Raw genomic sequence first — 46,205 nt, 5'->3', positions numbered from 1 at the left:
TGAACTTCAACGCCGGCACCCTCGGCAACTCGATGGTCGAAGGCCGCATCTCCGCCGGCGTCGTTGTCGACGACGGATCCGACGTGGGCGGCGGCGCATCCATCATGGGCACCCTGTCCGGCGGCGGCAAGGAAACGATCTCCCTCGGAAAGCGCTGCCTCCTCGGCGCCAACTCGGGCCTCGGCATCTCCCTCGGCGACGACTGCGTCCTCGAAGCCGGCCTGTACGTCACCGCCGGCACCAAGGTCACCGGCCCCGACGGCACCGTCGTCAAGGCCAAGGACCTCAGCGGCAAGTCCAACCTTCTGTTCCGTCGCAACTCCGTATCGGGTGCCGTCGAGGTCGTGCCGTGGAAGGGCACCGGCGTCGAATTGAATGCGGCACTTCACGCCAACGACTGATGAGTAACACCGACGCCCCCGAGGTAACACCCACCGCTCTCGGTCACGGCCTCAAGGTCCGACATCTCACGATGATGGGCCTGGGCTCAGCCATCGGCGCCGGCCTGTTCCTCGGAACGGGCGTCGGTATAGCGACGGCCGGCCCCGCGGTTCTGATCTCCTACATCGTCGCGGGCGCCATAGTCGTCTTCGTCATGCGGATGCTCGGCGAGATGGGCGCTGCGATTCCGGCCAGCGGTTCCTTCTCGCATTACGCGCGTCTGGGGATCGGCGAGTGGGCCGGATTCGTGATGGGCTGGCTCTACTGGTTCATGCTCATCATGGTTCTGGGCGCCGAGATCACCGGAGCCTCCGACATCGTCGACAACTGGCTCCCCGGTGTACCGCAGTGGGTGGTGGCCCTCGTCTTCGTGGTGTTCTTCGCCGTCGTGAACCTGGCCAAGGTCAGCAACTTCGGCGAGTTCGAATTTTGGTTCGCCGCAATCAAAGTCACCGTCATCATCGGCTTCCTGATCGTCGGTGTGCTGCTCGTCTTCGGCCTTCTTCCCGGTACCGACCCGGTGGGAACCTCCAACCTGTTCGGTCAGGGCGGCTTCATGCCCACCGGATTCTCGGGCGTCGCTGCCGGACTTCTGGTGGTTGCCTTCGCCTTCGGCGGTATCGAGATCGTCACCATTGCCGCCGCCGAATCCGAGAATCCGGAACGCTCCATCGCCATCGCTGTCCGCAGCGTGGTGTGGCGTATCAGCGTCTTCTACATCGGTGCCATCTCGATCATGGTCTTGGTGCTGCCGTGGAACGATCCAGGACTCGAGAGCGGCCCATTTGTCGCCGTACTCAACAAGGCAAACATCCCCGGCGTCGCGGGATTCATGGAACTTGTTGTGGTCGTTGCCCTGCTTTCGGCATTCAACGCCAACATCTACGGAACCTCCCGTATGGCCTTCTCGTTGGCACGGCGTGGCGACGGTCCGGCATTCATGGCCAAACTCTCCAGCACCGGCGTCCCGACCAACGCGGTATTGCTCTCGGTCTTCTTCGGGTTCGTGAGCGTTCTCCTGAACTGGCTCCTGCCCGACGATCTCCTCGGCATCCTGCTCAACGCAGTCGGTGCGGCCCTTCTCGTTATCTGGATCTTCATCGTCATCTCTCACCTTCGGTTGCGCAGGCAACTCGAAGCCGAAGGCAAGCTCTCGATCCGTATGTGGCTGTTCCCGTATCTCAGCTACGCCACCCTGGCAATGCTCGGAGCGTTTGTCATCCTCATGCTGTTCGACGACAACGCCCGCGCCCAGCTGATCTCGACATCGGTCCTTTTCGCGGTAATCGCGGCACTCGGGTACTTAAATAGGCATATGAGGAATCGCGCCTGATTGTGAAGGATTTCGTTCGCTGAGCGAGCGAAATCCTTCACGATCAGATGGTCCCTAGGCGCCGCGGTGAGCCAACGCATTCACGAACACTTCGGAAATCTCCGACGGGTCACGCGCGATATACGTCGAGCCACCGGTAACTCTCGAAATATCCGCCAGCGCCGCAGCATCGGCATCGTCGGTGATACCGATGGTCACGATAATCACTGGGCGGGCCGGATCCTGCTCGCGTGCAAGAACATCGAGTAGCTGCTCCCGAGTAATGCTGTCCGCATCCTCATTGGCGCCGTCGGTCAGCACGATGACGCTGTTGACTGCTCGCGGATCGTACGATTCCTGCACCTTGCGAAATGCAGCCAGAGTGGTGTCGTAGAGACCCGTCGCACCTCGCTTGAGTTGGGTCAACCGATTGGCCTGCTGTGCCATCAGCGTTCGCTGAGACACTCCGTCGACAATGGTGTCGTAGCGCCTGATCGGAACTAACTCCTGGTAGTCCTGAGTTCCGTTCATACCCTGGGAAAAAGCCCACAATCCAGCGGCCACACTGTCCGGGAAGACCTGATTACCGGCCAACGCTGCGGCTGTCGTGAGCTGCATCCGATTTTTTCCGCCGGTTGCCGGGAAGTCCATCGAAGATGACACGTCGATCGCAACCAGGGTGCGAATCGGCTTGGCCATCAATGTCCAGGCGCCGAGCGTCCGATCTGCCGCGGATTGGTCCGGTGCCGGCAGCGCCGTGACGTTTCCGATTCCGCCAACCACCGGTGCCGCTCCGGAAGAGTCACGGAAACCGTTGCGGGTCAATACTTCCTGTGCTGCTTCACTCTTGAATATCGCTTCGAGGGCATTAGCTTTCTTGTCTGACAGATAGTGACGCTCGGGGTCCGACGCGCTCACGACCAGGGGGTAATCCATCATCAGAGTGCCGGTGGAGGGCACGGTCGCGCTGATCGACGGATTACCGAACTGCACGACCTGCTGCTCGGTCGAGACTCCGACTTTGCCCGTGCTGACCAACTCGGTCAGCATCTTGGCTCCGACCGGCTGATCCTCGGTTCGCACACTCTCGGCCTGAGCGTGCGGCACCAATGCCGCACGTACCGATTCCGCCCCACCACTATGTTCGGCGAGCGCGGCCAGGATCGGGGCCGACGCAGTCCCGGTGGACAGCGGATTACCCAGTGCGAGGTCCGGCACTTCCAGCACCGACAGCCAGTTCGCGAACCGCTCACCGCCGCCCGAAGCCAGCACCACCGGAGTGGTCGCGATCGACCCGCCGGCGGTGACAACCGGCCCCGCCGCTGTAAGCGCTGCCTTGCCGACCCACGCTCCGGAGTCGGGAATCCACAGATCGGGTGCATCGACGCCCTTCCCGAGACGCCCCACGACGTCGCCCGGGAGTGCTGCTTCGACGACGATCCGCGCGCAGTCCGTCTGCTCCGGCGTCACGTTGCCAAGCACCTCGGATACTGCGGGTGCGATCGACGGATCCGCTGCCAGAGTGAACTCGTCGACGCTCGGACAGGTCTCAGGCTGGACTGCCTTGAAAACGACAATTCCGGTGGCAGCTACTGCAACCAGGACCATCCCGCTCAACGCGTAAAACCCGAATGAACGCCCACTGTCAGCGCTCGAGTGCCGTCCGCCCGCCATGAAATCTGCCCTCCCGAAGCCAGTCGCAGGTGCAACTGGAGCAATCCGTACCGGCGGGAAGTGTAGCGAAGAACACGAAAAAACCAACCAAACGAGATTATTCGGGCATCAAAAGTCGCTTTTGCACCTTGCCCATTGCGTTCCGCGGGAGCGCCTCGACAAACCGAATTTCACGCGGACGCTTATGGGCGGACAGTTGCGCACCCACCAGTTCGATGAGCTCCGATTCCGTGACATCGGGTTCCGCCGAACGCCGAACGACAACCGCCACGATCCGCTGGCCGAGGTCCGAATCGGGGACACCGACTACCGCAACTTCAGCCACCGAAGGATGACCGAGAAGTGCGGTCTCGATCTCACCGGCGCCGACGCGAAAGCCTCCGGTCTTGATCAGATCGATGGATTCACGGCCGACTATTCGGTGGAATCCACCCTCGTCGATCACCGCAACATCGCCGGTCTTGAAGAACCCGTCGTCCGTCCAGGATTCTGCGGTCGCGTCGGGACGGTTCAGATAACCGTCGAACAACATCGGACCACGCACCTGGAGGCCGCCGATGCTCTCGCCGTCGTGAGGCACGTCGTTGCCCGCCTCGTCACGCAACCGAGTTTCCACGCCTCGCACGGGTACACCCACCCAACCGGGCCGACGCTCGCCGTCGACGCGTGTACTGAGCGTCAGCATCGTCTCGCTCATTCCGTAGCGCTCGATTGGCGTCAGGCCCGTGAGATCGCGCAGTTTCTCGAACACCGGAACCGGCAAAGGCGCGCTGCCGGAGACCAGCAGCCGTGCCGACGACAATGCGCGCGCCGACGCCTCGTCCTCGACGACCCGCGACCAGACCGTCGGCACCCCGAAGTAGAGGGAGCCACCGGCTTGCGCATAGGCCTGCGGGGTCGGCTTGACGGTGTGGACCAATCGGCTTCCCACCCGAAGTGGCCCCAGCACACCCAGAATCAGACCGTGTACGTGGAAGAGCGGAAGTCCGTGTACGACGGTGTCCTTCCCCGTCCACTGCCACGCCTCGGCCAGAGCGTCGATGCCGGCGGCGATAGCGCGGCGGCTGAGCAGTACGCCCTTCGGCGGCCCGGTCGTGCCGGAGGTGTAGAGAACAAATGCCGTGGATTCCGGGGCAGGCTCCTGGTAGCTGTGCCACGAACGGGCATGCAGCCGAACCGGAACGACGGGTAGACCAACGCACAACTCGCCGGTCTCCCCCAGCCAAGCCTGGGCTCCGGAGTCATTGAGTATGTGTTCGCGTTCGGCAATCCCGGCGTCCGGGGGAACCGGAACGACGGTGACGCCCGCAATGAGAGCGCCGACTACCGCGAGGATCGTTTTTGCCGTCGGTGTCGCCAGCACGGCAACCCGCTGAGCCTGCGCGACCCTCTCGGCAACGGAAGTGGCCGCACCGAGAATCTGGCTTCGGGACAGCGTCGTGTCCCCGATCCTGATCGCGTCCTCGACATCGTCGCCGCGGGCAATGGCAAGGGAATTCAGTGATCGGAGCAGCATACCGACAGCATCTCACAACGCACTGACGTCAATTGCGAGAGACAAGCGATCTCAGGAAGAACCGGAGATTCGCCGGGCGCTCCGCAAGCCTTCGCATGAAGTACGGGTACCACGTGCTGCCATAGGGAACGTACGTCCGGACGTGGTTCCCGGCAGCCACCAACCGCGCCTGTTCGTCCTCTCGAATGCCGTACAACATCTGATATTCGAACTGTTGACGAACCCCGCGTGCCGCCGCCTCGATCACGGCGGGATCATGCGACGCGACCATCGGGTATCCCGTTCCCTCGCACAGAATGTCGAGACACCGCAGATACGACGCCGTCACCTCGTCCCGACGCCGGTATGCCACTGACGGGGGTTCGTTGTAGGCGCCTTTGCATAATCGGATCCGCGCACCCGCGAAGTCGTGACAATCCGACTCGGTACGTTTCAGATAGGCCTGCAGTGCCGTTCCCAACCACGGGAAATCGTTGCGTAACAAGCGGACAGCGGCGAGCGTCGAATCGGTTGTAGTGTGATCTTCGGCGTCGACGGTGACCCAGACTCCGGCAGACTGCCCTGCCTCGCAGATGATTCGAGCATTCTTGACGGCGTCTTCGGCGCAGAACTCGGCACCCAGGGCGGAGAGTTTCATCGATACCTCCACGGGCTGCACCGAGGTCGTCGAGTCGGTGAGTTTTCCCAATTCCTCAATCAGCGCCAGATATTCGTCCACAGTTGCCTGCGCCGCCGCCGTATCGGTGACGTGCTCCCCCAGAAAGTCGACCGAGACGTACCGCCCCTCGTCGAGCAATCGACTCACCACGTCGATCGCGTCGCTGCGCTCGCCGCCGGCAACAAACCGGTTCACCAACTGCCGACTCACAGATGTCGACGTAATCGCGTGTTCGCACCGAGGGGATCGTGCGGCCGCCAAGATTATCGGTCGCAGCGGATTGTTCAGTACAACAGACGGTTTCACGGTTCCGGCTTCATATGCGGATAACGGTAGTCTTCGGGCGCAACAAATGTTTCCTTGACTGTCCGCGCCGATACCCACCGCATCAAGTTGAGTGGGGAGCCCGCTTTGTCGTTGGTGCCGGACGCACGGGCACCACCGAACGGTTGCTGGCCCACCACTGCTCCGCTGGGCTTGTCGTTGACGTAGAAATTTCCGGCCGTAAATCGCAAAGCATCTGTTGCCTGCGCTACGGCACCGCGGTCGGTGGCAATGATCGATCCGGTCAGTGCATACGGAGCGGCAGAATCTGCTTCCGACAGGATCTGTCCAAATGCGTCCGGTGCATTGTCGTCGTAGATATGAATCGAGAGGATCGGCCCGAAGTACTCTGTCGTCATCGCCTCGTCGCGTGGATCGTCCACCAGCAATACCGTTGGGCGAACAAAATAGCCGACGCTGTCGTCAGATTTTCCGCCGACAACAACGTCGATGCCGGGCGTTGCGTGAGCTCGCCGGATCGCCGCCACGCTCTTGTCGAATGCCCGACGATCAATGACCGCGCCCCCGAAGTTCTCGAGATCCGTCACGTCGCCGTAGGTAATTCCATCCACTTCGCCAAGGAATTCCTCACGCAACACCGCCCACAGACTTCGCGGAATGTAAGCGCGGGAAGCGGCCGAACACTTCTGGCCTTGATATTCGTACGCTCCGCGAATCAAAGCTGTTGTCAGAATCGCAGGATCGGCCGACGGATGAGCAACCACAAAGTCCTTCCCGCCGGTCTCCCCCACCAGACGCGGATAGCCCGCGTAATCCCCGATGTTCGCCCCTACCTGCGCCCACAAGGACTGGAAAGTTCGGGTGGAACCGGTGAAGTGAATGCCTGCCAGACGCCGATCCCGCAGTGCCACTGCAGAAATATCCGGCCCGTCGCCGGTCACCAGGTTGATCACCCCGGGCGGCAGGCCGGCTTCTTCGAGCAGTTTCAACGTCCAGTACGCCGCGACCGTCTGCGTGGGCGACGGCTTCCACAGAACCGTGTTTCCCATCAGAGCCGGAGCAGTCGGGAGGTTGCCGGCAATGGCGGTGAAGTTGAACGGCGTAATCGCGTACACAAAACCTTCCAGCGGCCGGTAGTCCATCCGGTTCCAGACTCCGGGTGACGACTGCGGTTGCTCGGCCAGGATCTGACGTGCAAAGTGCACGTTGAACCGCCAGAAGTCCACTAACTCACAGGGAGCGTCAATCTCGGCCTGCTGCACCGACTTCGACTGGCCCAGCATGGTTGCTGCCGCGATGCGTTCACGCCACGGCCCCGACAGAAGGTCCGCTGCCCGCAGAATCACCGCAGCTCTGTCGTCGAACGAAAGTTCACGCCAACCGGGGGCTGCAACCGTGGCCGCGTCGATAGCTACGGCGGCATCCTCCCCGGTGCCGTTTCGGAACATGCCCAGTACATGCGCGTGCCGGTGAGGTTCGACGACATCCACTGATACGCCCGCTCCACGCACTTCGGAGCCGCCGATCACGTGCGGGATCTCGATACATTCACTGGAAACGCTACTCAAGGCCGATCGAAGTCGAGCACGCTCAGGACTGCCCGGCACGTAGGAATGAACCGGTTCATTGACCGGAATCGGAACTGCGGTAACGCCGTCCATGTTGACTCCTTGACCCCGTGAGGACCTTCATTCAGGCTAACCCGGCGAGTGACAGAACGCAGCGCTCGATAGTGTGCGAATACACGCCCCGATCTACACGCCCCTGTCGAATCAAAGGAAGCCACATGACCACGCTGAACGAAATTACTCGTGAAAATCGGCTCACAGTCCATCGAGATCATCGACCTCACGGCCCCGTTGAGTTCCACGACCGTTCACATTGAGTGCTGTTTAGTGCACTCGCCATGAGCGACCGGATTACCCCGGCCACGTTCACCACCAGGTGGTGTTCCCGCGGCAATCCCGTCCGCCCGCGCGATGGCGGGTCTTACGTTTGGTTTCCGTCGGGCTTCTTTACCGTCTCGTCCGCAACTCTCGATACAATTCTCCCGGCCGAGCGCACCGTATCCGTCGATTCCGGAAACTTCATGGGATACCCGAGCGCTTATCTGACGGTGCCCGATCATTTCGGGTTCTGCTTCACTCAGGCTTTCCAATCCATCGGCCTCGGTCTGGCCTCCGCGATCGGGACTGCGTTGGCGCAACCGGATCGCCTACCCGTTGCAACCCTCGGCGACGGCGGTTTTCTGATGGGCATTTCGGAACTCGAAACCGTTGTCCGCCTGAAACTTCCTCTCGTGATCGTGATCTACAACGACAGCGCCTACGGTGCCGAGGTCCATCACTTCACAGATCCCGAGATGGACCGTTCGATAGTGACTTTCCCGGAAACCGACCTCGCGGCAATTGCCCGCGGTTGCTGCGCCGACGGTGTCACCGTCCGCACCCCGGAAGATCTTGATGCGGTAGGTAATTGGGTGGAGGGTTCACGTGATCGACCCCTCGTCATCGACGCAAAGGTCAGTAGCGACGGCGGATCCTGGTGGTTGGCGGAGGCATTCAAGGGCCATTGAAAAGCGGGGCTTGGTCAGCAGGCAGCGCCACGGTGAGACCGGTGGGACATTTACCGCATGGTGGGATGCACACGGTACTGCTGGTGGATCACCTCGGCGGTGACATTTCCGCCCTCGAGGCGGCTCAATTGCGCTGCGGCTGCGTCGTAAGTGCCCAGGTGAATGGTCTGATCCGCGTAGCCGATGCCGTCTGCGTCATAGTAGAAGCCGAGGCTCCCCCACGGTGCGTAATAGATGAGATCTCCGTTCTCGGGGTCCGATCCAGGCGAGCGGTCTGTCTCCAGTTCCCTGGGCAGACGGCTAACCTTCTCCCTACCTGCGAATTCTTCGACCGACAGGGTCAGCGGAAGCATCGCGAGGAAGTCACGGGTAGTGGGATTATCGGATTCGATCGTGACGTCGACTGCAGTATCACCCGAGGTGAAGCGCACGACGGTCCCTTCGACCTTGCCCACCTCGATTGCCGGGTCGGCAGAACTGCTCGCAGACGAAGGAAGCGATGTGGTGGCAGCCGGAATCGTCAAATTTGGGGTGGAGTGTTCGACGGATGTCGTGCATCCGGTGACGGCGAATACGATAGCCGCTGTTCCTGCGATGACGAGCTTTTGTCGCACGGGGTCTAGAGGATGGTCGCGGTGTCGATGACGAACCGGTACCGAACATCGGAGGCAAGGACGCGTTCGTAGGCGTCGTTGATCTGATCGGCGGCGATGAGTTCGGTTTCGGGAGCGAGGCCGTGCTCGGCGCAGAAGTCGAGCATTTCTTGGGTCTCACGGATGCCGCCGATCGCCGACCCGGCGAAGGAGCGGCGCCCCAGGATCAGCGAAAACACTTCCACCGGAAGCGGTTCAGGCGGTGCACCGACGTTCACCAGGGTGCCGTCGAGAGTGAGCAACCGGAGGTACGCGCTGATATCGATTTGTGCGCTGACGGTGTTCACGATCAGATCGAAGGTGTCTGCGAGATCGGTGAACGTTGCCGGGTCGCTGGTGGCGTAGTAGTGATCTGCCCCTAGACGCACACCGTCGTCCTTCTTGCTCAGGGTCTGGGACAGGACGGTGACATCGGCGCCCAGCGCGTGCGCGATCTGGACGGCCATGTGACCCAGGCCGCCCATCCCCACGATCGCAACCTTCTTGCCAGGCCCGGCGCCCCAATGTTTGAGTGGCGAGTAGGTGGTGATGCCGGCGCACAGCAGCGGGGCGGCCGCTGCGAAGTCGATGCTCACCGGAACGCGAAGGACGAAGTCTTCGTCCACGACGACGTGGGTGGAGTACCCGCCCTGGGTGATGGTGCCGTCGCGGTCCACGCTGCCGTACGTCTGGGTGTTGCCTTCGCGGCAGTACTGCTCTTCGCCGCCACGGCAGTTGACGCATTCGCGGCACGAGTTGACCATGCAGCCGACACCCACACGATCGCCGATGTGATGGCGGGTGACGGCGGAGCCGATTTCGGTGACGATTCCGACGATCTCGTGTCCGACGGTGAGCGGATACTGTTGTGGACCCCAGTCGCCGCGGACGGTGTGGATGTCCGAATGGCAGACGCCCGCGTACTTGATTTCGATGAGCACGTCACACGAGCCGACGTCGCGGCGTTCGATGTGTGTGCGGCTCAGTGGTTCGGTTGCGGATGGAGCGGCGTAGGCGGTGACAGTAAGCATGTATCTATCCTCTGGTGTGTTTGGTCGGATGGGGTGTTTCTCCACGGCCCTATCGCTGGGCAGGGAATGCTGTGCGGCGTGCAGTGAGGACGATCGCAAAGGCGATTGCGGCAAGCCCGATCATGAGGACAGGCAAGGCCATTGCGTCGAATGTGCTCACGAGTACCGCTCCCAGGACTCCGGCCGAGAAGATGGCGACATTGAACGCGACCCCGAGCAGGGAGTTGGCGATGTCCGCGTTCTCGCCGCTTGCTGCGCTGATGGCTGTTTGCAACTGTGGTGCCGCGCCGCCGAAGGCGATTCCCCAGAGAACAACGGCGCCGAGCACTGCGCCGGGCGATTGGCTTCCGGCAACAAAAACCACACCCGTGGTGAGGAAGAGGGAGAGGCTGCCCAGAAGCAGGGGACGCGGGACGCGGTCGATGAGGGCGCCTGTGATTGCGATGCCGATCAGTGCGGAAAGCCCGAATACCACGAGAGCCACGTCTACGGAGATCGGCACATTCGCAGTACGTAGATAGGAAGCGATGTAGGTGTAGACCGTGTTGTGCGCGAGCATCCACACAAAAATGACGACGAGGATGACAGTGACACCGGGAATGGCAAACACCCGCACGAGGGGGACGCGTGATTCCGCACGTTGCCCCGGGGCATCGGGAACGATCGTCAAGGCGAGGACGGCGGTGACAATCGTCAACACGGAGAGAACTCCGAAAGACCAACGCCAGTCGAATGTAGTACCCAGCCACGATCCGAAAGGCGTTCCGATGGCCAAGCCGAGGGGTGTGCCGATCGAAGCAATGGTGAGAGCTCGCCCGGCAAGTTCCGGGGCGGTGATGCGGCGTGCATATCCTGCGAGCATTCCCCACACCAGACCGGAGAAAGCGCCGGCTGCGAACCTCGCGATCAACGTCGCCGCGATATCCGGGGAGAAAACGGTGATGGTGTTGGCGATCAGGAATCCCAGAATGCCGACGAGGAACACCGGTTTGCGTCGTATACCGCGAGTGAATGCTATGGCCGGGATGGTGAGGACCACGGTACCCAAAGCGTAGGCACTGACCAGCTGTCCCGCAGTCCCTTCGGCGATGTCGAGGCCACCCGCGATTTGCGGCAACAGCCCGGCGGGCATGGTTTCGGTGGTGATGAGGATGAACCCCATGAGCGCCATGACGAGCAGTGCATGCAACGGTAGGCGGCCGTGTGGATACGACGCGTCCACGGGCCTGGCCGGCATCGACGTGGTTGGGTCGACCATACCGTCGCTGGAAGCGGATTGGGTTAGTACGCTTGCGGTTTCGATCGTCTTGGTCTGTGACTTCAAGGTGGTTTCGTTTCTTCTTCGTCGACGGGTCGCAGGCGGGAGCCTTGCCGGTTTCCCCTCTTCACCAGCACACCACTTATCGGGTGCGGGTGGGAGTCCCGGTTGGTGGAGGTACTGCAAGGGACTCCCTCGACACCGGGACCTCGACTAGCGTCGACGTATGGACAATCGAGCGGAAGTCCGGCAATTCCTGACCTCACGTCGCGCCCTGGTCACTCCGGAGCAGGTCGGACTCCCAGCGGGAACCAATCGGCGGGTCGAGGGGCTTCGCCGTAGTGAGGTCGCGACCCTGGCCGGGGTGAGCATCGAGTACTACACACGGATAGAACGCGGCGCAATCAGCGGTGCGTCACCCGAGGTCCTCGACAGTCTTGCCAAGGCACTGTGCCTTGATGATGCCGAGCGTGCGCATTTGTTCGATCTCGCCCATGCAGCAAGTCCCGTGGCCAGGCCCCCGCGGCGCCGCAATTCGAAGACGTGGCTGCCGCACCAGAGTCTGCAGTGGGCCCTCGACGCGATCACCGCCGGCCCGGCATTCGTCCGCAACGGGCGCATGGACATCCTTGCTGTCAACATGCTGGCCCGCGCGTTCTACGGGGACGTTTACGACATGCCGGGCCAGCCGCCGAACATCGCCCGATATACCTTCCTCGACGAGCGGGCACGTGACTTCTACCCCGACTGGGATCTCTTTGCCGAGGTGACGGTCGCTATTTTGCGTACCGAAGCCGCCCGCGACCCACACAACAAGGAACTTCACGACCTCATCGGCGAGCTCAGCACTCGTTGCGAAGACTTTCGTCGTCGGTGGAGCGCACACAATGTCAGACACCACGGCACCGGTTCCAAGACATTCCACCACCCCGTCGTCGGTGAACTCACCCTTGCGTACGAGGGGCTCGAGATGGCCGCCGAACCCGGCCTGACACTAACCATCTACACCGCAGAGCCGGGTTCCGGATCCGAACAAGCGCTGCGACTGCTCGCCTCGTGGGCTGCCAGCGAATATGGTGCTCCGGTTCCCGCTTCGCCGGCAAAGGAATCTACCGGCCACTGACTTCAGGATGCGTTTGCCGAATCCCGGATGGCCCTACCGTGCTGCCTCGGTCCACCCGGGTGTAATACTCCTGCGGCGCCGAAGTCTTTGCTGGACAGGGCGAAACAGCCGAGTCAACTGTTGACCGTGTGTGGACGACATCCCGGCAATGAGCGTCAGCGACAACTACAACGACAACCGAATACCGAATCGGAATGAAGCTCATTATGACCAGAGCCCAGGACAAACAAGTCTGACGATCCACAGTGCCACGGCAAAAAACGATTGTCCGGCACTTGAAGTTCAGGTGCCGGACAATCGTTTTCGAGAATTGACTACGCCGTGAGTCGCTTTGCCGCAGCGGCAATCCGCTCATCCGTAGCCGTCAATGCGATTCGTACATGCTTGCTTCCGCTCGGTCCGTAGAACTCACCGGGAGCGACCAGGATGCCGCGATCGGCGAACCACGCAACCGTGTCGCGGCAGGCTTCACCGCGAGTAGCCCACAGGTAAAGACCGGCCTCGGAGTTCTCGACGGTGAATCCGGCACCACGAACGGCGTCGAGCAACACGCTTCGACGTTCGCGGTAACGCTCACGCTGCACGTTCTCGTGCAGATCGTCGCCGAGTGCAGCTTCCATCGCGGCCTGAATGGGCAGCGGCAGAATCATTCCGGCGTGCTTGCGGACTTCGAGAAGTTCCGCCACCAAGGCTGGATCGCCGGTGACAAAACCGGCGCGGTAGCTCGCCAGGTTCGAGGTCTTGGACAGTGAATGCACGGCCAGCAGGCCGGTCAGGTCACCGTCGTTGACGCGTGGATCGAGAATGGACAGAGCATCCGATTCCCAGGTCAGGCCGAGGTAGCACTCGTCGGAGACGACGATTGCGCCGCGCTCGCGGGCCCACGCCACAACCTTCTGCAGATGCTCGAGGCCGAGCACCTTGCCGGTGGGGTTGGACGGCGAATTCACGAAGATCAGCGATGCCGATTCGGGACCGAGTTTGTTCAGTCCGTCGGCGCGAATGATCCGCGCGCCGGCCAATTTCGCAGCCACCTCGTAGGTGGGGTACGCCAACTCCGGAATGACAACGAGGTCGTCTGCGCCGAGGCCCAGGAGCGTCGGCAGCCACGCGATCATTTCCTTGGTACCGATGGCCGGCAGCACGGCTGCCGGATCGATATCCGGAATGTTGTAGCGGCGATCGAGTGACTCGGCGACAGCCTCACGCAGAGCGAGAGTTCCGTGTGTCGTCGGGTAACCCGGGACCTCGGCAACGGATGCCAGAGCTTCCCGGATCACCGGATCAACCGGATCGACCGGCGTACCTACCGACAAGTTCACGATGCCGTCGGGATAAGCGTGTGCTTTGGCGGTGACATCTGCCAGCGAATCCCACGGAAAATCGGGAAGCCCGGCAGCAACCGGAGTACGAGACAAGATTTCTATTCCTCACCCATGGGAGGCAGGGCCTTGATGAACGGCGTGTCGTAGTCGACCTTGCCGAGTTTGGCGGCTCCACCAGGCGAGCCGAGGTTGTCGAAGAAATCGACGTTGGCGCTGATGTACGGACTCCACTGCTCGGGAACGTCGTCTTCGTAGAAGATCGCTTCGACGGGACAGACAGGTTCACACGCGCCGCAGTCGACACATTCGTCGGGGTGGATGTAGAGCATGCGCCCACCCTCGTAGATGCAGTCGACAGGGCATTCCTCGATACAAGCCTTGTCCAACACATCTACACACGGTTCAGCAATCGTGTAGGTCACTGCCTTCTCTCCCTACCTTCCAGAGGTGCACCTGCTCCGCGCAAGCGACTTAACACATTTCAGCCTACTGTGGTGGCGTTCTTCGTCCGAATCGCTATCCACTTCTCACCGGCTGACGAAGCACGGATCAGCGCACCGCGCTCACCGAGATAGTCGGCTACGACGCCGATCACGGGGATCTTTCCGGCCAACTCGTACGGCTTCGCACGCTGGGGACGCTTGTGCAGTTCGTCGCTGATTGCCCGAAAAGTCTTGGCAGTCCGCCAGAGCGTTCCGATCAGCGCGAACGGTCGCCAGGTCTCGTCGACGCTGGTCACGGGCTGTTCGGAAAGATTTTCTCCGGAAAGCACCGATCGTGATTCCACCTCGCGGCGGCACAGAACTGACGCGAGAAGATCAACTTGTTGATCGCGCTCGGTCACTCCGTGCTCACGCGCAACAGCCACCAGGACGACGGCCTGATTGGCAAAAGCGAGCAAATCCTGGATCGGTAATCGGCTGAGCAAAACTCCGAAGATCCCGGGAAATGCGACAACTAGTGTGTTGAGTGCGCCCAGTCGGGTGGTCCACCACTGGGATCGTTGATCGTCGGACATGACCGACCAGGCAGCGGTACCGGGGAATTTGATGACGTCCAGAACCCAGGCGACGGCGTCGAGAACAACCTCGGCGGCGCCTCGCTCCGGATCCGTCGGTTCGAACGTACGACGCTTGATCCCGAGCGGATCGCTGTACGCAAGGTCGAGAACGGGGTTGATGCCCCAGACCGCTCGATCGAGTACGTCGACGACTTTGCGGTCACCCAGGACATCCGCCATCAGGCGATCACCTCTTCGCGTCGGGCATGCGTTGTTGTGCGCTCGCGTGCGGGTCGACCGATGCCTTCGGCGATAGCGCGCAGTTCGGCAACGGTCTTCTCGCTGCCGTGCTGGGATCCGGCCATCCGTGAGATGGTCTCTTCCATCAACGTTCCGCCGAGGTCGTTGGCGCCGCCGTTGAGCATCATCTGCGTGCCGGTGGTGCCGAGCTTGACCCAGCTGGTCTGGATGTTCGGGATCCGGCCGTGCAGCATGATGCGCGCGAGCGCGTGCGCGGCGCGGTTGTCCCGGATGGTCGGGCCCGGGCGCGACGCTCCGGCCAAGTACAGCGGAGCGCTCTGATGCACAAACGGCAGGAGAACGAACTCCGTGAATCCGCCTGTGCGGTCCTGAATTCCGCGCAACACGTTGAGGTGACCAACCCAGTGGTGCGGCTGATCGACGTGTCCGTACATCATGGTCGAACTCGATCGCAGGCCCACTTCGTGTGCCGTCGTGACTACTTCGATCCACTCAGCCGTCGGCAATTTGCCCTTGGTGAGGATCCAGCGCACCTCGTCGTCGAGGATCTCGGCGGCGGTGCCGGGAATCGTATCGAGTCCTGCTTCACGCAACGCCGTGAGCCAATCGCGGATGCTCTCACCACTGCGCGAAGCACCGTTCACAATTTCCATGGGCGAAAACGCGTGGACGTGCATGGACGGCACACGCTTCTTGACCGCGCGCACCAGGTCGGCGTAGCCCGTGACGGGGAGTTCCGGATCGATGCCGCCCTGCATGCACACCTCGGTGGCCCCAGCGACGTGCGCTTCCCAAGCCCGATCGGCAACTTGCTCAGCTGAGAGAGTGAAGGCGTCGTCGTCACCCTTGCGCTGCGCGAAGGCGCAGAACCGGCAACCGGTGTAGCAAATGTTGGTGAAGTTGATGTTGCGGTTCACCACGTAGGTGACATCCTCGCCGACGGCCTCCTTGCGGAGCGCATCTGCCAGTGCCACAACAGCTTCCAGGCCGGCACCTTCGGCAATGGCAAGTGCGCGGTACTCGTCGTCGGAGCATCCGGCCGGATCGCGCTCGGCACTGCGCAGTGCAGCCAGAAGATCGGTGTCGACACGAACGGGAGCGCTCAGTTCGAGAACCTGCTCGCGCACGGTCTCCCAGTCACCGAAGGCACTGCCCAGGTCACTGCGCGTTTCGGTGTTGCGGCCGTCCGTGTCGATCTCGGTATTGAGGTCGACGCGTCCGCTGGATTCCCAGGATTCGTCCGGCTCCTGCCACGGCAGACCGACCGGCTTGGTATCCAGCTTGGCCAAGCCGGTCTTCGGATCGGCAAGTGCCTGAACATGACCGGCGATCCGCGGGTCGATCCAGGGCGCTCCGGCCAGCACATATGCAGGCTGCGCAGCAGTGCGTTCGGTGAGCGTGAAGCCCGCCTCCGCACTGATCGCGGCCAGGGTCTCGAGGTTCGGCCACGGGCGCTCCGGGTTGACGTGATCGGGAGTCAACGGCGAAACCCCGCCCCAGTCGTCGACGCCGGCTCCGAGGAGGGCCAGGCATTCACTGTTGGAGACAAGATTGGGCGGGCTCTGAATCCGCATCGTCGGACCCAGAAGCAGACGAGCAACGGCGATAGCAGCCAGGAACTCGTCGAGACCCGCATCGGGAGTATCGCGCATCGCGGTGTCGGGCTTGGCCAGGAAGTTCTGGATGATGACTTCCTGAATATGACCGAAGGCCTTGTGCGACTTCCGAATCGCCATGATCGACTCGGCCCGCTCGAGGAAGTTCTCCCCGATGCCCACCAAAATGCCGGTCGTGAACGGAACGTTCAGACGGCCCGCATCAGTCAGAGTTCGCAACCGAACGGCCGGGTCTTTGTCCGGGCTGCCGTAGTGGCATTCACCCTTGTCGGTGAACAGTCTGGTAGCAGTGGTCTCGAGCATCATGCCCATCGACGGCGCTACCGGCTTGAGACGCGAAAGTTCCTGCCAACTCATCACACCGGGGTTCAGATGCGGTAGCAGTCCCGTTTCCTCGAGCACGCGGATCGACATTGCCCGCAGGTAGTCGAGGGTGGAGTCGTAACCGCGCTCGTCGAGCCACTGCTTGGCCTCGGGCCAGCGTGCCTCGGGACGGTCACCGAGAGTGAATAGCGCTTCCTTACAACCCAACTCAGCGCCCGCCCGGGCAATTTCAAGTACCTCGTCAGGTTCGAGGTACATTCCGTGTCCCTCAGCGCGCAGCTTGCCCGGCACCGTCACGAAGGTGCAGTAATGGCACTTGTCCTGACACAGGCGGGTCAGCGGAATGAAAACCTTGCGCGAGTACGTCACGGTGTTCGGGCGTCCCGCAGCCAACAGTCCGGCGTCACGAACCTTCGCCGCTGACGCGCACAGGTCCGTCAGATCGGCGCCACGAGCCTGCAACAGCGTCGACGCCTCGTCGACATTCAGAGTCGCGCCGTCTCGCGCGCGGCGCAGCACACGACGCATCGCCGAAGCAGACGGGGCCGGCGAGCTCGACAATGCGCTCGAGCCGGCCGCCTCAGATATGCCGGGCATCGGAAGCATGGTGGGTTTGCCGGAGTCATCACCAGTTCGGTTCACCTAGCGATCATGCGCCATACCGGACGGCTACTGCCACTCGGTGCCAGAACTCCCAGAACACCAGCGCCCGTCAGGTGGGCGGATACTCCTCGTCGAGCGCAACTTCGCGGCGCTGATCGACAACATCGGCAGCCGCCGCATCAATCGGAATATCAGTGAGATCAGGTTCGCCCGGAGTATTGGGATCTACCAGTGCTGCTTGTTCCAGAGCATCTGGCTCCGGTGCCTCCGAATCGAATGCCGAATCTTGTTCAGTCATCACGTGCTCCCTTCATCGGTCGCCACACTCCACCATAGGGCGGTTGTCGACAGATCGCCCCAACTCGACCAAAGTAGGCACTATGACCGCGCCTAACGCTGTGACCATGGCCGACCCGTTGTGGCGCCCGAGCACCAACGCCCCCAAACTGTGGGCAATTACCGCCGCCCTCACCTGGGCTCCGATCATCGTGGCCGAGATCGTCGCCGCGATCTTGATCCCCGGATTGCCGACCTGGCTGGTGGGAGCAATCGCTGCGGTCACAGTTCTGGGCGCCGCCGTCCATATCCTGATGGTTCCGGCCTGGAGATATCGCGTGCACCGCTGGGAAATCAGCGACACCGCCGTTTACACCCGGACCGGCTGGTTCACCCACGAACGACGCATTGCCCCCATCTCGAGGATCCAAACCGTCGACACCGAGCGTGGACCCATCGACCGAATGCTGGGGCTCGCCACCGTGACCGTGACGACGGCGTCGTCCGCCGGAGCCGTGAAGATCTCCGCCCTGGATCAGGATGTCGCAGACCGTACCGTGGCTCAGCTGACCGAAATCGCCGGCAGCAACGCGGGAGACGCGACGTGACCGAGCATCAGGAACTGACATCACAAACAGACGAACCCATGGTCGACATCCCCGCCGAATCCGAATCTGTGGCCGCCGAAGCCGCGGAGCAAGAACAGCCGTGGCTTCGCCTCGACCGACGAATGCTGCTGGTCCACCCGGTCAACGAAGTCGTCAAACTGCTTCCCGTCCTGGTGGTCTCGTTCATTCTCGGCAGCCAGAGCGGAAATCATCTGTGGGGCATCGGTGTGGTCACGCTGCTGGTGATCTTCGGTCTGCTTCGATGGTTCACCACCACCTACCGCATCGGCCCGGTACATGTTCAGCTTCGCACCGGCGTTTTCCAGAAGAAACTGCTCTCGGTGCCGCGGAGCCGAATTCGATCCGTCGACGTCGAAGCCGGTGTCATGCACCGCCTGCTCGGCCTTTCCATCGTCCGGATCGGCACCGGCCAGCGTGCCGGCAAAGGGCACGAGTCCAACAAGTTCGAACTCAACGCACTCTCGAGCGCACTGGTCCCCGACCTTCGCGCCGCACTTCTCGCCGGCGCACAAGGCAAGCCTGAAAAACCGGGACAGCCCACTTCCGGAACACCGCTGCCGCAAGAATCCTCGGAAACCGAGATCGGGCACTGGCAGCCGAGTTGGGTACGGTACGCACCCTTTTCGTTTACCGGAATCTTCATCATCGCCGCGATAGTCGGCATCGCCTTCCAATACGGAGTCGGCAGCGCAATCGCAAAATCGTCGGCCGTCTCCACTGGCGTCGACTCGCTCGAAAGCCTCGGCATCACCGTCTTGGTCGTCGTTGCCCTCGTTGCGCTACTCGTCCTTTCCAGCATCTTCGCGTGCGTTCAGTATCTGATCGCGTTCGGCAACATGACACTGACCGACAACGGCCGCATCCTCCATGTCAGCCACGGACTGCTCAAGACCCGCCAGACCACCTTGGATCGAGCGCGCCTACGCGGTACGACGCTGAAAGAGCCTCTCCTGCTTCGCCTGGCCGGCGGCGCTCGCCTCGACGCCATCATGACCGGTGTGAGCGCGGAGAAGAAGGAATCCTCGCTTCTGCTGCCCCAAGGTCCGCGGGCCGAAGCAGAACGGGTGATGGCCACTGTCATCGGCGATACCCGGCAGGCCTCAGTCCCCCTTGTCGGCCACGGCAGCGCCGCGCGTCGGCGCCGCTACACCCGCGGCCTGTTCGCCGCTGGGATCGCGCTTGCGGCGCTGCTGGTCAGCCTCGCGTTCGGAGTTCAAGTTCCGGTCTACGCGTGGGTCGGCGTTGCAGTGCTGACAGTGGGCGGCGCAGCCCTCGCCTACGACCGAGCCAAGGGCCTTGGTCACGCAGTGCTGCCCGGATGGCTGATCACCCGCAGCGGCTCACTCGACCGCAAACGGCACAGCCTGGAAGCGGACGGCGTGATCGGCTGGACGGTTCGTGAAACGTTCTTCCAGCGACGCGCCGGAGTTGCCACCGTGATTGCCGCGACGCCGGCCGGCACCGGCGGCTACGCCGTGATCGACCTGCCGGCTCAGGATTCCTGGAGCCTGATCGAAGCTGTCACGCCTGGAGCGGGCGACGTCTGGGCAGATCGTCGATAATCAGTCGCGCCAATGATCCGAGCCTCGATCGTTCGGGCTGAATCGTGGGCACTCCGAGCAGTTCCAACGGCGCCGCTGTCACGGGGCCGACGCAATAGGTGGGCACCGGCCCTCGCATCGCAGCAACAAATCGTTCGAGTTCGCCCATCTCTTTGGCCGTACTGAGCATCGAGGAGACGGCGGGGGCACTGGTGAAGGTGAGTGCATCGATATTGCCGGACCGCACCGCTGACACCAGTGCCCGCACCGGCCCCTGATCGGGTGGCCGGATCCACCGGTAGACCGATATCGGGGTCACGACCGCTCCGAGGTCTGCTAACGACGCACTCAGGTCGGTCAGCGGTTCCCACTCGGTGATGATGCCGTGCAGTTGAACTGCCACGCGCACTCCCTCGACGCCCTCACTGCGAAGGTGGTCGAGGACTTCCTCGGAGGACTCCCCCGCCGGCGACCACGCCTCACGCAAACCCGCCCCACGGATCGCGCCCATCGCTTTGGGTCCGCGGGCAATGATGCGCGTCCGCTTCAGTGCGCCCAGAAACTGCTCGGTCCGATCCCACGACGCCACGGCCTCGAGCCAACCCCGAAACCCGATGCCCGTACTGATGACCACCAGTTCCGGCGGATCAGCGATCAACGCCGCCGTCTGCACGCGCAGATCGGCGTCGTCAATCAAGGGCAGTACGTGGATTACCGGCGTACGGACGGTCTCGGCGCCCCGCCGTTCGAGGAGGGCCGCAAATTCTTCGGTCCGTCGCTCCGCCGTCAAAGCGATAGTTGTACCCGCAAGGTCTAGTTCAGCCACAGATGTCAGTGTCCCCTATGCGCGGCCGAAATCCTTGGGTGACGTGAGGGCTGTGCTCGCGACTTTGAACAAATACACAACTGCCGGCGCCAGCGCACCGATGAGAAGGAGGAGAGTCAACGGCGACGACAGCACCAGAACGTCCCCGCCCGGACCGCCGACCATGCACAACAGGAATCCGGCGATCCAGCCGGCCAGGGGCAGCGCCGCTTTGCCTGCCGTCGTCACCGTCCGCGCGGCAATGACCAAAACGAGGTTGACGACAGCGGCGAGAAGAATGCTGACGGGGAAAGGTGTGGTGCCGAGGTAGCTCGGAAGAAAGATCACCGCCAGCACCGCGCACAGAAATCCATCGAAAATCAGAACACCGAGAATGACTGGATCGAGAAACGACATTCCTTCTGACTTCACGATGTTTGTGTTCGAGGTCGGCGGGGCCGTGGTCATGGACTCAATTTTGGTCTATCCGAGTAACACCGGTGAGCGCGGGTCCCTTCCATGCAAGGATGCACGATCACGGAACCGGCGGGAACCCGAGCAACGTCAGGAGGTGACTTTGCTGATCCGCGAACGCGTACAGCGATCCGTAGTACTGATCGTGGTAAAAACCCGCCATCGGTCGAAGAGAATCGACGAACGCGACGATCTGATTCTGTACGTCCCAGTTGAACATGTGCGCGCCACCATCCTTGCTGTCACCCGAAGGACCACCCGTCCGGTGACATGCATCACATCGCATTCCGGTGTGAGCCGCAATGCCTGACCCACAACTGCCAGGTCAGTCGTGTGTACCGCTGAACAGATCGCTCTCACGACCGTCGCCGCCGACTTCACCGAGCGCACCCCGGACGAGAACAAAGTGCTCCACCGGCAGAATCGGTTGCACCACGTTGTTGGAGAGCGCAAATTCGGTGCCACTCGGAGCGACCGTCACCTGGGTCGCGTGCTCGGCGAGAGCTTCGGCCTTGGACTCGAGTACCGCACCAATATCGATCCTGGTGGTGACCTCGGCATCATCGACGCTCGGCAGTTCGCCCGGTTCCGGCAATCGCCACTGCTCGGGGAACTCGGAGATGGACGCGATCCCTCGTTCCAACGAACTGCGTTCGGTCACCGTCCAATACAACTTCTGCGGCGTCCACGGCGGCCCGGCTTCCGGGTAAACGGATGTACCGGCAGCGTCGACCCCAGCGGTGGTGATCATGTTGGCCGCAATGTGGTCGGGATGCCCGTACCCACCGTTGGTGTCGTACGTGATCACGACGTGCGGACGCAGTTCACGGATTACCGCAACCACACCGCGAACAGCATCTTCGGTATCAGCGTTGACAAATGCCCGGGGATTGGCGGCCGACGGGGTATCGATCATTCCGGAATCACGAAAATGACCGGCTCCCAACAAGAATCGAGGAGCATTTACGCCGAGCACCGAGAGCGCAGACGTCAATTCAGCGATCCGGTATCCACCGAGCTGATCCGACTCACCGGCGACGAGACCGGCCCAACGATCACCGATCACCTCACCCTCTTCACCCAGCGTGCAGGTAAGGACAGTAACCTCGACGCCTTCGTCGACGTACCGGGCGATGGTTCCGCCGGTGGTAATCGTCTCGTCGTCGGGGTGTGCGTGTACCAGGAGGAGTCGTTTGGTCTCGATGGTCACTTCTTCACCCTCACCCAGTTGGTGGCATTACCGAAAATTCCGACCTGCACCGGACTGACCAGGGTGACGCCTTCCACCCCGGTTCCCGTGGCAACCAGCGTGCGGTCCTGCGCGATCGGCAATACGGCCGCCAGATCCCACAGTTTCGGTTCGGCATCCGCGATCAAGGCACCGAAGTCTCCTATACCACTCAGGGCTTCGTCGATCCGTGGCTGCAACGACGGATCGCACAGACCCGAGATATTGCTCGGCGCTTCGGAATTGAACTCACGTGCAGTGGTAGGTGTCGGTGTCACCGGGGTGGGCGCCGGAGTTACCGATGCCGCCACGATCGGAACCAGCGGGCAACTGAATCGAGAGGCCAAGGACGTCGCCGGGTCGGCACCGGCACGAACCCAGCCCACCACCATGTCGACGCGTCCCGTCGTAAGTTCCTTGCCGTACAACTCTTCTGCTGGAACAGATTTCACAGTTACTGCAATTCCGACATCCCGTAGCTCGTCGGCAGCGGTGTTCGCTACCGCGATTGCGATATCGTCGTTTTCCGGAGCCCCGACAACCAAAGTAAGGGGCTTACCGTCGCGGACGATGCGTCCGACGGTTCCTCCGACCGGCACGGGGCCGCTCGGCGGCTCCACGACATAGCCCGCCTCCACGAGTTGTTCGACCGACTGCTCGCGGCTCTGCTTGGGTGGCGCAGTGGGTGCGTAGCCCGGGTCGGACGGCGAGAGAATTTGAGCTTTGGCAGGCGCCGAAGCAGACTCACTGCCCGCAGCCACCACAGCAAGGAGATCGGAATCCAGAAGTCCCAGTACGGCTTTCCGGACACGAACATCGGCAAATATGGCACTGCGCCCGTTCACGGTCACATCGAGAGTGCGCGGCACGTAGGTAAAGGCGGTCTGTACTCCCGGAACTGCGGACAGCTGGATCTCGGTGGAGCTACCGGCATGGATCTGCGCGACCTGGGAGTCATCGGTACGCATCGCGTCGGCCACTTGTGCCGCGGTTCCCGCGCGGCGCATCACGATCTGGTCCGGATCCGAGGGCTTGCCCCAAAACCTGTCGTTGCGCTCGAGAACGATCTCGTCGCGGCCGCGGTCGACCGAACGGACGTGGAAATGCGCCCCCGACACCGGGATTCCCTCACTGAGGCCGGTACTGAAGCCGCCGAGGGTGTCTTTGATCAGATGGGACGGAAGAAGATCGGTGAACAGTTCACGCCACGCCGGATAGGCCGCACGCATGACGACGTTCACGGTCTTTCCGCCACCGGAAGACGTCACGTCTTGAATCAGTTGGTACCCGGCAGGATTGACGACTCCGGGAACCGAAATCATCTGCTGCCACAGGTAGCGGAAATCCTCGGCCGCTATCGGCGCACCGTCCGACCACTGTGCCTCGTTACGGAGTTGGTAGCGAATCGTGAACGGCGCCTCGGAGACCACCTCTGCCGACAGTGCGAACGAGTCGTCGAGCATCCACTCGGTCACTCCCGGACGGACAGCCGAGCTGATCGGACGAAAAACGCTGGGCAGCACGAGGTTACCCACTGCCGAGTTGACCGGGGACAGGTCCGCGAGGAGGTGCGGATTGAATCCGTCGCCAACCTCGTCGATGCCGACCGACACCACCTTCATCGCCGGCGTCGTCGGTGCGGGCGTCGGCTTGACCGTCTCGGTGCTCTCGACCGGCGGAGGCGGATCTGCCGTACAAGCAGCCAACGACAATGCCGTCACAGCCACTACCAACGCCAGGTAACGACGTCCACCAACCACAGAAAAATTCCTTCCGTACGAGGTGCAGTGCGCCCCTCTGTCCACGACTCCCAGGCTTGCAAGGTTCCTGGAAACCATGAAGGCGAATGTACCTTTCGCCGGAGGAAGTCCGAGCAAAAGGCACATTCGCCTGTCAGGTTGTTACCAGCGAAAGACTAGAGAGAAGCCTTGTCACGGGACTTGCTACGCGAGCGCTCACGAGCGCGCTCGGTTGCGTTGAGGTGCACCTTGCGGACGCGGACGTCCTCCGGGGTGACCTCGACGCACTCGTCGCCGGAGCAGAATTCCATGGCTGCTTCGAGTTCGAGCTTGATCGGCTTTGCGAGGGTCTCCATCACGTCTGCGGAAGACTGACGCATATTGGTCAGCTTCTTCTCGCGGGTGACGTTGATGTCGAGGTCTTCCTGACGCGGGTTGATGCCCACGACCATGCCCTCGTAGGTGTCGGCGCCGGGCTCGACGAAGAAGGTTCCGCGGTCAGCCAACTGGATCATGGCGAACGGGGTAACCGTGCCGGAGCGGTCCGAAACGAGCGAGCCGGTGTGGCGCGCACGGATCTCGCCGGCCCACGGTGCGTAACCGTGGAAGACAGCGTTGGCGATACCGGTTCCGCGGGTGTCCGTGAGGAATTCCGTACGGAAGCCGATGAGTCCACGCGAAGGAACGATGAACTCCATACGAACCCAGCCTGCGCCGTGGTTCGCCATCTGGACCATCTTGCCCTTGCGGTTTGCGAGGAGCTGGGTGATGGCGCCGAGGTATTCCTCGGGGCTGTCGATGGTCAGCTCTTCGAAAGGCTCGTGGATCTTGCCGTCGACGGTCTGGGTGACCACCTGCGGCTTGCCGACGGTCAGCTCGAAGCCTTCGCGACGCATCTGCTCGACGAGGATGGCGAGTGCGAGCTCTCCACGACCCTGGACCTCCCACGCATCGGGGCGACCGATGTCGAGGACCTTGAGCGAGACGTTACCGACGAGCTCCTGGTCGAGGCGAGCCTTGACCATGCGCGAGGTCAGCTTGTGACCCTTGACGCGGCCGACGAGCGGCGACGTGTTGGTGCCGATCGTGACCGAGATGGCCGGCTGATCGACGGTGATGCGGGGCAGCGGCACCGGGTTGTCGAGATCCGCGAGAGTGTCGCCGATCATGATGTCCGGGAAACCTGCAACAGCACAGATGTCGCCGGCAACAGCAAGTTCTGAGGGAACGCGCTCGACACCGATGGTGGTGAGCAGTTCGGTGATCTTGGTCTTGGTGATGACGGGCTCGCCGTCGACCTCGCGGCACCAGGACACGGTCTGGCCCTTGCGCAGTTCGCCGTTGTGGATACGAACCAGCGCGAGGCGACCGAGGAATGCGGAGGCGTCAAGGTTGGTGACGTGAGCCTGCAGGGGTGCGTCGGCCTTGCCCTTGGGGGCCGGGACGTACTCCATCAGAACCTGGAAAAGTGCTTCGAGGTCTTCGGCGTCGGGCGCATGGCCGTTCTCGGGCTGCACGGTCGAAGCCTTGCCTTCACGACCGGAGGCGTAGAGGACGGGGAGGCCGAGCGCGAGCTCGGCGGCCTCGGCTGCTTCGTCCGAGAGATCGGATGCGAGGTCGAGGAGCAGATCCTGAGCCTCGGCGACAACCTCTTCGATACGCGCGTCGGGACGGTCAGTCTTGTTGACGACCAGGATGACGGGCAGCGAGGCAGCAAGTGCCTTGCGGAGCACGAAGCGGGTCTGAGGAAGCGGGCCCTCGGAAGCGTCGACGAGCAGGACAACACCGTCGACCATGGACAGGCCGCGCTCGACCTCTCCACCGAAGTCGGCGTGGCCGGGGGTGTCGATCACGTTGATGACGGTGATCGAGCCGTCCTCGTTGCGCTTATGTACGGAGGTGTTCTTCGCGAGAATCGTAATTCCCTTCTCGCGCTCGAGGTCTCCTGAGTCCATGACGCGATCGACCAGCTCGGCGCGCTCCTCGAAGGCGCCGGACTGACGAAGCATGGCGTCAACGAGGGTGGTCTTGCCGTGGTCGACGTGTGCGACGATGGCAACGTTACGGAAGCTGGTGGTGGTCACGCGATGGCTCTCCTGGCTGAGTAATTCGGCTGAGTAGATTCGGCCACGCGAAACTCGCACGCACGGCTCTTCTGGTGGCCGCTGTACGAATGTGTGATCCGAGTAGGTGCACGAATCGCCTTGAGAAGGCACCGCGGCCTAGTAAATCCTACTCGCTCTGAGCGCAGACTCGCGCATAGTGCGGTGTCTATCACGGCCCCGACCTGCAGATAGTGATTTACAACACCCTGAATCCATCTGCGGTTACGCCTGGTCAAACACCCCGCTTAAGGGTACGCTAACCTTGTTTGAAGTGCGGTTTCTCCGCCATCTCGACACAGGAAAGCCGCAGCGCCACATGGGTAAAGTCAAGGCAAGCAAAGTCTCACAGCTCAAGCCTAAAAAGAAGTGCTGCCGCAAGAAGACCCGTTGCATCAAATGCCCCGTCGTCATCATGCGCATGAAGAAGCTCGAAAGCGCCGGAGCATCCAAGAAGGAGCTGAAAGCGGGCCTCAAGAAGGCTCGGGCTGCCTGAGCGATCTCAATTCGGCGAGCAGATCCGGGACCCAGGCCTCGTCATTCGCCACCAGATCGAACTTTTCCAAGCTGTCCGCGTCGGCCCACGCGAGTTGCGCGTGATCAAGCGCCTCGGGCTTGCCTTCCGTCATGTCGACGCGATACGCCCGCAACACTCGCCCTTTACCGAGTGCAACATCGACGCCGATCCGGGATCCACACCGAACCTCGACGCCCAGTTCTTCGGCTAATTCTCGCTCCAGGGCTTCCTGCGGCGACTCGAACTCCTCGACCTTCCCGCCCGGCAGCTCCCATTTGCCGGCCAACTCCGGTGGCCGGACTCGCTGTGCCAGCAGCAGTCGGCCGTCGCGGAAGATCGCGCCGGCCACTACTACGTACTCCCTTGCAGGCTCGTCGCTCATGACACCATGATGGAGTATGTCCACCGTGATGTCCGATTCCGAAATTCTCGCAGCCCTCGCCGACCTACCCGAATGGCACCGCACCGGAGATGCCATCTCGCGCACCGTCGAATCCTCGACCTTCCCGGACGCAATCGCGCTCCTGCAAGAGGTCGCCGCCGCTGCCGAGGCCGCCGATCATCACCCCGATATCGATGTCCGCTGGCGAAAAGTCACCTACACACTGTCGACCCATTCGGCTGGAGGTATCACCGAACTCGACGTGAAGTTTGCTCGGAAAATTGATGCTCTCATTCAGAATTTCATGAGCCAATAAGCCCCGAAACTGAATAAGCCGACATAACAGTTGCATCAACATTCACATAGATCACTTCTGCCACAGGTATGGTCGCCGAGAAATCATATCGGGGCCAGTCATGTAATAGACTCCTGCGGGATCCGTAGCTGATCAGAAACTGAACAGCTGTACAACCCGGGGGCTCTGTACATAGAGTGACCCCTCGAGCCGTCAAACGTGGGTGCCCCGGCATCTGCGCAGTATGACCAATGGATGGGGAAACAGTGCTTCGAACCCGAGGTATGCGTAGGGCGTTCACCGCCGTCGCAATTGCCGCAGTAGCAGGACTGGCATTGCCGGCACAGGCGATGGCCGATCCGGCCGCTCCGCCGGCACCAGGAAGTGTGCCGATCGAGTTCCTGGCATCATTTGCCCCCGCCATCATCGGCGCAGCCGCTGGTCCCGTCGATGCCACAGGCAACATGCAGGTCGCCGGCAACCCGCAGGCCGCACTGCTCGACCAGGCACGTGCGATTCTCAATTCCGCAGGACTTCCGCCTGAGCTCAAGGCCACCCTCGAGAAGGTCATCACCTTCCTCGACGGCAGCGGCGGCGGCGGACCGGAAATTCCGAACGAGAACGCACCTGTCATCGCCCAGTTCCTCTACCCGACATTGGGTAAGGGCTGCATCGGCGCGACCGCCGATTCCGTCGGCACCGCCCTCGCTGTTCCCGGCCCGGCGCAACTGCCGCCTCCGGGACCTGCCGCCGGTCAGGCCGGATTTGTCTTCACAGCCCTCGGCACCGCTCCGGCTACCGACGACCAGCCGGTACCGATGACGGTCACGTGGATCAACATCGACAACCAGCGCGGCGCTACCCAGAACCTCACCAACGCTGCTCGCATCAACCCGGACGGCCCCGCCACGTTGTCGGCAATCGCCGACACCGGCCCGGGACGCGTACTGTCCGTGATCAGCGGTTCGCTGACCACACAGCCCGAAGGCGCAGAGCGCATCACGTGCAGTTTCCTGCCGACCGTAGGCATGTTCGCGGTCGCTTGATCTGAACACACGCAACACAAAAGAGGCTCGCCGAATTTCGGCGGGCCTCTTTTGTGCGCTTCCGTGCCGTGATAGACCAAGGAATGGGACATTCACGTTTGGACAGCAAGGGGCATTCACGAAGTAGATCAATTTTGTCGATCCGCTCCGAAGGATCGATTCTCTCGATCGGTAGCGCGTACTCGATCCTCTCGATCGGAAGTGCCTTCTCGGTTCTGTCCGTCGGAAGTATCGGCTCGACCGCGTCATTCCTCAGTTCCGGATCATTCGCCAGCCTGGGCTCGGCATTGTCCGGACTTTCGCGGTGGTCACTGATGTCGTGGCGCGGAAACCATTCGTCTCCGGAGGATCATCCGAAGCTTGTTGTCATTGCGCCCGAACCTGATTCGAGCCTTTCAGGCGCTCAAACCTGATCCGCCGAAATCGGCCGCGGCCAGTCACGGCCTTCGAGTTTTTCCACCGATTGATTGAATTGCCGCAGAAGCTCACTGAGCGCACGCCTCGAGTCCGGCGACCAATCCCCCAGCACCCTTCCGACGCCGACAATCGAATGCTCGCGGTCAGCACGGAGTTTCGACAGACCGGCAATCGTCGGCTGAAATTTCCGAGCCAGACCGCCTTCGGGATCTTCGACGCGCTCAACCAGTCCCTGGCGCCGAAGCGCCCCGATCTGCCGATTGATGGTCGAGATATCCAAAGAGAATGCGCAAGACAATTCTTTGAGGCTCTTGGGATGGTCCAGTTCGAGACGCCCGAGCAGAAGATAGGCGGAACGGTCCAGATGAAGCTCCGCGCGTTGAGCCAGTGCGTGATATCGCGACAACAATGTCAGTTCGTACTCGATATCAACCAATTCACTGTTTCGGTCAGGCGTCGGCCCTTGCACGGCGGTCATATTGTGCAGGATACACATAATGTGTAGCGTGCACACTTAGAGCGGTTCCAGCCGCACAGCCAGGCACCGCCCAATTGCATCGGGAGTTACATGTCCGTTCACGCAGATCCACTGAATGCGGGCACTCATGCCGACCCGGCGCCAACCGTGAAACCGCGACTGATCCTGACAGTCCTGGGACTCTGCGGGATCGTCGTTGCACTGATGCAAACTCTGGTCGTTCCGATCATTCCGCAACTACCGGTCCTGCTCGACGCCTCCCCTTCCGACACTTCGTGGGCCATCACCGCGACGCTCCTCGCCGCCGCCGTGATCACCCCCATCAGCGGTCGACTCGGCGACATGTTCGGCAAGAAACGAATGATCCTGGTCAGCCTCGGTCTGGTTGTCCTCGGCTCCGTCATCTGCGCCCTGGCCCACTCACTCATCGTGCTGGTGATCGGCCGAGCACTCCAAGGGGCATCCGTGGGCGCGATCCCACTGGGCATTGCCATCCTGCGCGACGTTCTGCCACCCAAGAAGGTGGGCGGAGCCATGGCCGTCATGAGTGCCACATTGGGCGTCGGCGGGGCGATTGGCCTACCGGTCGCCGCAATCATCGCTCAGAGCGCCGATTGGCACTACCTGTTCGTCGTATCCGCAATACTCGGATCTGTTTGCATGTTGTCGGTGCACTTCGTCATTCCGGAGTCCACGGTGCGCCGTCCGGGCCGCTTCGACTTCATCGGCGCGCTGGGACTGGCCGCGGCCCTGATTGCACTTCTTCTCCCCATCACCAAGGGCGGAACTTGGGGATGGAGCGATCCGAAGACTCTGGGACTCCTCGCGTCGTCGGCAGTGATCTTTGTTATCTGGGGACTGTGGGAACTACGACTGGATGCGCCACTGGTCAACCTGCGCATCGCCGCCCGGAAACAGATCCTGTTTACAAACCTTGCATCGATATCGGTCGGGTTTGCGATGTACGGAAATTCGCTGTCCTTCCCACAACTTCTGATGGCGCCCAAGGAAACCGGCTACGGAATGGGGCTTTCCATGGTCGCCGCCGGGTTGGCGCTCGCTCCGGGCGGCCTTGTCATGATGGCGCTCTCGCCGGTCTCGGCTCGGCTCTCGATGTGGAAAGGGCCCCGGATCACCTTGACTGTGGGGGGCTTCATCGTCGGACTCGGTTATGCCGTCGCATATTTCGCGACGTCGACCGTCTGGCAGATCGCACTGGCCGGAATGATCATCGGCGCCGGCGTCGGGCTGACATTTTCGTCCATGCCCGCCCTGATCATGGGAGCAGTTCCGATCACCGAATCCGCTGCCGCCAACGGGTTGAACTCACTGATGCGATCGATCGGAACGTCGAGTTCCGCCGCTGTCGTGAGCGTTGTACTGGCCGGCGCCACAATTGTTGTCCACGACCGTGTTTTCCCGACGCTCGACATGTTCAGAGCTACGTTCCTGCTTTCCATCATCGCCGCGGGCGCCACCATGTTGTTCGCGTTGCTGATTCCCAAACGGAAAGCCGCATAAGGGAATCAGCCTCGCGGCGGCGCTAGCTCGACGAGGAACCTTCGATGCTGCCGGTCTGCAACGCGGACAGCATGGAGTAGATGAAGTTGATGAGCAGATCCATGAATAGATTCCTTCCGTGTAAGGGTTCCCGACCCGGCAACGACGGTACCGCACGGTCGGAGTCGGGCGAATCGCCGACGCAACCCAAGAAGAACATGTTCTAATTTGATTCGATTGCCTGCCCCTTGAACGACCGACCAAGGAGTCACACATGGCTTGGACACGCTCAGAACTTGATCGCGCATTCGCGGGGTTCCAGAACACCGTCGTCGAATGCACCCGCAGTGGTGATTGGAATGCGTTTGCCGACATGTTCACCGAAGACGTCGTCTACGTCGAACATGCCTTCGGCACACTGAACGGCCGTGAAGCCGTACGCAAGTGGGTAACTCGCACGATGACCGAGTTTCCGGGAAATCGTATGACGGAGTTCCCCGCCAACTGGCACGTGATCGACGAAGAGCGCGGATGGATCATCGCCGAAATCGATAATCCGATGGAAGATCCGGGCGACGCTTCGACTCACGGTGCCGCAAACATCACGATCCTCCACTACGCGGGCGACGGCTTGTGGTCCCGTGAAGAAGACGCCTACAACCCGATGAACTTTCTTTCGATGACCAAAGCCTGGTGCCTGGCCGCCGAAGCCGCGGGCAACCTCCCGGAGGATGCCCGCGCCTGGTTGGCCAAATTCGGCGCTATGGTGCGATAGATCCGAGAGGTAGCGGAGGTAAGACAGGTAGGACGGATCCGAGTGGCAGGCCGGGAAGAGGCGACCCGGCCAACGACCACTGCCCGTAGTTGACGGCGAGGATCGCATTCAGATCAACGCCTACGCCGTCGACTTGCCGCTTGTCGATCTCGAACTGATGTAGATGCGCCCGGGGGTGTACCCCTGTCGACCCCCAATTGTGTTGCCAGAACCAGGTTCCGATGCCGGCGCCGATCATTGCGTCGATAACTTTTGTATTGCCGTAGATACCGAGGTTCTGATTGCCGATGACCGATGCCCAGCCTTCGAGGTACGGCCGCACCAGGTTCGCCGTCTCCCAAGGACTGGGATTGTCGTCAATGGACGCATAAATGGGCACTCCTGCGGGGCCACCGGCCGCCCGGTGGAGCTCGAGCCCCCGCGCGGCATGGCGCCGGCCGCCTTCGTACTTCTCCCGCCAGTCCGCCGTAGCACCCTTACCGAACTGGTAGCACGACACAACCTGCAATCCGGCCGCAGACAACGCATTGACTTCATTCGCTCGGACCGGCTTGCCGATCATCCAGTTCGCATCCGGACGACGGTCCGATACATAACGGATGGCACCCGCATAGCCTCCCGCGCGGATCGCTTGAGCGGACGGGACTCCGGCCGAGTAGTCGAGAAGCGTTCCCAATGAGCCGGCGTTTGCTACCGACGTGGTTCCACCCAGCGCGGCCAGGCCCACGGCAGCGGACCCCGCGGCCGCGTACTTGAACAGATTCCTTCGTGAAACGTGCACAGTGCTCCGATCAACGGCATGGCTCGCCCAATCTGGGCGAAATGTCGAAATAACCTTTTCGGCTCGATTCCATCACAGTCCCACCGCCCCGTCTGACACTTGCGGAACATCAGCCCCAAATTTCGCAGACCGCTCGGCCCACAGCCTTTGACCGACATAAAGCGGTGCCCCCGAGTCCGAGACTCGGGGGCACCGCTTTGGATCTTCTGTAAGTCTTCTGGACCTACTTCGGCATTACGCCTTCGACGCTTCCGCTGATGAAGTCGAGGAAGCTGAACAGAGCGGAGAAGGCACCGAGGAAGTCTGAGATATCCGAAGAACTAGGCATTGTTATTGCTCCTGTCAGTGATGAACTGTCCGTGATGGCGAGCCGCTGTCTGGCTGCTGGGGATAACAGTAGAGCCCTTCCGTTACTTCTGCGACACCAAATGTGTCCAGTACGTTACATCTTCCTCTCGCCGGAACTACGTCATATGCACAGGTAGCAACCCATCAATGTAACCAAACTGCGACAATACGCCCAGTTCTTTACGGTATCCGAACACGATTTCCGGAAATGGCTATTTTTTGGCAATCTCTTACGATGCGCCAGAATATTGGCAAGCCTTACTTAATTAACTTTCTGACCACGTATCTTGCCTGCCCGCGCGGACCACCGATCACGGAAGGCGTCGACATCCGCGAATTGCGCGCAATCAGTCAGCCATGACGCGCATTCACGAGTTCTTTACGCTCCTGCCGAGGCCACGGAACCCCACTCGGCACCAACCAGACCGGTACGGCTGTGACGCTACTCACACTTATTTCGCGTGGTTTCGATTCGCGTTGCGACAACCACGGGCCACGGGGAGCGGCAGAGTGAGGTCATGAACCGTAAAAAGAAGTCCTGGAGTGAGCTCTCGGCCCGCCAACGACGCATCATCATCGCGATGTTCGCCGTCCAATCAATCCTCGCAGTCTCGGCCTGGGCGGATCTTGCTCGACGCGATCGAGCGACCGTGAACGGCAGCAAAACCACATGGGCTGCGATCATTGCCATCAACTTCGTCGGACCCATCGCCTACTTCCGGCGCGGACGCATTCAGTCGAAGTAATCCCAGAACTGCAGCCATCGAACGGAAGCGAACAGCGCGAGCGTCGCCGCGTAGACACCCAGGACAACAACGGTGCCCCGGGTGTTGGTGCGACGTTTCGCGCCGTCGATCGGGTCCAACCACCGACCGAACCAGCGTGTGGCCGCCGGCATCAGGAACCACGTCATCGCACCGACGCTGACGATCTGGCTCAACCACATCGACAACCACGGTGATGCGCCGAAGTCGTCGAGCACCGGGCCGAGAAACCGCGACAACGTCATGACGGTCGGGTAGAGAACCAGCAGAACGATCATCGCGGTCTTCCAGTTCGGAGTCACGCGAGTGTGCCCGTTCTCGGTACGGAAGATCGTGCCGAACGGTGTCGATCGCACGGTCTCGGTGAAATCCTCGGCCAACTCCGCGCGTAGTTCCGGCAACACCTCGGCCCGTTGCGGCGACCGTATCCACACGGCGAGTTGCTGTTCCGTTCGAAAACGCAGAACCGATTTCCACCGAGTCGCGTCCTGAACCGACCGCAGCAGCAGCGCGCCCTCGTATCCGGAGAAGTGGGAACTCGCGTTGATCAAGAGGTGCTGCGTCCGAAGAAATTCGGTTTGCCTCCCGGCGACAACCGTATGGTCATACACCCCAATTCCCGGCGGCGGCGGAATTCCTTCCACCAGAACAAGATCCGAGCTCTTTGCCAGCACTCCGCGCGCCGCACCGTCTTCCGCGACCTGTGCAAACTCGGGTGAATCAAGCCACCGATGTAGATCTTCGACCCCGGTAAAGGTATGGGAGACTCCGCAATCCGCAGGTCCGGAACCATCACTGACCGAGCTGCCGACGTAGCCTTCCTCCTCCTTGGCCGCGTCGACAGCGCGGGCAATCCACTCCTGGAACGCATCGCCGCTGCCGCTCGCGAAGCGGTGATACGCCGTGACGACAGTCGCGGAACCCGACACGTCAGTCCGAGATCCTGCGACCCTGGACGTAGACCTGGGAGATCGCCGGCTCGCGCATCGCCATCAGCAGGCCGAACAAGGTCTGATCACGCGCCAGGACCGGATCCGGCGAGCGGGTTCCGTGGTTGATCAAACCTTCGAGCGGTGCCCAGCGACTCGGATCGACAACCAGAAAGTCTGCTTCCTTACCGACGTCGAAATTGCCGAAGCGGCTCTCCATGTCCAGCGCGCGAGCCCCGGCCAACGTTCCCGTGAACAGCAGCTCCGCCGGATGCATCGAGATTCCGGCATCACCGACCTCGGAAATGTGCACTTTGAACGCGTCGCCGAGAACCTGCGAGATCAGGCACTCGTCACCGCCGCCGAAGTCCGAACCAATCGCGATGTTGACGCCGGCCGCGACGGTTCGTTTCCACGGCATCGTGCCCGAGCCGAGAAACTGCTGCGACGTCGGGCAATGCGCGATCGATGTCCCCGTCTCCGCCATTCGGGCCAGCTCGGCGTCCTGGCAGTGAACAGAATGCGCCAGAATTGCGCGCGGTCCGAGGAACGACTTTCCGCCGATCTGTGAGCCCGGCAGGAACTTGCCGTCGTACGTGTCGAGGTAGGTGTTCACCTGGTACTGCGCGAGGGTGGTCGCTACCTCACCGGTTCCCGGCCGGTTGTTCTCGTTGAGATGACTGTGGAAATAGACGCCACGTTCCCGAACCTCGTCGTACAACTCCCCCAGGTTCTTCAGGGTCTCCGTCGTGACCGCCAAGGAAAATCGCGGCACGACGGCAACGTGCAGAAGTGCGGTGTCGACATCACCTGTGTCAGTGCCGTGCCAACGTTCGATCTCGGCGCGGGTCAGGCTGATCGCGTCTTCCTCCGACGTGATCAGTGCTGCGGCCGAATCCGGCCCCACCGTCTGGATACCTCGGCCACTGACCACGCGCAGGCCGCGTCGCACAGTTTCTGCGAACAGCGCGTCCTGCGCGTGGGGAAATGCGGAGCCGAAAACCATCGCCGCAGTGGTACCGGTGGCTATCCGTCGCTGACAAAAAGATGCGGCCGCATGAGTGGCAAAATCCGGATCGGCAAAGCGTGATTCGGATGGGAAGACGCAGAGGTCGAGCCACTCGAGTAACTGCCCGCCGCCGTACGCGTCTCCGGCATATACCTGCGGAAAATGAATGTGGGTGTCGACAAATCCGGGGAGCAGGAATCCGGGACGGTGATCGTGCATGTCACCGTGCCGGAACTGCTCGGGCAGATTCTCGTAGTCACCACAGAAGACGACGACGCCATTGTTGTCGAATGCCAGTACGCCGTCCGGAACGGAGACGAGCGCGTCGGCCGCCTTGTCGACGGTCGGGCTACCGGAAATATGAAAGACATGGCCCCGATGCAACTGTGTCACTCATTCAGCAAATCACAGTCGCACCGCCAGCGCTTGGTGGATTTGTCTCGATCAGTTCATGGTTGCGTGCCACACAAAAGCTGCGGCCAGAGCGCCCGCGCCATTCAGTGCCCAGTGCAACGCGATGGGTGCAATCAAACTGCCGCTGCGATGACGCAACCAGGTGAATACCAGTCCCGCTGCCGCGGTCGCGAGAACAGCGCCCAGAATACCGGCAATCTGACCCGCTACACCGTTGCCCAGAAAGCCCGACAATCCGGCGTTACCACTGGTCAACCCCATCGACGACGCGATGTGCCACAGGCCGAACGTCAAAGAGCCCGCCGCCGCGACACCGCGGAATCCACTCACTCGATTCAATGTCCCGTGGAGAACTCCGCGGAAAGCGAGTTCTTCGGGGATCACGGTCTGGAGCGGGATCACGATCATCGACGCGATGATGGCACCGGAGACCGTCGCATACCGATCGGCCATGAAGAAAGGCCTGGTCAACGGAAGCAAAGCACCCACTGTAACTACGGTCAGTACCAGGCCGACTGCAATGAGCGCGTACTTCGATCCGCTCCGGAGATGCTTCGGTGAGAGACCCAACTCGGCCCAGCCCAACCCCCGACGCTTGCTCATAGCCAGGAGCACGAGGGCAGAGATCGGCACCGTCGCGATACTCGCCCACACCGTCGTGAAGTGCGCGATCAAGTTGGTTCCCACCAGCACAGCGATGACCACGGCAATGTCGATGTACGCATGCAGACGCGGAAAGCGCGGAGAAGGAAGATCGAGACCTACAGCAGCAACATTCGGCACGGTTGGAACGCTCATACGCGGACGACACCTACTTCCGCAGCCCACTCGTAAGTAGCCACTGCTGATCCGGCAGCCCGGGCAAACACCGACTGCGTGCCCGTTAGCTGAAAGTTCACTCAGTCCAGTGTACCGACGCTGCAGTGGTGCCCGCCACCCTTTGCGTCGACGCTCACAGCGGTGGGACCACGACATCCGTGACGATCAGGGTGCGCCGGCAGCGGCCGCTCGCTCGAGTTCAGCAACATCGATCTTCTTCATTTTCATCATCGCGTCGACCGCTCGTTGAGCTTTTTCGCGGTCGGGATCCTGCATCAGTTCCAATAGCCGGTTCGGAACAACTTGCCACGACAAACCGAATTTGTCCTTGAGCCAACCGCACGGGCCTTCCTCACCTCCCTCGCTGAGGGCCAACCAGTAGTGGTCGACTTCGGCCTGATCAACACACGGAATCTCGAACGAGACGGCCTCCGAGAAGGTGAACATCGGTCCGCCGTTCAATCCCGTGAACCGCTGCCCGTCCAGTTCGAAACTCACCGTCATCACTGACCCTGCAGGGAGACCGGACGGCGAGCCCTCCCCGTATCTCTCGATTCCGAGGATCTTTCCCTTCCCGAAAACGGAGATGTAGAACTCTGCTGCCTCTTCCGCCTGGGTGTCGAACCACAGGCATGGCGTAATTGTGGGCATGGCTACTCCTTACGTTTGTGTTCGTAGGGATAGACCGCCCGGGCGGCCGAAAATCATCGGACGAGCCGTGGAGGTCTCAGCCCGCCAAAGCCGACTCGAGCAGTGGCCATGAACGGACCAACTCGTCACGCCAGTACGGCCATCCATGTATGCCGACCGGTTGCGCGCTGCGGGTGACGTCGACGCCGTTGTCACGCAGTACCTGCGAAATCTGGTCGGTGCACAGTGTGGAACCGAATTCCATGACACCGCCGACGATCACAACCCGAGCGAGTTCTGGGGTCTCGAGCGTCTCGTGTGGGCCGGGTAGGCCGGTACCCGAAGACAGATACACCTTTGTGCCACGCAACTTGTCGGCGTTGGCGAAGATGTCGTGTTCACGCCACGCCGGGCTGTCGACGGGCCCCCACATCTGCTCCGAAGTAGCCATCCCGTTAATCACGACGAGGTCTGTCAGAGCTTTGCCGAAACCGCCGACCGTCGTATAGCACCCGCTGTAACCCGCCACTGCGTCATAAAGTCCGGGGGCACGCTGAGCAAGCATGAGAGCTGCCTCGGCACCCATCGAGATACCGCCGATCGCATTGCGTCCGTTGGTATTGAACTTCGCGTCGATCAAGGGCGGCAATTCCTTGGTCAAGAAGGTTTCCCACTTGAGCCGGCCGAACTTCGGGTGATCTTCCTGCCAGTCCGTGTACATGGTTCCGGTGCCGCCGATCGGAAGAACCACAAAGGCGTTCTTGTCGGCAAAGAACGGAACGACGTTTCCGGCAGTAGGGTCGATCCAGTTACTGTCGTCGGTTCTTCCCGAATTTCCGTCGAGTAAATACAGCGTCCCCTGCGGAACCGACGTATCCGACGGCGAAAGCACCTTCACTTGCACCGTGCGCTGCATCGCCGGACTCGCGACATCAAGAAGTAGAACGCCCGACGATAGTTCTACGACACTCGTAATTTCGGGCGCGGACTGAGCCGACACCGAACTTGCCGGCAACGACTCGCCGGCCGCGATCGTCGGCGTTGCCAGGATCGGAACGCCGGCAACCAAGCACGAGAGCGCCAGCGCAGATCGCACTGCACTTCTTCTCCGTAGGTCCATGTATCCGTCCTTGACAACTCGATCGCGTGGCGATGATCAGGAAATCACGAAAACGGCCCATGCGCATGCACATGGGCCGTTTCGCAGATTACTTAAAGCGTGGGCTGCGGGTTGCCGCTCAGTGCCAGCAGAATGTTGAAGAATTCAGTCCCGATTGCGCTGGAACCGGTGGTCAGGATCTTGACGATGTCGAGCGAGCCCATAAGAAGTCCTTTGTCGAATGGCGCATTACATGCGCACAGGGAAACTGTTGATTACAGAACCGCTGGTGATCGAAACACAGTTGTTCGGAAACACTGTTGTTCGGAAACACTGTTGTTCGGAAACACAGGGGTCCGGCAAACGAGCTAGGCGCCGAAGCTACCGAGATTGGTCTCGATCGAGCCCAAGAAGGACGCGAAAAGCTTGTCCCCAACAAAGAGGGAACCAAGTCCGCCGAGTGCAGCTCCAAGTACCGATTCCATTGAACCCATAGCGAATCTCCTAAAGTCGGTGGCCAACTGCCGTGAGGTCACGGGGCACTCGAGAGCACCTGTGGCAGCTGCAAACTTTGTAATCTATCCGTGACCCGAGTCACATTAACAATGCAAACGACCCGTTCGCAAGCAATTCCGAACACACGGTTTCTATTTCGACCATTGCGGTCAAATTTCGGAAAAATTCCATTCATATCCATTCCAGTCCGGAAAAATTGCATTGAATCAAGCTTCGGCGCTGATTTTGATTGGCTATCGGATAGTAATATTTTGAAATTCCCTTGCGACCCACCAGTAATCATTGCGACTCACCAGTAAGCAGTCAGATACAGGAAATTTACTACTTTCATCAATCCGCAGGAACGAATCAGCAATGTTGCTGCCAGGATGCGAAGTCACTGCATGTGGTCGACACCTCCCCGTGACCTTGTCCGAATCGACCGGCCAACCACTGGCCTATCACCGTGAACCGACGAGCGCACCCGCCCCGCGTGTTCGCGGAAAACCCCCAACGATAACCTGAACAGGTCCTTCGCACGCCCCCTTGTTCAGGAGAAATGATGGCCGACTTCCTCTATGAGGACCTGTTGCCGATCGGTGAAGACACCACCGAGTACCGACTACTCACCACCGAAGGGGTGTCGACGGTCGAAGGCCCGGACGGCCGGACCTTCCTCCAGGTTGAGCCCGAAGCGATGCGTCTGCTGACGGAAACGGCACTGCACGACATCAATCACTACCTGCGTACCGACCACCTGACGCAGTTGGCGAGCATCCTCGACGATCCCGAGGCATCCAACAACGACAAGTTCGTTGCCCTCGATCTCCTGAAGAATGCAAACATCGCCGCTGCCGGCGTGCTTCCGATGTGCCAGGACACCGGCACCGCCATCGTCATGGGCAAGCGTGGACAGCACGTTCTCACTCCCGGTGACGACGAGCAGTCCATCGCCCGCGGTGTGTACGACGCCTATACGCGTCTGAACCTGCGTTACTCGCAGAACGCCCCCATCACGATGTGGGACGAGAAGAACACCGGCAACAACCTGCCCGCACAGATCGAGCTGTACGCCGATACTGCTGCCGGACATGAGAACTCGTACAAGTTCCTGTTCATGGCCAAGGGTGGCGGCAGCGCCAACAAGTCCTACCTGTACCAGGAAACCAAAGCGATCCTGAACCCCGACTCGATGATGCAGTTCCTCGAGGGCAAGATCCGCTCACTCGGCACCGCAGCGTGCCCGCCGTACCACCTCGCAATCGTTGTCGGCGGTACATCGGCCGAGTTCGCGATGAAGACGGCCAAGTACGCCTCCGCGCACTACCTCGACGAACTGCCCACCGAAGGCGCCATCACCGGCCGCGGTTTCCGCGATCACGAACTCGAGAAGAAGGTCTTCGAGCTCACGCAGAAGATCGGCATCGGCGCACAGTTCGGCGGCAAGTACTTCTGCCACGACGTCCGCGTCGTACGTCTCCCCCGCCACGGTGCCTCGCTGCCCGTCGCCATTGCCGTGTCCTGCTCCGCAGACCGTCAGGCGAAGGCCAAGATCACGCCCGAGGGCATTTTCCTCGAACAGCTCGAATTCAACCCGGGCCGCTTCCTTCCTGAGGTGACCGACGCGCAGCTCGACGCCGAGACCGACGGAATCTCCGGAACCGGTAAGGGCGCAGCGGTCAAAATCGACCTCAACAAGCCGATGGCCGAGATCCTCGCAGAGCTGTCCAAGCACCCGGTGAAGACCCGACTTGCTTTGACCGGGCCGCTGGTCGTAGCCCGCGATATCGCGCACTCCAAGATCAAAGAGAACCTCGACGCCGGCGAAGAAATGCCGCAGTACCTCAAGGACCACCCGGTGTACTACGCCGGTCCTGCCAAGACCCCCGACGGTATGGCATCCGGCTCGTTCGGTCCCACCACCGCCGGCCGCATGGACTCTTACGTCGAGCAGTTCCAGGCAGCTGGTGGCTCGATGATCATGCTGGCCAAGGGAAACCGCTCCAAGCAGGTCACCGATGCGTGCAACACGCACGGCGGTTTCTACCTCGGATCAATTGGCGGACCCGCCGCTCGCTTGGCCCTCGACTGTATCAAGAAGGTCGACGTCCTCGAGTACGCCGAACTGGGCATGGAAGCTGTCTGGAAGATCGACGTGGAAGACTTCCCGGCATTCATCGTCGTCGACGATAAGGGCAACGACTTCTTTGCTCACACCGGTGAAGTGACCCTGACGATCGGTAAGCGTCCCGGTCTCTGACCCCTCGATACCGAAGAGCCCCGGCGAATTCCGATTCGCCGGGGCTCTTTTGTATCAGGACTGGATAACCTCTACGAGGTCCAGAGAACTGCCACGAACACTGTCACGATGGACAGTCCACCAACGGCGTGCACCAGATTCGGGTTGGGCTGCCCCTTGTTCTGCTTGGCCCTCGTGATCTCGGCCAAGGCAACGATGACCAGTGAAAGGACAAACTTCACTGCGATCTTCGCGTGGATGTAGTTCTTATCCAGCGCGCCTTCACCCAGTCCGACGATGATCAGGCCGGAGATGAACTGGATACGCGCTCCCCAGACCATGACCTCGGTGATCGACGGAGCCTTGAGAACCATGAAATAACTACCGACCAACGCAGCCATACCGAGTAGATGAATCAACACAAAGATGTTGTAAAGAAATGACATAGGTGAACTGTAGTGTCTAGTTTGCGAAGCACTGACTGAACCGAGTAAATCTCACTCGAGAATTCCCGCGTCAAGCGCAGCAGCGCGATACTTAGCGGCCAAAGTATCCACAGTCTCGTGTGCATTGAGTCCACTCGGATTGGGCACGATCCACAAGCCCGCCCCTTCAAAATCCTGGTCCTGCCGACCAGCCTTGGCCTTCTTGTCGCCGAAAGCCGTTCGATAGGCAGTGATTCCGGCAAAGGCAACCACCACCGGCTTGGTTTCCTTCACGACCTGATGCACCCGAACTCCACCCACCGCTAATTCTTCGGCAGTGAGTTCATCCGCCCGCGCCGTCGCCCGCACCGCCAGGTTGGTGATACCCACACCCCGATCGATCAGGTGTTGCTTGTCTTCGTCGGACATCCCGTCGGAGGGATTGATCTCCCGCTCGATAATGCCCGCTCGGAGCAACGCTGGATAGAACCGATTACCCGGCCGGGCGAAATGCGCACCCGTCGCCGCAGTCCACAATCCCGGATTGATCCCGACAAACAGCAATCGGCAACCAGGACCGATCAGGTCATCGATCTCGGCGTCGCGATACGACTCCAACTCCGCCCGCGTGAATCCCATAGCGCCAGTAGATCAGACCGTCAGGAAAAGGCGTTCCGGACCTCGTCGATCGAGTCGTGCATCAGCTTTTCGTAGAGATCGATATCGGGGATCGACGACGGACTGGTGGTGATGCTGATCGTCACCGTATCCCCGATTCCGTGCACTCCATGCGTCAGTGACATGACTGGCGACAAACTCGGGAATCCAGCGGTGAATCGCACAACGCCGCCGCCGAGCACCAGGTCCGCAGCGCCGCGCGCCACACTCGAAACGACGGTATTTCCTGTCACCGCTTCGGGTATCGCCGTGAAATCGTATTGCTGCACACCCCAACGGATGAGCGGTCCCGGAACGGCTTCCATCGCCAGATCTGATGCCGCGCTGGATGGGTGAGCCGCTCGCGCTCGACGCTCCGCCATCGATTCCTTGATGCGCTCGGCACGCTCACGCAGGTCTGGAACCTCAGGGAAGAGACCGACTCCAGCGTTGCGGAAGTGGTTGCGGGATTTCGGCTTTCCGTCCTTCGCAATGGTCACCTCAGCGCCCAACTCCGGCGGAACAGAACCGTCCACTGCGGTCAGATAGTTGGTCATGGCAACGGAGATTGCCGTCATGGCTCCTACAGTGACGGAGACTCCGTCAGCCCGGAAATCTGCCGCGTCGCGCACCACCATCCGCACCAGTCGGTGTGGCCCCGGCGCGATGTTCGATCGGACCTTGGTCCGGTTGGGAGCTTGGGGCGCAACAACTTCAGCTGCTGTGTCGGCTTCCAATTGTAGTTGCGCCTCATGTCCGGCGCGGCCGTCACGGAAGAGTCGGAAGATCTGGCCCGGAAGCCGCAATGCTGCGCGCACAAGCACTTGCGCCGAACTGGTCGAGCGGGTGTCGATGATTTCGAGCGGCAGTGCGTCCTGCGAAAAGAGTGTGCGGGCAATTGCCGTGGCACGTTTACCGTCGGCCAATGAATGAGCCACCTGCAGAACAGCAATCAATGCCGGTCCGTCGCAACGCGGTGCGCCGCGCACACCTTCGAACAAATGCAACAGCCACGGTGTTGCACGCGGATTGACGTGATTCTCGAGGAGCACCTCGATCGAGTTGATGCACTGATCCCACGACAGCTCAGCAAGCTTGTGCGTCACCACCAACGCTTGCGTGACCGGCATCGGTTCCCACAGGGGGTAGTCCAGATGCCATGGCACCTCACGAATGCGCACGCAAAGATCGGGCATGGTCGACGCACGTTCGAGCAGCGCACGCCTGATGTCTTCGATGGACTCCGATTGCCCCTCGAAGCAATACAGTAGGAGTTGATCGTTGGGGATCTTCTCCGAAATCCAGAAGGTTTGGGCGTCGGTGGGCGTCATCCGTAACACCCGGGAGACGGTACCACCGGGCGCGTCAGCCCTTTTCGGCCACAGCTTTCAGCTGTGCAAGACCCTTCTCGAAATCTTTGCCCACCATTTTGTCCATGCTGAAAATGAACCCGAAGGCCTTGAAGAAGAAGTTCTTCTTTCCGGTCATTCTCCACGTCACGGCCACATTCTCACCCTGCGGTTCCAGCAGGAATGTCGTGACGTTCTGCGCTTTGAACGGTTTGAGGAACGAAAGATCCAACACCACACGCTCGTTCGGAACAGATTCCGTAATCGACATCGATCCGGAACCTGCCTTCTTGTTTCCGGACCAGGCGTACGACGCTCCGACCCCCGAATCCGGCCCCGCGTAGGTGCGCTGCATCGCCGGGTCGAGGCCTTCCCACGGTGACCACTGCGTCCACTGATGGAAATCGTTGATCAACGCAAAGATCTTGGACGTGTCCGCGTTGACCACCGTGCTGCGTTCGACAAGAAATTCGTTGGAACTCATGCCTTTCGCTCCTGCACCTTTTTGCGAACGAACAGCACTGGCAGAACCAAGGTTGCGACGGCCGTCACGAGCCACACGAGGACTGTTGCCATAATCCACGTCGAGACACCCGTGATGGACAGGCTCGCGAAAATCGATGCTAAGAGCAGCGCGACGAACGTCGATACCAATCCGATTCCGCCGAGAAATGCCGGCGCATGACGCTTGGCCATCTTGGCGATGAACGGTGCCAAAACCGACTGCGCAATTGCAAAGATCACGACCACGGTGATGAAACCCGAGACGCTTACCGTGAAGCCCGACAACAATGCCGTCGCTACCAGAAGTCCGACGGCCGAGGACCCCAGGAAGATCGCGGCGCGAATCAGAAAGCTAATCATTGACCGATCCTATATGCCGGATATAGCTCGCGACAGATTACAACCCGAGCGAATTCTGAACTTCTCGTAGTGTTTCCGCTGAGGCACGCAGTCCCGCATTCTCCCCGGCTGACAGAGGCAGTTCGAGTACCCGGCCGGCGCCCGCGCCGCCCACGAGAGTCGGTAGAGATAGACACACTCCGTCGAGTCCGTGTACTCCATCCTGAAGTGTCGAGATCGAGAGAACCCGCTGCTCGTCCCGCAGTACAACTTCGGCCATGAAAGCACTCGACAGCCCAATCGCCAGATTGGTCGCACCTTTGCCCGCGATAATCTCGTACGCACTCTGCACTACGGCCGTCGCTATCCCCTCCCGGGTTTCGGCATCGAGAACGTTTCCGGAAGGACCCACGAAATCCGTTGCCGGAACGCCACCGATCGTGGCGCTCGACCACACCGGAATCTCCGAATCTCCGTGCTCGCCGACGACAAAAGCGTGAACATTCTCGACTGCGACCCCCAATTTCGACGCCATCAGAAAACGCAGTCGCGCGGTGTCCAAAACTGTTCCCGAACCGAAAATACGGCCGGCGTACGACGGACCGGCGGCGTGAACTGCCGCAAACGTCACCACGTCTACCGGATTGCTGACAAAGAGGATGACTGCGTCGGGACAGACGGCAAGCAGTTGCTCGGTCAGTGTTTGCGCGATCTCCACGTTGACCGCTGCCAGCTCAAGGCGCGACTGCCCCGGTTTCTGTTTGGCGCCGGCCGTGACGATCACCAGGTCGGAGCCTGCGGTGACCGCGATATCGTCGCCGCCGTCGACCACACAGGGCGGAGTGAACTGCGTGCCGTGGTTGAGGTCGAGGACTTCTGCCCGCACCTTGGCTGCATTCGTGTCGTAGAGCGCCAGAACATCCGCAGATCCGCGGATCAGGCATGCGTACGCGATGGCGGTGCCGACGCTTCCGGCGCCGACGATGGAGACCTTCTTCTTCCGAGAGCGATGTGCCGTCGTCATACCCTCGATCGTGCGCGCTTTGTCACGATTTCGCAGCGTGTACGGATTGCCAGCGTCCTCTCAGGCTTTCAATGTGGACCTCTCAGAATCGCCAGGAACGATGGCAATCATGGCTGACGTAACAGTTCTTGCAATCGGCGGCACCGGAGAATCCCATCCCGGCGACGACCGCACCCGTGTGGTGGGCTTGCTGAGTGCTGTCACCGATGAGCTCGACGATCGCTTCGTGGCCCAGTGGGTCGGTTACCCCGCGTCGTACGGTCCGGTTGCGGACGGCGGCTCGAGCTTCCGGCACAGCACTGAAATGGGAGTGAAAGCGCTGCTGACCGCGATCTCCAAGATCAATGGACCCGTCATGCTCATCGGATATTCGCAAGGGTGCACGGTCATTCGCGCTGCCCTGCCAAAATTTAACGGCCGCAACATCATCGGTGTGGGGTTAATCTCCGATCCGCAACAACCGGCCGGCGTGCTCGCCGGTTGCGAAGGCCACGGAGTCGCCGGAATAGGCCCGGATGTTCCGCCGTGGATTCCGGTTCAGT

The 46,205-nt window shown here is 61.2% G+C and carries 48 protein-coding genes and 1 pseudogene; 15 read left to right on the top strand and 34 right to left on the bottom strand.

The window, feature by feature from the left end:
* Positions 1–401 (top strand): DapH/DapD/GlmU-related protein (locus tag QM600_RS19370; RefSeq protein ID WP_283263151.1); only part of this gene is annotated, 401 nt, incomplete at its 5' end.
* A complete protein-coding gene (locus QM600_RS19365; RefSeq protein WP_283263150.1) occupies positions 401–1,774 on the top strand; it encodes an amino acid permease in 1,374 nt (457 codons plus the stop codon). The genes QM600_RS19370 and QM600_RS19365, both read left to right, overlap by 1 nt.
* Positions 1,775–1,828: 54 nt before the next feature.
* Here QM600_RS19365 and QM600_RS19360 read toward each other — a convergent pair whose 3' ends face one another.
* The 4 genes from QM600_RS19360 to pruA all read right to left on the bottom strand — a co-directional run bounded on the left by QM600_RS19360 (position 1,829) and on the right by pruA (position 7,547).
* On the bottom strand, positions 1,829–3,427 hold the full coding sequence (locus QM600_RS19360; protein ID WP_283263149.1) for a substrate-binding domain-containing protein: 1,599 nt from the start codon (positions 3,425–3,427) through the stop codon (positions 1,829–1,831).
* A gap of 97 nt (positions 3,428–3,524) precedes the next feature.
* Positions 3,525–4,943 (bottom strand): acyl-CoA synthetase, encoded by a 1,419-nt coding sequence (locus QM600_RS19355; protein ID WP_283263148.1) that lies wholly within the window; start codon positions 4,941–4,943, stop codon positions 3,525–3,527.
* A 28-nt stretch (positions 4,944–4,971) separates the two neighbouring features.
* The gene (locus QM600_RS19350; protein ID WP_283263147.1) at positions 4,972–5,907 is read right to left on the bottom strand and encodes a proline dehydrogenase family protein; all 936 of its coding nucleotides are present in this window, start codon (positions 5,905–5,907) and stop codon (positions 4,972–4,974) included.
* Entirely contained in the window at positions 5,904–7,547 is a 1,644-nt protein-coding gene (gene pruA, locus QM600_RS19345; protein ID WP_283263146.1) for an L-glutamate gamma-semialdehyde dehydrogenase, read from the bottom strand. The genes QM600_RS19350 and pruA overlap by 4 nt, the downstream gene beginning before the upstream one ends.
* 365 nt (positions 7,548–7,912) lie before the next feature.
* Here pruA and QM600_RS19340 point away from each other — a divergent pair.
* Positions 7,913–8,461: pseudogene (locus tag QM600_RS19340) on the top strand (thiamine pyrophosphate-dependent enzyme); the annotation flags it as partial.
* A 50-nt stretch (positions 8,462–8,511) separates the two neighbouring features.
* Here QM600_RS19340 and QM600_RS19335 read toward each other — a convergent pair.
* Genes QM600_RS19335 through QM600_RS19325 form a run of 3 tightly spaced genes read right to left on the bottom strand, consistent with a single transcriptional unit; the run spans position 8,512 to position 11,382 of the window.
* Positions 8,512–9,075: a cyclophilin-like fold protein gene (locus tag QM600_RS19335; RefSeq protein ID WP_283263145.1), complete on the bottom strand. Its 564-nt coding sequence runs from the start codon at positions 9,073–9,075 to the stop codon at positions 8,512–8,514.
* 5 nt (positions 9,076–9,080) lie between these two features.
* Complete coding sequence (locus QM600_RS19330) at positions 9,081–10,124, bottom strand: NAD(P)-dependent alcohol dehydrogenase (protein WP_283263144.1); 1,044 nt, start codon at positions 10,122–10,124, stop codon at positions 9,081–9,083.
* 49 nt (positions 10,125–10,173) lie between these two features.
* Positions 10,174–11,382: an MFS transporter gene (locus QM600_RS19325; protein WP_283263143.1), complete on the bottom strand. Its 1,209-nt coding sequence runs from the start codon at positions 11,380–11,382 to the stop codon at positions 10,174–10,176.
* A gap of 226 nt (positions 11,383–11,608) precedes the next feature.
* On the opposite strand from QM600_RS19325, the gene QM600_RS19320 reads away from it, so the two are divergent.
* Complete coding sequence (locus QM600_RS19320) at positions 11,609–12,505, top strand: helix-turn-helix transcriptional regulator (protein ID WP_283263142.1); 897 nt, start codon at positions 11,609–11,611, stop codon at positions 12,503–12,505.
* Between the two features lie 314 nt (positions 12,506–12,819).
* Here the strand turns inward: QM600_RS19320 and dapC are convergent, their stop codons facing one another.
* From dapC to QM600_RS19295, 5 genes are all read right to left on the bottom strand, one after another.
* Positions 12,820–13,923 (bottom strand): succinyldiaminopimelate transaminase, encoded by a 1,104-nt coding sequence (dapC, locus tag QM600_RS19315; RefSeq protein WP_283263141.1) that lies wholly within the window; start codon positions 13,921–13,923, stop codon positions 12,820–12,822.
* A 5-nt stretch (positions 13,924–13,928) separates the two neighbouring features.
* Entirely contained in the window at positions 13,929–14,252 is a 324-nt protein-coding gene (gene fdxA, locus QM600_RS19310) for a ferredoxin (protein ID WP_094274276.1), read from the bottom strand.
* 59 nt (positions 14,253–14,311) lie between these two features.
* Positions 14,312–15,070, bottom strand: coding sequence for a hypothetical protein (locus QM600_RS19305; protein ID WP_283263140.1), 759 nt, complete (start codon positions 15,068–15,070; stop codon positions 14,312–14,314).
* A complete protein-coding gene (locus QM600_RS19300) occupies positions 15,070–17,637 on the bottom strand; it encodes a bifunctional FO biosynthesis protein CofGH (RefSeq protein WP_283263157.1) in 2,568 nt (855 codons plus the stop codon). The genes QM600_RS19305 and QM600_RS19300 overlap by 1 nt, the downstream gene beginning before the upstream one ends.
* Before the next feature lie 106 nt (positions 17,638–17,743).
* Positions 17,744–17,932: an Rv3202a family protein gene (locus tag QM600_RS19295; RefSeq protein WP_283263139.1), complete on the bottom strand. Its 189-nt coding sequence runs from the start codon at positions 17,930–17,932 to the stop codon at positions 17,744–17,746.
* Positions 17,933–18,014: 82 nt separating this feature from the next.
* On the opposite strand from QM600_RS19295, the gene QM600_RS19290 reads away from it, so the two are divergent.
* A complete protein-coding gene (locus QM600_RS19290; RefSeq protein ID WP_283263137.1) occupies positions 18,015–18,518 on the top strand; it encodes a PH domain-containing protein in 504 nt (167 codons plus the stop codon).
* Positions 18,519–18,556: 38 nt separating this feature from the next.
* Positions 18,557–20,101 carry a PH domain-containing protein gene (locus QM600_RS19285; protein WP_283263156.1) on the top strand — a complete coding sequence of 515 codons (1,545 nt, stop codon included), beginning with the start codon at positions 18,557–18,559 and terminating at the stop codon, positions 20,099–20,101.
* Here QM600_RS19285 and QM600_RS19280 read toward each other — a convergent pair.
* From QM600_RS19280 to typA, 6 genes are all read right to left on the bottom strand, one after another.
* Positions 20,061–20,906: a uroporphyrinogen-III synthase gene (locus QM600_RS19280; RefSeq protein WP_283263136.1), complete on the bottom strand. Its 846-nt coding sequence runs from the start codon at positions 20,904–20,906 to the stop codon at positions 20,061–20,063. The two genes, QM600_RS19285 and QM600_RS19280, sit on opposite strands and share 41 nt — an antisense overlap.
* Before the next feature lie 15 nt (positions 20,907–20,921).
* A complete protein-coding gene (locus QM600_RS19275) occupies positions 20,922–21,353 on the bottom strand; it encodes a hypothetical protein (protein ID WP_502943033.1) in 432 nt (143 codons plus the stop codon).
* A 67-nt stretch (positions 21,354–21,420) separates the two neighbouring features.
* Complete coding sequence (locus QM600_RS19270) at positions 21,421–21,579, bottom strand: hypothetical protein (RefSeq protein WP_169632341.1); 159 nt, start codon at positions 21,577–21,579, stop codon at positions 21,421–21,423.
* A 105-nt stretch (positions 21,580–21,684) separates the two neighbouring features.
* A complete protein-coding gene (gene mshB, locus QM600_RS19265) occupies positions 21,685–22,569 on the bottom strand; it encodes an N-acetyl-1-D-myo-inositol-2-amino-2-deoxy-alpha-D-glucopyranoside deacetylase (RefSeq protein WP_502943031.1) in 885 nt (294 codons plus the stop codon).
* Positions 22,566–24,347, bottom strand: a complete 1,782-nt coding sequence (locus QM600_RS19260) for an ABC transporter family substrate-binding protein (protein ID WP_283263135.1) — start codon at positions 24,345–24,347, stop codon at positions 22,566–22,568. The genes mshB and QM600_RS19260 overlap by 4 nt, the downstream gene beginning before the upstream one ends.
* Before the next feature lie 155 nt (positions 24,348–24,502).
* On the bottom strand, positions 24,503–26,410 hold the full coding sequence (gene typA, locus QM600_RS19255) for a translational GTPase TypA (protein ID WP_243620464.1): 1,908 nt from the start codon (positions 26,408–26,410) through the stop codon (positions 24,503–24,505).
* A gap of 337 nt (positions 26,411–26,747) precedes the next feature.
* Between typA and QM600_RS19250 the strand changes: the two genes are divergently transcribed.
* Entirely contained in the window at positions 26,748–26,924 is a 177-nt protein-coding gene (locus tag QM600_RS19250) for a hypothetical protein (protein ID WP_094275203.1), read from the top strand.
* On the opposite strand, the gene QM600_RS19245 is transcribed toward QM600_RS19250, so the two are convergent.
* A complete protein-coding gene (locus QM600_RS19245) occupies positions 26,902–27,327 on the bottom strand; it encodes an NUDIX domain-containing protein (RefSeq protein WP_283263134.1) in 426 nt (141 codons plus the stop codon). The genes QM600_RS19250 and QM600_RS19245 overlap by 23 nt on opposite strands.
* A gap of 16 nt (positions 27,328–27,343) precedes the next feature.
* On the opposite strand from QM600_RS19245, the gene QM600_RS19240 reads away from it, so the two are divergent.
* From QM600_RS19240 to QM600_RS19230, 3 genes are all read left to right on the top strand, one after another.
* Positions 27,344–27,643 (top strand): 4a-hydroxytetrahydrobiopterin dehydratase, encoded by a 300-nt coding sequence (locus tag QM600_RS19240; RefSeq protein WP_283263133.1) that lies wholly within the window; start codon positions 27,344–27,346, stop codon positions 27,641–27,643.
* A 263-nt stretch (positions 27,644–27,906) separates the two neighbouring features.
* Positions 27,907–28,668, top strand: coding sequence for an Rv1157c family protein (locus QM600_RS19235; RefSeq protein ID WP_283263153.1), 762 nt, complete (start codon positions 27,907–27,909; stop codon positions 28,666–28,668).
* An 83-nt stretch (positions 28,669–28,751) separates the two neighbouring features.
* Positions 28,752–29,081 carry a hypothetical protein gene (locus tag QM600_RS19230; protein WP_283263131.1) on the top strand — a complete coding sequence of 110 codons (330 nt, stop codon included), beginning with the start codon at positions 28,752–28,754 and terminating at the stop codon, positions 29,079–29,081.
* On the opposite strand, the gene QM600_RS19225 is transcribed toward QM600_RS19230, so the two are convergent.
* Positions 29,072–29,563: a MarR family winged helix-turn-helix transcriptional regulator gene (locus tag QM600_RS19225; protein ID WP_283263130.1), complete on the bottom strand. Its 492-nt coding sequence runs from the start codon at positions 29,561–29,563 to the stop codon at positions 29,072–29,074. The two genes, QM600_RS19230 and QM600_RS19225, sit on opposite strands and share 10 nt — an antisense overlap.
* Positions 29,564–29,653: 90 nt before the next feature.
* On the opposite strand from QM600_RS19225, the gene QM600_RS19220 reads away from it, so the two are divergent.
* Positions 29,654–31,084: an MFS transporter gene (locus QM600_RS19220; RefSeq protein ID WP_283263129.1), complete on the top strand. Its 1,431-nt coding sequence runs from the start codon at positions 29,654–29,656 to the stop codon at positions 31,082–31,084.
* Between the two features lie 22 nt (positions 31,085–31,106).
* On the opposite strand, the gene QM600_RS19215 is transcribed toward QM600_RS19220, so the two are convergent.
* Positions 31,107–31,283 (bottom strand): hypothetical protein, encoded by a 177-nt coding sequence (locus QM600_RS19215; RefSeq protein ID WP_283263128.1) that lies wholly within the window; start codon positions 31,281–31,283, stop codon positions 31,107–31,109.
* Positions 31,284–31,337: 54 nt separating this feature from the next.
* Between QM600_RS19215 and QM600_RS19210 the strand changes: the two genes are divergently transcribed.
* Positions 31,338–31,838: a nuclear transport factor 2 family protein gene (locus QM600_RS19210; RefSeq protein WP_283263127.1), complete on the top strand. Its 501-nt coding sequence runs from the start codon at positions 31,338–31,340 to the stop codon at positions 31,836–31,838.
* Here QM600_RS19210 and QM600_RS19205 read toward each other — a convergent pair.
* On the bottom strand, positions 31,825–32,619 hold the full coding sequence (locus QM600_RS19205; protein ID WP_283263126.1) for a DUF1906 domain-containing protein: 795 nt from the start codon (positions 32,617–32,619) through the stop codon (positions 31,825–31,827). The genes QM600_RS19210 and QM600_RS19205 overlap by 14 nt on opposite strands.
* A gap of 866 nt (positions 32,620–33,485) precedes the next feature.
* Here QM600_RS19205 and QM600_RS19200 point away from each other — a divergent pair.
* A complete protein-coding gene (locus QM600_RS19200) occupies positions 33,486–33,713 on the top strand; it encodes a PLD nuclease N-terminal domain-containing protein (protein WP_283263125.1) in 228 nt (75 codons plus the stop codon).
* Here the strand turns inward: QM600_RS19200 and QM600_RS19195 are convergent.
* The 6 genes from QM600_RS19195 to QM600_RS19170 form a co-directional block, all read right to left on the bottom strand.
* Entirely contained in the window at positions 33,701–34,660 is a 960-nt protein-coding gene (locus QM600_RS19195) for a putative antibiotic biosynthesis monooxygenase (protein ID WP_283263124.1), read from the bottom strand. The genes QM600_RS19200 and QM600_RS19195 overlap by 13 nt on opposite strands.
* Before the next feature lies 1 nt (position 34,661).
* Positions 34,662–36,062: an amidohydrolase family protein gene (locus QM600_RS19190; RefSeq protein ID WP_283263123.1), complete on the bottom strand. Its 1,401-nt coding sequence runs from the start codon at positions 36,060–36,062 to the stop codon at positions 34,662–34,664.
* Between the two features lie 51 nt (positions 36,063–36,113).
* Positions 36,114–36,881: a CPBP family intramembrane glutamic endopeptidase gene (locus tag QM600_RS19185; protein WP_283263122.1), complete on the bottom strand. Its 768-nt coding sequence runs from the start codon at positions 36,879–36,881 to the stop codon at positions 36,114–36,116.
* A 186-nt stretch (positions 36,882–37,067) separates the two neighbouring features.
* Positions 37,068–37,553: a VOC family protein gene (locus QM600_RS19180; RefSeq protein ID WP_283263121.1), complete on the bottom strand. Its 486-nt coding sequence runs from the start codon at positions 37,551–37,553 to the stop codon at positions 37,068–37,070.
* A gap of 76 nt (positions 37,554–37,629) precedes the next feature.
* The gene (locus QM600_RS19175; RefSeq protein WP_283263120.1) at positions 37,630–38,628 is read right to left on the bottom strand and encodes an alpha/beta hydrolase; all 999 of its coding nucleotides are present in this window, start codon (positions 38,626–38,628) and stop codon (positions 37,630–37,632) included.
* 371 nt (positions 38,629–38,999) lie between these two features.
* On the bottom strand, positions 39,000–39,125 hold the full coding sequence (locus QM600_RS19170; RefSeq protein WP_283263119.1) for a hypothetical protein: 126 nt from the start codon (positions 39,123–39,125) through the stop codon (positions 39,000–39,002).
* 563 nt (positions 39,126–39,688) lie between these two features.
* Here QM600_RS19170 and QM600_RS19165 point away from each other — a divergent pair.
* The gene (locus QM600_RS19165; protein WP_283263118.1) at positions 39,689–41,386 is read left to right on the top strand and encodes a fumarate hydratase; all 1,698 of its coding nucleotides are present in this window, start codon (positions 39,689–39,691) and stop codon (positions 41,384–41,386) included.
* Between the two features lie 71 nt (positions 41,387–41,457).
* On the opposite strand, the gene QM600_RS19160 is transcribed toward QM600_RS19165, so the two are convergent.
* Genes QM600_RS19160 through QM600_RS19135 form a run of 6 tightly spaced genes read right to left on the bottom strand, consistent with a single transcriptional unit; the run spans position 41,458 to position 45,663 of the window.
* Positions 41,458–41,811 carry a hypothetical protein gene (locus tag QM600_RS19160; protein WP_283263117.1) on the bottom strand — a complete coding sequence of 118 codons (354 nt, stop codon included), beginning with the start codon at positions 41,809–41,811 and terminating at the stop codon, positions 41,458–41,460.
* A 51-nt stretch (positions 41,812–41,862) separates the two neighbouring features.
* Positions 41,863–42,429 (bottom strand): mismatch-specific DNA-glycosylase, encoded by a 567-nt coding sequence (locus QM600_RS19155; RefSeq protein ID WP_283263115.1) that lies wholly within the window; start codon positions 42,427–42,429, stop codon positions 41,863–41,865.
* Positions 42,430–42,449: 20 nt separating this feature from the next.
* Positions 42,450–43,778: a WS/DGAT domain-containing protein gene (locus tag QM600_RS19150; protein WP_283263114.1), complete on the bottom strand. Its 1,329-nt coding sequence runs from the start codon at positions 43,776–43,778 to the stop codon at positions 42,450–42,452.
* 34 nt (positions 43,779–43,812) lie between these two features.
* On the bottom strand, positions 43,813–44,280 hold the full coding sequence (locus QM600_RS19145) for an SRPBCC family protein (RefSeq protein ID WP_283263113.1): 468 nt from the start codon (positions 44,278–44,280) through the stop codon (positions 43,813–43,815).
* Positions 44,277–44,660, bottom strand: a complete 384-nt coding sequence (locus QM600_RS19140) for a phage holin family protein (RefSeq protein ID WP_283263112.1) — start codon at positions 44,658–44,660, stop codon at positions 44,277–44,279. Before QM600_RS19140 ends, QM600_RS19145 begins: the two co-directional genes overlap by 4 nt.
* Before the next feature lie 37 nt (positions 44,661–44,697).
* Complete coding sequence (locus QM600_RS19135) at positions 44,698–45,663, bottom strand: L-lactate dehydrogenase (protein WP_283263111.1); 966 nt, start codon at positions 45,661–45,663, stop codon at positions 44,698–44,700.
* Between the two features lie 109 nt (positions 45,664–45,772).
* Here QM600_RS19135 and QM600_RS19130 point away from each other — a divergent pair.
* Positions 45,773–46,205, top strand: a 433-nt coding sequence (locus QM600_RS19130; RefSeq protein WP_283263109.1) for a PE-PPE domain-containing protein, incomplete at its 3' end; no start/stop codon positions are given.

Origin of the sequence: Rhodococcus sp. IEGM 1379 (assembly GCF_030056815.1) — a bacterium.
GTDB lineage: Bacteria > Actinomycetota > Actinomycetes > Mycobacteriales > Mycobacteriaceae > Rhodococcus_F.
This window is presented reverse-complemented; position numbering and strand designations above follow the sequence as displayed.

What these genes read in the sequence shown, in the direction of transcription:
- QM600_RS19305 (WP_283263140.1), bottom strand. Translation starts at nt 15,070, where the DNA reads ATGGCGGATGTCCTGGGTGACCGCAAAGTCGTCGACGTACTCGATCGA.
- QM600_RS19275 (WP_502943033.1), bottom strand. Translation starts at nt 21,353, where the DNA reads ATGACCACGGCCCCGCCGACCTCGAACACAAACATCGTGAAGTCAGAA.
- QM600_RS19225 (WP_283263130.1), bottom strand. Translation starts at nt 29,563, where the DNA reads ATGACCGCCGTGCAAGGGCCGACGCCTGACCGAAACAGTGAATTGGTT.
- QM600_RS19230 (WP_283263131.1), top strand. Translation starts at nt 28,752, where the DNA reads ATGGGACATTCACGTTTGGACAGCAAGGGGCATTCACGAAGTAGATCA.
- pruA (WP_283263146.1), bottom strand. Translation starts at nt 7,547, where the DNA reads ATGGACGGCGTTACCGCAGTTCCGATTCCGGTCAATGAACCGGTTCAT.
- QM600_RS19325 (WP_283263143.1), bottom strand. Translation starts at nt 11,382, where the DNA reads ATGGTCGACCCAACCACGTCGATGCCGGCCAGGCCCGTGGACGCGTCG.
- QM600_RS19355 (WP_283263148.1), bottom strand. Translation starts at nt 4,943, where the DNA reads ATGCTGCTCCGATCACTGAATTCCCTTGCCATTGCCCGCGGCGACGAT.
- QM600_RS19185 (WP_283263122.1), bottom strand. Translation starts at nt 36,881, where the DNA reads ATGAGCGTTCCAACCGTGCCGAATGTTGCTGCTGTAGGTCTCGATCTT.
- QM600_RS19240 (WP_283263133.1), top strand. Translation starts at nt 27,344, where the DNA reads ATGTCCACCGTGATGTCCGATTCCGAAATTCTCGCAGCCCTCGCCGAC.
- QM600_RS19140 (WP_283263112.1), bottom strand. Translation starts at nt 44,660, where the DNA reads ATGATTAGCTTTCTGATTCGCGCCGCGATCTTCCTGGGGTCCTCGGCC.
- QM600_RS19220 (WP_283263129.1), top strand. Translation starts at nt 29,654, where the DNA reads ATGTCCGTTCACGCAGATCCACTGAATGCGGGCACTCATGCCGACCCG.
- QM600_RS19145 (WP_283263113.1), bottom strand. Translation starts at nt 44,280, where the DNA reads ATGAGTTCCAACGAATTTCTTGTCGAACGCAGCACGGTGGTCAACGCG.
- QM600_RS19215 (WP_283263128.1), bottom strand. Translation starts at nt 31,283, where the DNA reads ATGTTCTTCTTGGGTTGCGTCGGCGATTCGCCCGACTCCGACCGTGCG.
- QM600_RS19210 (WP_283263127.1), top strand. Translation starts at nt 31,338, where the DNA reads ATGGCTTGGACACGCTCAGAACTTGATCGCGCATTCGCGGGGTTCCAG.
- QM600_RS19365 (WP_283263150.1), top strand. Translation starts at nt 401, where the DNA reads ATGAGTAACACCGACGCCCCCGAGGTAACACCCACCGCTCTCGGTCAC.
- QM600_RS19270 (WP_169632341.1), bottom strand. Translation starts at nt 21,579, where the DNA reads ATGTTCAACTGGGACGTACAGAATCAGATCGTCGCGTTCGTCGATTCT.
- QM600_RS19150 (WP_283263114.1), bottom strand. Translation starts at nt 43,778, where the DNA reads ATGACGCCCACCGACGCCCAAACCTTCTGGATTTCGGAGAAGATCCCC.
- QM600_RS19235 (WP_283263153.1), top strand. Translation starts at nt 27,907, where the DNA reads ATGCGTAGGGCGTTCACCGCCGTCGCAATTGCCGCAGTAGCAGGACTG.
- QM600_RS19200 (WP_283263125.1), top strand. Translation starts at nt 33,486, where the DNA reads ATGAACCGTAAAAAGAAGTCCTGGAGTGAGCTCTCGGCCCGCCAACGA.
- QM600_RS19160 (WP_283263117.1), bottom strand. Translation starts at nt 41,811, where the DNA reads ATGTCATTTCTTTACAACATCTTTGTGTTGATTCATCTACTCGGTATG.
- QM600_RS19135 (WP_283263111.1), bottom strand. Translation starts at nt 45,663, where the DNA reads ATGACGACGGCACATCGCTCTCGGAAGAAGAAGGTCTCCATCGTCGGC.
- QM600_RS19330 (WP_283263144.1), bottom strand. Translation starts at nt 10,124, where the DNA reads ATGCTTACTGTCACCGCCTACGCCGCTCCATCCGCAACCGAACCACTG.
- QM600_RS19295 (WP_283263139.1), bottom strand. Translation starts at nt 17,932, where the DNA reads ATGACTGAACAAGATTCGGCATTCGATTCGGAGGCACCGGAGCCAGAT.
- QM600_RS19245 (WP_283263134.1), bottom strand. Translation starts at nt 27,327, where the DNA reads ATGAGCGACGAGCCTGCAAGGGAGTACGTAGTAGTGGCCGGCGCGATC.
- QM600_RS19155 (WP_283263115.1), bottom strand. Translation starts at nt 42,429, where the DNA reads ATGGGATTCACGCGGGCGGAGTTGGAGTCGTATCGCGACGCCGAGATC.
- QM600_RS19180 (WP_283263121.1), bottom strand. Translation starts at nt 37,553, where the DNA reads ATGCCCACAATTACGCCATGCCTGTGGTTCGACACCCAGGCGGAAGAG.
- QM600_RS19300 (WP_283263157.1), bottom strand. Translation starts at nt 17,637, where the DNA reads ATGCTTCCGATGCCCGGCATATCTGAGGCGGCCGGCTCGAGCGCATTG.
- QM600_RS19165 (WP_283263118.1), top strand. Translation starts at nt 39,689, where the DNA reads ATGGCCGACTTCCTCTATGAGGACCTGTTGCCGATCGGTGAAGACACC.
- QM600_RS19250 (WP_094275203.1), top strand. Translation starts at nt 26,748, where the DNA reads ATGGGTAAAGTCAAGGCAAGCAAAGTCTCACAGCTCAAGCCTAAAAAG.
- QM600_RS19170 (WP_283263119.1), bottom strand. Translation starts at nt 39,125, where the DNA reads ATGGGTTCAATGGAATCGGTACTTGGAGCTGCACTCGGCGGACTTGGT.
- QM600_RS19320 (WP_283263142.1), top strand. Translation starts at nt 11,609, where the DNA reads ATGGACAATCGAGCGGAAGTCCGGCAATTCCTGACCTCACGTCGCGCC.
- QM600_RS19360 (WP_283263149.1), bottom strand. Translation starts at nt 3,427, where the DNA reads ATGGCGGGCGGACGGCACTCGAGCGCTGACAGTGGGCGTTCATTCGGG.
- QM600_RS19290 (WP_283263137.1), top strand. Translation starts at nt 18,015, where the DNA reads ATGACCGCGCCTAACGCTGTGACCATGGCCGACCCGTTGTGGCGCCCG.
- QM600_RS19285 (WP_283263156.1), top strand. Translation starts at nt 18,557, where the DNA reads ATGGTCGACATCCCCGCCGAATCCGAATCTGTGGCCGCCGAAGCCGCG.